A 56,830-nucleotide genomic window follows, 5' to 3' on the forward strand; every position below is an offset into this window, starting at 1 on the left:
CGCGGCCCGGGGGCCCCCAACCGCAACCTCTCCTGCAATAACTAACAGCCTAACTGGATTTCCAGACAAGCGCGGCGGGCCAGGCCCGCCGCTCTTGTTTTTTGCATACCAAAGACGCCCGCCTCAGGCCGCCTTTGCTTCTGCTTCATGGAGCGCGAAAGAGCGCCCGTCCGCGTCGAAAATATGCAGGTCGCCGGCGTCCGCCGTCAGCCGCAGCGTCGCCCCGCGCTTGACCTCGACATTGCCCGGCAGCTTGGTCACCAGCGGCAGGTCGGCGCGGCCGATGTCGACATAGACGAGTTGGACCTCGCCGAGTTGCTCGACATAATCGACCGTGCCTTCGAACAAATAGTCGGCGCCGGTGGCAATCATCAGATCCTCCGGCCGCACCCCGAAGCTCACCGCAGCGCCTTTCGCCGAGGCAGGCGTTGCGATCGGCACCGTCGCCTTGCGGCCGCCGACATGGCTGACGACGGTCGGGTTGCCGGTCCTGTCGATCGTCGCCGGCAGGATGTTCATCGCCGGCGAGCCGATGAACTGGGCGACGAACAGATTGCCGGGCCGCTTGTAGAGCTCCATCGGCGTGCCGACCTGTTCGATATGGCCTTCCTTCAGCACCACGATGCGGTCAGCCAGCGTCATCGCCTCGACCTGGTCGTGGGTGACGTAGATCATCGTTGTGGCCGGCATCGATTCCTTGAGCTTGGCGATCTCGATGCGGGTGGCGACACGCAGCGCCGCGTCGAGGTTGGATAGCGGCTCGTCGAACAGGAAGACCTTGGGATTGCGCACGATGGCGCGGCCGATGGCGACGCGCTGGCGCTGGCCGCCCGACATCGCCTTGGGCAGACGGTCGAGATATTTGGTCAGCTGCAGGATCTCGGCCGCCTGGCGCACCCGCTTGTCGATCTCGGCCTTGCTTTCCTTACCGATCTTCATCGAGAAGGCCATGTTGTCGTAGACGGTCATGTGCGGATAGAGCGCATAGGACTGGAACACCATGGCGATGCCGCGCTTCGACGGCGGCACGTCGTTGACGATCTCGCCGTCGATCTTGAGCTCGCCCGAGGTGATCTCCTCCAGCCCGGCGATGCAGCGCAGCAAGGTCGACTTGCCGCAACCAGAGGGGCCGACGAAGACGATGAATTCGCCCGACTTTATGTCGAGGTCGACGCCGTGCAGAATGTTGAGATTGCCATATGATTTCCTCACTTGCCTTAGCGTGACATCGGCCATGGTACCCTCCAGTTCTTCCTTGAATTCAGTCGATACGCCCGAACCAGGCGCCGTAGCCGCCGAGGCGGATAGTGCCGGCGCCAGTCTGTCCCGAAAACCCGTGTCCCGGCAAGGGCTGCAGTGAGCGGCCGCCAAGATCGACCTCGGCCGGCTTTGCTCCGAGATTGAAGGCGCAGACGATCTGCTCGTTGCCTTCGCGGCGCGTGAAGGCGACGGTGTCGCCCTCGCTTTCGATGAACTCGATATCACCCTTGGCCAGTGCCGGATGAGCGCGGCGGAAAGCCAGGAAGCGCCGGTAGTGCTCGAGCAGCGAGCCGTCGTCGCCTTGCTGCACATTGACGGCTTGCGCAAGGTGCTTGCTGGGCACCGGCAGCCAGGGCTTTGCCGTCGAGAAGCCGCCATTGCGGGCAGCACCGTCCCAAACCATCGGCGTGCGGCAGCCGTCGCGGCCCTTGAATTCCGGCCAGAAGCGGATGCCGTATGGGTCCTGCAGATCCTCGAAGCTGAGTTCGGCCTCGCTGAGCCCGAGCTCCTCGCCCTGATAGATGCAGACCGAGCCGCGCAACGACATCAGCAGCGCCGAGATGACCTTGAGATAGGCGGTCGGGTCGGGCTCGCCGGCTGCCCAGCGCGAGGCAGGGCGCATCACGTCATGGTTGGAGAAGGCCCAGCACGACCAGCCGTCGCTGGCGACCTTGCCGAAGGTTTCCAGCACCGAACGCACCTTTGCCGCGCTGATCTTCTCCGGCGCCAGGAAGTCGAAGGAGTAGCACATATGCACGCGCTTGCCGCCGGCCGTATAGGCCGCCACCACTTCCAGCCCACGCTGCGAATCGCCGACCTCGCCAACCGCGGCCGTCGCCGGATATTCGTCGAGCAAGGCGCGGAAGCGTTCGAGGAAGCCGAGGTTTTCAGGCCGGCTCTTGTCGTAGAGATGGTCCTGGTAGTTGTAGGGGTTCACCGCCGGCGCCGTCTGGTCGTTGCGCTGCTCGGGCGGCAGCGGCGGATTGTCTTCCAGGCCTTGGCTGTGGAAATAGAAATTGATGGTATCGAGGCGGAAGCCATCGACGCCGCGCTCCAGCCAGAAGCGGGTGACGTCGAGCAGCGCGTCCTGGACGGCGCGGCTGTGGAAGTTGAGGTCGGGCTGTTCGGCCAGGAAATTATGCAGATAGTATTGCTGGCGGCTGGTGTCCCACTGCCAGGCCGAGCCGCCGAAGATCGACAGCCAGTTGTTGGGCGGCGTGCCGTCCGGCTTGGCATCCGCCCAGACATACCAGTCGGCTTTTGGATTGCTGCGGCTCGACCGGCTCTCCTTGAACCACGGATGGATGTCGGCGGTGTGCGACAGCACCTCGTCGATCATCACCTTGAGCCCAAGCCGATGCGCCTCTGCGGCCAGCGCGTCGAAGTCGGCCAGCGTGCCGAACATCGGATCGACATCGCAATAATCCGACACGTCGTAGCCAAAATCCTTCATCGGCGATTTGAAGAATGGCGAGATCCAGATGGCGTCGACACCGAGCGCGGCGATGTAGGCCAGCCGGCCGATAATGCCCCTGAGGTCGCCGATGCCGTCGCCGTTCGAATCCTGATAGCTGCGCGGGTAGATCTGGTAGATCACCGCACCTCGCCACCAGTCGCGATCGATGGCGAGATCGGGCTTCGGGGTGGCCTTCAAAGCGGATTGCATGATCTCAACCTCCTTTCACCGAGCCGGCAAGCAGCCCGCGGACGAAATAGCGCTGCAGCGAGAAGAACACGATCAGCGGCACGATGATGGTGACGAAGGCCGATGTCGTCAGGATCTCCCAGTCGCCGCCGCGCGAGCCGAGCAACGCATTGAGCTTGGCGGTCAGCACGATCTGGTCGCCCTCGGTACCGAGGAAAACCATCGCCACCAGCAGATCGTTCCACACCCAGAGAAACTGGAAGATGGCGAACGAGGCCAGCACCGGGAACGACAATGGCAGCACGATCTTGACGAAGATCTCGAAATCGCTGGCGCCGTCGATGCGCGCCGATTCCATGATCTCGCGTGGCAGGCCGGCAATGTAGCTCCTCAGGAGATAGATGGCGAAAGGCAGGCCGAAGCCGGTATGCGCCAGCCAGATGCCGAGGTAGGTCTTCGATGGCACGCCGAAGAAGCTGCCGACGCCGTTATAGAGCTTCAACAGCGGGATCAGCGACATCTGCAGCGGCACGACCAGGAGGCCGATGATGACGGCGATGAGCAGCGCTCGGCCTGGAAAGCGCATCCAGGCCAGCGCGTAGGCGGCGAACGCGGCGATCAGGATTGGAATGACGGTCGACGGAATGGTGACGGTCAGCGAGTTCATGAAGGAGCGGCCGATGCCTTCCGAAAACAGCACCGTGTCGTAATTGTCGGTGGTGAATTTCGGCGGCGCCGACGAGGCGTAATAGACGCGCTGGCCGCGTTCGCTTTCGAAAGCCTTCGGCGAGGTCATGACGAAACTGCCGTCGGCATTGAGCTGCAAGGTCACGCCGTCGCCGAGATCGGCTGTCGTGCCGGCGGGATATTGCGTCGGCGCTGCCGACTTGACGCCGAAGGCGCTGATGTTGCGGGTCGGGCCGTCGCCGAAGATATTGCCTTGCAGGACGAACTTGCCGTCCTTCTCGACCTGCGCCGAGGCGGGTGGCAGCCGTCCGGCTTCCGTCTGGCTGGAACTGGTGAACGAGTTCCACCAGCCCGAAGCGATGATCTGGTCCTTGTCGCGCAGCGACGAGACCAGAATGCCGAGCGTCGGGATCGTCCAGATCGCAACGAAGATGAAGACGGCGATATGAACGCCGAAACGGCTGACAAAGGACTTTCCGGTCGAGACAGTCATCTCAATGCCCTTCCGTCTCTTTGTTCGCCTGGCGGATGTTCCAGACCATGATCGGAATGACCGCGATCATGATGATGATGGCGATGGTGGCGCCGCGGCCGAAATCGCCGCCGCCGCGGAACATCCAATCGAACATCAGATTGGCGAGCACCTGGCTGTTCCACTGGCCGTTGGTCATGGTCAGCACGATGTCGAAAACCTTCAGCACCAGGATGGTGATGGTGGTCCAGACGACGGCGATGGTGCCCCAGATCTGCGGCACCATGATCTTCCAGAAGATCTGGAAAGGGTTGGCGCCGTCGATGACGGCGGCTTCCAGCGTCTCTTCTGGAATGCCGCGCAAGGCCGACGACAGGATGACCATGGCAAAGCCGGTCTGGATCCAGATCAGGATGACCATCAGGAAGAAATTGTTCCAGAACGGCAGCGATATCCAGACCTGCGGCTGGCCGCCGAAATACTGGATGATGGCGTTGAGCAGGCCGATCTGCGTCTGCCCGTCGCCGCGATACTCGTAGATGAATTTCCAGATGACGCTGGCGCCGACGAAGGAGATCGCCAGCGGCAGGAAGATCAGGCTCTTGGCGATGGTGCCCCACCAGATCTTGTCGGTGAGCACGGCGATGATCAGCCCGAGGAAGGTGCAGGCGGCCGGCACCACCGCCAGCCAGATGATGTTGTTGAGGATCGAGTTGCGGAACTCGCGGTCGCCGAACGCCCATTGATAGTTGGCCAAGCCGACGAAATGGGCGCCGCCGCGATCGAGGAACGACAGCCTCAGTGTCTCCACCACCGGGTAGATCAGGTAGATAGTGAGGATGATCATCGCCGGGCCGACGAACAGCCAGGGCCTGATCACCCCCTGCCGGCGCAGATTGTTAATCGCCGCCTTGCCGGAAACGCCGCGTGCCGGAAAGATCGTGTCGAGTGCCTTGTTGGCGCCCCAGAAATAGGCGACGCAGCCGCCCACGCCGATGATGATGACGAATATCGCCGAAAAAATCTGAGCCGCCATGGGTCCCTCCCCCTGCGCACGGATCCGCCAGTCGAGAATGGCTTTGGCGACGGGATCATGCGCCGATTCAGTTGTCTGGAGCGCGACCAGCCGAAAAGCAGGTCACTGGGCGCGCGTCATGCCGGAATGCGTTGTGCTCACGACAATCGACGCGACGCCAAGCACCGGATAAGGTCCGGGCCGTTTTGAGGCCCGGACCGCAACATGGGAACTCAAGCCTGCCGCTTACTTGATCGCGTCCCAGCTTTTCTGGATGTCGGTGGCGACGTCCTGGGCGGACTTGCCGCCGACCAGGTCGATCATGCCGGTCCAGAACGCACCGGCGCCGATCTTGCCCGGCATCAGGTCGGACCCGTCGAAGCGGAAGGTCGAGGCGTTGGCCAGGATCTCGCCCTGCTTCTTCAGCGCGTCGCTGGCATAGGCGTCCTTGTTGACCGACTTGAACGGCGTCACGAAGCCGCCCTGTGCCATCCAGATCTCATGAGCGAGCGGCAGCTTCAGGAATTCGATGAACGCGCGGGCACTCTTGCTATCCTTGGTGATCATGGCCAGCGTGCCGGCGCCGAGCACCGGAGTGCCCAGCTCGGGCTTGGAGGCGTAGGGCGGGTAATAGAAGAAGTCGGCATCCTCGCCGATCTTGGTGCCTTGCGGGAAGAAAGTCGGGATGAAGGATGCCTGGTGGTGCAGATAGCATTTCGGCGGCACCGAGAAGAGGCCCTTCGGGCTGTCGCGGAAATCCGTCGCCGCAACCGCCTTGGCGCCGCCCTCGACCATTTTGTCGTCGGTCGCGATCTTGCCGAAAATGTCGATGGCGTTGACCACGGCCGGATCGTTGAACGGAATTTCGTTCTTCACCCATTTGTCGTAGGTCTCTGGCGTCTGGGTGCGCAGCATGATGTCTTCGACCCAGTCGGTCGCCGGCCAGCCGGTGGCGCCGCCCGAACCGAGCCCGATGCACCATGGCGTGCCGCCGTCGGCGATGATCTTCTTTTCGAGCTCGGCAAGCTCTTCCTGCGTCTTCGGCACCTTGTAGCCGGCTTCCTCGAAATTATCCGGCGAGTACCAGACCAGCGATTTCACGTCGGCCTTGTAGGGGAAGGCGAAGAAGCCGGGCTTGCCGTCCTTGTCCTTGAAGGTGCCGAGGTCGACCCAGGATTGGCCGGCGCCGTAATTGTCCTTGACCCAGTTGGCGGTGTCGTCGCCGAGCGGCGTCAAAAGGCCCTTCGATGCCAGATCCTGGATCAGGCCCGGCTGCGGCAGCACGGCGATGTTGGGCGGGCTGCCGGCCTGCGTGTCGATGACGATCTGCTGCTCGTAATTCTCCGACGAGGAGTACTTGATCTCGGCGCCGGTGGCTTCGGAGAAGTAATCGAGGACGGTGCGGATCAGCCCTTCGTCCTCGCCGCGCCACGGTCCGAAGATCGTCAGCGTCTCGCCCTTGAGGTCGACCTTCTTGAGCTCTTCGTAGTTGGCCCAGTTGAAACGGGGATCTTCGCCCGGCTTGAACTTCAGTTCGGCTTGCGCGGGCATGGCCAGGGCGAGCGTGGCAAACGCAGCGCCCAGCAGAAGCATTTTCTTCATCGGTATTCCCTCCCAGTGGTGACAAACACCGAACGAAACCTCCATTCCGTCCGCCGGCGCTGCAGGACTGTGACTCAGTCGGAAAGGAACTGCAACCTTTCGTGGAGTCTTCCAAAGCGCTTTGGTGATTTTGATCACGCCACTGAATTAATCCGGAGTCAAGAGGGAGCCGGTTTAATCGATTTAATTTCTGCGGCCTGATGCCGGCGAAAGTGCGCTGCAGCACAGTTTTCTGGCGGTGCAGCAGCAAATTCGGCTTCAAACCGGCCCGAACCGTGCGTAAGGTCATTGCGCCCGGCAACGCGGTTCGTAGCGGTCAGGTCGATTCAGATTAAAAGCGCTTTGAGGTTTGGAGGCCTCCGGTGAACCTCAAGCAGCTCTCCCACATGCTGGCGCTTTCGCAGACCACGGTGAGCCGTGCATTGAACGGCTACCCGGAAGTCAACGAGGAAACGCGCCGGCGGGTGATCGATGCCGCCAAGCGTCACGGCTACCGCCCCAATCCGAGCGCGCGCCGGCTGGCGACCGGCAAGACCGGTATGATCGGCTATGTGCTGCCGACGGGGACGACCGTCGATATCGACCCGCATTTCGTCGAGTTCCTGTCCGGCCTCGGCGACTATGCGCGTTCGCACGAGCTCGACCTAGTGCTGTCACCGGCCGATGCCGACGACCAGGAGACGACCTACCGCCGCATTGTCGCCAACCGGCAGGTCGACGCGGTCTATATCTCCTCGCCGAGGCCGGCCGACCGGCGGGTGGCACTCGTCAATACGCTCGGCATTCCCTTCATCGTCCACGGCCGCAGCGAAGGCTTCGATTTCGACTACCCCTTCACCGACATCGACAATGAGGGCGCCTTCCACGAAGCGGCGCGGCTTCTCGTTCAACTCGGGCACAGGCGTCTGGCACTGATCAATGGCGACGATCGCGAGACCTTCGCCATCCATCGCGAGCGCGGCGTGCGCCGCGCGCTTGCGGCAAGCGGCCTGCTGCTTCGCGATCAGCATGTCTGTTCCCTCACCATGACCGAGGAGAACGGCTACCGCGCCGCCAGGCGTCTGCTGGAACAAAGCGACGCGCCAACGGCGATCGCCTGCTCCAGCCTGATCATGGCGCTCGGCGTGGTGCGCGCGGTGCGCGATCTCGGCCTGACCATTCCGGGCGACCTGTCGCTGATCGCCCATGACGACGTCTTTCCGTGGCTGAAGCCGGAGAATTTTTCGGTGCCGCTGTCGACGACACGTTCGTCGATCCGCCTGGCAGGCGCGCGCATCGCCGAGCGCTTGGCCGCACGGATTTCCGGCCTGGAGGAGGGCGCTCGCGGCGAGGTCTGGCCGGTCGACCTGGTGGTCAGGGGATCGGTCGCCGGCGCGCCGGCCTAAGGGCATAACTCAATCACTCTGAACGACCAAAGTCGCCGTTGGGTGGCTGTTGGCCAGCACAGGCAATCGCCATGCGTCATGTCTCAGGCCGCGGACTTGAGGTGATCGATAAAGACGCGCAGCTTCGGCAGGACTTGGCGCTTGCCAAGATGGTAGAGAAAGACGCCCGGCGTCGTCGCAGCGATGTCGTCCAGCACCGATCTGAGTTTTCCTTCGGCTATCGGACCTTCGGCGACGGGTCGAGGCGTCTGCGCCAGCCCAACGCCCTTTGTCGCAGCCCCGAGCAACGTTGGATAGTCGTGCGCGATCAGTGGGCCTGAGACGATCGCCTCGATAGCACCGTTGCCGTCGGCGAAGGTCCAGGGCGCGATGGCGCCGTTCGAGCGGCGCAAGCGCAGGCAGGCGTGGTGGCGCAAGTCGTCGACACGTTCGGGGTAGCCGTGGCGCTCGAGATAGTCAGGGCTGCCGACGACCACGAACGTGAACGGCGGGGTCAGCCGCACCGCGACCATGTCGGCGGCGATGAGCTGGCCGAGGCGGATGCCGGCGTCGAACCCACCGGTCGCGAGATCGACCATCTCGTCGCTCGCGGCGATCTCCAGTTCGATCTCGGGATAAGCTCGGCAGAACGACGCGATCATCGGCTCCAGGATCAATGGCACGACGGCGCGGGGCACGGACAGGCGCAGCAGCCCGGTCGGCCGTTGGCCGACGTCGCGCGCAGCCTCGCCGGCCGCGGCGATCTCCTCGAAGGCAGGGCCGGCGCGGTCGAGGAAGCGCTGGCCGGCCTCGGTCAGACCGACGCTCCGCGTCGTGCGGGCGAACAGCGCCGCACCCATGCGGGCTTCCAGCGTGCGCACCGCCTGGCTCACGGCGGACGGCGTCACGCCGAGATCGGCGGCGGCACGGCGGAAATTGCGGTGCCTGGCGACAGCCAGGAACACCTCGACCCCCTCCAGTGCACCACGCCGGATTGTGTAGTCCTGCTTCATAGGTTGTTCTGATTACAGCGGATAGTCGGATTATGGAAGCGGGCTTAGGTAAGAGCTGCAAGCCAGGAGACATCTTGCCCAGGAGATATATTGCAATGACCGATGAACTTGATGGCGTGCGCGACCATTATCGCGCGACCGGCCTGACCGAGCGACTGAAGACGGTACTGGCGGCCCTCGGCCCGGAGGATCAGCTTCTTACGCCCCAGCAATTGGGCACCCTCGACCAGTTTCACACCCGTGGGCTTGCCTCGACCGCCGAGATTGCCCAATTGGCGGGGATCGCGGCCGGCACGTCGGTTCTGGACGTCGGCTCGGGCGTCGGCGGGCCGGCGCGCTTTCTGGCTGCGACCTATGGCTGCCGGGTTACCGGCGTGGACCTCAGCGAGCCTTTCGTGGATGCTGCGCGCTATCTGACCGAGCGCACGGGACAAAGCGGGCAGCTGTCGTTTCAGACCGCCAGCGCATTGGAGCTTCCATTCGATGATAGCCGTTTCGACGTCGTGCTGCTGCAGCATGTGGCGATGAACATCTCCGACCGGGCGCGGCTCTACGGCGAGATCCGACGCGTGCTGAAACCAGGCGGCAGGTTTGCCACCTTCGACGTCGTCTCGGCCATTGGCGAGCCGCACTATCCGCTGCCTTGGGCGCGAACGCCGGCGACGAGCTTCCTCCTCACAGCCGAAGCGACGGGCGAGGCGATCGAACCGGCCGGCTTCCGCGTGCTGGCCTGGCAAGACGACACCGAGACCGCCAAGGCCTGGTTCGCGCAACTGCGCGCATCCGGGCCGCCGCCTTCACCAAATCTCGGCGTGGTGATGGGACCGGACTTCGCTCAGCTTTCGACCAACCTGGGACGAAATCTCATGCAAGGCCGGCTCGGCGTCCTGACCGCGGTGTTCGAGGCCGTGTGAACCAACTGTTGGGAGGACGTCAGATGTCCACGGAAGTGCTGTTTCAAACCCATCTCGTTCTGGGTTATGTCGCGTGGCTGCTTTGCTTCGGCGCGTACGGTTTGCCGTGGCTCCGGTCGATGGACCGGGTCGCGGCGCAGCGCGCTATCGCTACGCTGCACAGCTTCCGCTTCTTCGGGCTCGTCTTCATGGTTCCGGGCGTCGTAAGCCCCAATCTGCCCGCTGATTTCGCCGTGTTCGCCGCCTACGGCGATTTCGCGACTGGGGTGCTGGCCATGCTGGCGCTGCTCACGGTGAGGATACGCTGGTTGTTCTGGCCGTTGGTCGTCGCCTTCAACGTCGTAGGGATGGTGGACCTCATCGTCGACTATTATCACGCCATTCAGATCGGCCTTCCTGCACGCGCGGGGGAACTGGGCGCAACCTACGCGATCCCGATCATCTACGTACCGCTGCTGATGATCACACATATCGCCGCGTTCTATTTTCTGGCGCGTCCTCGGCAAAACACGACTTGAGCGGGCAATTTCTTGGCCGCCTCGGCCGCCTTGGCGTCCAGCAGGCCAAAGCCGAAATCATAGTCCTGAAGCCGGAAAATTTTTCGGTGCCATTGTCGACGACGCGCTCGTCGATCCACCTGGCCGGCGCACGCATCGCCGATCACTCCGGGCGACCGAGTTCGACCCAGAGCGGCCGTCCGCCCCTGCGAGCCCGATGACGCGCGCCAACCCTTAGCAGAACGGACTGAAGAATAGCCGCGCTGCAGCAGCAAACGAGATCGATCGCTTCCCCATACCAAAACCGCTATCGGTGGAGTACCGAATCGGCCGGCTGAGCCGTCGTTATCGGATCGGCATGACGATGCACAATCTTCCACAGACCATCTTCTGGGCGAAAGACGCTCGTCGCGCGTAACGCAAGAGGCGTGACATCGCTCCGACCGCCAACCTTGGACCTGAGCTGCTCCACTTCGACGATGTATGCCAGCTCGGACGTCACACATTTCGCTATGTTCTCGAAGCCGGTAGCGTCGCCGTCCCTGTAGTTCGATGCCGCTTGCTCCATCGTCTCAACCACCTGTTTCCATCCATGCGCGAAAGGGCCAAACGGATTGCCCAGTGTTACATCGTCTCGTTGGGAGAAGAGCTTCTCCGCTGGCGCGGGGTTTCCTTTCATGAACTCATCCAGGGCCAGGTGGTATTTTTCAACTGCTTGATCGAAGTCACTGGCGTCGAGGGACACGTCATCCTCCCTGTCGTTTTTATTTCTGATCCAGACTGGCGACCACAGGTCTACATTCTGTGTGCCCGCAGCGGTGAAGGTCATTATAGCACGGCGTGAGACAAGTTTCGCGACAGCGTTGTGAGACGGCTCGGCAAATCGCCGCTCTCCACCGAGGCCGGTGGAAACCCGTCGCGATATCCTGAGCGTAGAATTCTGTTCCCGAATAATGCTGCTGCTGCCCTTGGGAGGCATAGACGTTCTCAGTTTATACAAAGGTCAGGAACAATATTCTTAGAGCATCGGCCAGAGTCGAGTTTTACACGGCCTCCACCCTTCTCGGCCATTTGCGACAACCAACTGATTGAGCTTTGATAAGTCAGAAGCTTCAAACACGAGACTTAGTCCTTGGCCGCCTCGGCCGCCTTGGTGTCCAGCAGGCCAAAGCCGAAATCATTGTCGCGCCCCTTGGGGCCGAGATCCTTTGCCGTGGCGGCGAGTGCTTTCTCGACCCAGTCGGCGGAGCGGTCGGGCGCGGCATGCAACAGATTGGCGATCGCGCCGGTCACGATCGCCGCTGCAAAGGAAGTCCCGGTCACCACATCCGAGCCGGCGCCGCTCGGCGCCACCATCTCGACGCCGGGAGCGGAGATGAAGACGTAGGCGCCGCGATTGGCCTGTGGCATCAGCCCGTCCTTGGCATCGGTGGCCGTCACCGCGATCACCCCGTCGAAGGCGGCCGGATAGCCATAGGGCGCTTTCGGCCCGTTATTGCCGGCGGCGGCGACCAGCACGATGCCAAGCGCGCGCGCATTGCGGCAGGCGATGCCGAGCAGGTCGTTCTTCGGACCGACGAAGCTCATATTGATGATGCGGACATCCTGCTCCGCCGCCCAGTCGAGCGCCGAAAGGATCACGTCCATGGTCGACTTGTCGCCCTCGAAGGCGCGGGCGTGATAGATCCTGGCGCCCGGCGCCATGCCTTTGAACGCGCCGGTGCCGGCAATCAGTCCATCGACCGAAGTGCCGTGGTCGCGCGCCTTGATCGGCACATCGGGCATGGCATCGAACTGCCCGGCGATGACACCGGAAAGCGCCGGGTTGCTGTCGTCGATGCCGGTGTCGATGACGCCGACGCGGACATTCTCGCCGCTGGCCGCGTTGGCGTCGAGTGAGATGCGCTCGAACGCATAATTGACGATGCTGGCCGCCTGCTGCAGCGCATAGACGTGATTGGCCTCACGCCGCAAAATGCGGCCCTCGGCGGCAAGCTGCGCCAAAACGACACCGACCGGGCGGCCATCGGGTATGCCGAAGCGCACCAGCGTGTTGCCGAGCAGCCGCGACTGCCGCTGCGAGCGCATTTCGAGGCCGAACGAGGCGGCAATCTGCTGGACCGCGCCGGCATCGCCATTGACGATGACCAGCACCTCGTCGGGCACGAAATCGCCGATCACGGCGCGCGGCGGCACGGTTGCGACAAGATCGGTCGGCGCCACGACCGGACCGCCCGGCACGGCAGCCTGTATTGCCGGCGCACCGGCGGGTGGAGCGGACGGCGGCGCCGCAGTATCGCCAGGAGGTATCGGCGTCTCGGTGACTACGGCAGGATTGGGGAACAGGTCGACAATCAAGCCCGGAAGAAACACCGCGCCCGTCGTTCCAGGAGCCGGCGCTGTGCTGCCATCCTTCACGCCGCCGCCATCCTTGGGGCAGTCGGTGTTGGCAGCACTTCCCCTGTTCAGGCAGTCGATCTCAGCCTGGGTGAGGTTCGGGTCGTTGGTCTGGGCCATTGCGGACGCGGCGAAGATTGTCATCGCCGCAGTCAGTCGAATGACCGCCTTAGCCGCCATCAGCCGGTTTCCTTCCCTCCAGCGCAGCTTCGGTGAAAGGCTGGGCGGCAATAAGGCCAAGCAGCTTCTGGTAGTCCGCGGCGGTCTTGGCCGGAACGCCGAGGCGGAAGACGCCGTCGGCGGTCGGCCCGCCGGCGATCTTCAGCTGGTTCTGGTCGAGAAAAGCGACGATGTCGGACAGCTTTGCATCCGCTTTGAACTTCACCAGTGCAAACGGCATTTTGGCCAGATCGTCCTCCGATCCGGCAATCTCGAAATCGCCACCTCTGTTGCCGGTCTGCACAAAGGATTGCGCGACGACCAGGGCCAGCAGCACCGCGGCCGCCGCCCAGGCGACGCCAGCGGGCAGCGCCATGAAGCGGCTCCAGGCCTGCGCCAGCCAGGACGATGCCGCAGGCGCGCGGGACGGGCTGGCCTCGGCGTCGAGCGCCTTGGCAAAGCGGCTGAGCGCATCGGCCGGCGGGCGGATTGCCTCGTTTGCGGCAGCGGTGCCGGAGAATTCGGCCTCGGCCTCGCCTAGTGCGGCCATCGCCGCCGGATCGCTCGCCAGCCATTCCTCGATGGCTTCGAGCTCGGTGCCCTCCAGCGAGCCGTTCAGATAAAACGGCAGCAGCATTTCCATTTCGTCGCGGCGTGACATTTTTTCAGCGGCGCTCATGGCCACCCCCTATCGTAACCGGCAGCCTTGAGGGCTTCGCCGAGTTTCTTGCGGGCGTAGAACATCCTGGTCTTGACCGTGGCGACCGGGACGCCGAGTACCTCGCCGATCTCGCTCACCGATTGCCCGTGATAATAGGCAAGGTCGATCACCGTACGGTGCTCTTCCGGCATGGCATCGATAAAGCGTCGCAAGGCAGCGGCCTTATCTTCCTTCATCGTCACGACTTCCGGCGTGTCGGCACCGTCGGCGACCTGGGCCGCGTCATCGTCGTCGATCCAGTCTTCCTTCTTCTTGCGCAGCAGGGACAGCGCCTTGAAGCGGGCAATGCCGAGCAGCCATGTCGAGACCTCCGAGCGCCCCTCGAAGGCCGGCGCCTGCCGCCACAGCTCGAGGAACACCTCGTTCGCGATATCGTCGGCCATCAGTTCCGATCCCGTCTGGCGTGCCACGAAGCGGTAGACCCGCGCGTGGTGGCGCATGAACAGGAGCCGCACGGCGGCACGGTCGCCCTTCGCGACCCGCTCGACGAGCGCGCGATCGGTCTCCGCGGTCGTCATCGCCGGTCGAGCCGCCTGGCTCCTGCCTGCTCTGTCGCTGATCGGCCCAAAAAGGTTCACCGCATCCGCCCGAGGATTTTTGCGGAGGCTAGCCGAAGAGCGGAGAGGTTGCCAGAGTGTACCGTTCTCCCCCTTTTTAGGGATAATGTCTCAGTCAGTGGCGCCAAGCAGAAGGCGGCCGTCAGGCTCGCAATGACGGCGGCCACGAGGTGGCTCATACCTATCGGGCAAGGTGCAGTCGTTCAGCCTCGGGCGGAGCGCAATTGGACGACATCGCGGTGCAGGGATTCCCGACAGTTTTGTAACTCAAGGGTCCGCTGCCCGGCGACTAAGGTCCCGATCGCAAATGGCAATCCAGCCTGAAGAAACGAAATGTCATGACCAACAACAGCTGTACGGCCGCGATTCTCGTGGATCAGTCGCCGATGGCGGTGTTCGACGCCGTCATGCGTCCACGCGAGTGGTGGGGCGCATGAAGCCTTGTGCGGTCGGAAGGAGGATGGGCGGCCACATCGCACTGATCGGTGTCTTGACCGGCTTTGCCGCGCAAGTTTCGATCCCGGCCCTGTTTTCCAATCAGATTAGGGTCAGCGGAATCTCGATTGGCAGCAGGGCAGACCAGGACGACATGATTCGTGCCATAGAGGCCAACCGTTTGAAACCTGCTATCGACCGCAGTTTTCCGCTGCAGGAGATCGCCAGTGCCTCAAGCACTACGAGTCCCAAAAGCATTTTGGCAAGGTCTGTCTCGACCTTTGACTGCTGTATCCGGCCTCCATTCGGCGTCGCGCATTTCGGGCCGGCTTCATGTTCTCCGCAAGCAAGCAGGCTAGGCAGCAATCAGTCGAGAAATGGCTCGGCCTTCATCGTCGCCGGCACCGGCACGCCGAGGCGCGCAAGCACCGTCGGCGCGAGCTGCAGCTGATCGAGCAGCGTATTGGCTTCCGGACCCTCGCCGGATCCGAAGTAGTAAAGTGCGAAATCCTGCATCTCCTCGTCGTGGCCGCCATGATGGCCGCGATCGGTCTGGCCATGATCGGCGGTGACGATCACCTCGTAGCCAGCCTGCCGCCAGCGCGGCAGGAAGCCGGCGAGCATGGCGTCCATTGCATAGACGGCATGATCCATCTCGTGGCAGTCATGGCCGAAGCGGTGGCCCATCGAGTCCAGAGTGCAGCTGTGCAGGATGCCGTAGTCGATGCCGTAGCGCCTGGTCAGCATGGTCAACGTCGCGAACAGGTCGACGTCGCTCGGCGTCATCTGGTTCCTGGCATTGTAGCCGGTCATGGTGTTGAACCGGCCGTGGCTGATCGGCCTGCCCGGCTGGTCGAACTCCATGTCCTCGACCAGGTCGAACGGATAGGCCCGGAAGAATTCGGACCAGTAGGAATGGGTGACCGCACCCGTCTTGCCGCCGGCTCGGCTGACTTCGGAAAAGATGTCCGGCTGTTCGACGCGAAACCGGTTCTCGTTCGACAGGACACCGTGCACTTGGGGCGGCACGCCGGTGTGGATCGAGGCATAGCAGGATGCCGAGGTCGACGGCAGGACGGAGCGCATTTTCCATACGCGCGCTTCGCCGGATTGCACCCAGCCTTCGAGATTGCCCATCAGCCGTCGCCAGTTCCGGTAAGGCACGCCGTCGAGGATGATGAGCAATAGTTTTGTGTTGAGCGCCAAGGGCGCCTCCATGCGGCTTAATCGGAAAAGTCAGGGCGGGCCTGCCGTTCAATCCACGCCCGGACAAGATCGTCGGGCGCAAAGGGCCGCTAGTTCCCCGCGCTGGCCATGCGCCGTCCTTTGATCGCCTTTTCCAGCCAGCCGATCTCCATTTCTGGCACCGACGACAGCAAAAGATCGGTGTAGGCATCGAAGGGTGGCGTCAGCACGGTGCTCTTGGCGCCGTAGCGCACCACTTCGCCGCGATACATCACCGCGATCGAATCGGCGATCGACTTCACTGTTGCGAGATCATGGGTGATGAACAGATAAGCGACGTTTTCCTCTTTCTGCAGCTCGAGCAGCAGCTCCAGTATGCCGTGGGCGACCAGCGGGTCGAGCGCTGAGGTCACCTCGTCGCAGATGATCAGCTTCGGTTTGGCGGCGAGCGAGCGGGCAATGCAGACGCGTTGCTTCTGGCCGCCCGAAAGCTCGGCCGGATAGCGGTCCACATAGCCTTTGCCCATTTCGATCTTGTCGAGCAGTTCGGCGACGCGTTTGTCGCGCTCGCGCCCGCGCATCCCAAAATAGAATTCCAGCGGCCGGCCGATGATAGTGCCGACCGTCTGCCGCGGGTTCATCGCCACATCGGCCATCTGGTAGATCATCTGCAGCTGGCGAAGATCCTCTTTCGGCCGGTCGGCAAGCCGGTTGGCGAGCGGACGCCCGTCGAAGGTGACGGTCCCCTGTTCGGGCGGCAAGAGGCCGGTGATGGCGCGCGCCAGCGTCGACTTGCCGGAACCGGACTCGCCGACCACAGCCAGCGTCTGGCCCGGGAAAATATCGACCGAGACGTTCTTCAGCACCTTGATGTGACTGCGGCCATAGGCGGCAGTGATGTTCTTGACCGACAGGAACGGGCGCGTGCCGGGCTTCTGCTCCTGGTGTTCGATCTCATGCACCGAAACCAGTGCGTTGGTGTATTCCTGGCGCGGCTCCTTGATGATCTGGCGCGTGCCGCCCCATTCGACCAGCCGGCCGTGGCGCAGCACCATGATCTCGTCCGAGACCTGGGCGACGACCGCAAGGTCATGGGTGATGTAGAGCGCCGCGACATGCGTGTCGCGGATGGCGTCCTTGATCGCCGCCAAGACGTCGATCTGCGTCGTCACGTCGAGCGCGGTGGTCGGCTCGTCGAAGACGATCAGGTCGGGCTCCGAGCACAGCGCCATTGCCGTCATCACGCGCTGCAGCTGACCGCCCGAGACCTGGTGGGGGAAGCGCTCGCCGATGCTTTCGGGGTTCGGCAGGCTGAGCTTCTTGAACAGCGCCACGGCGCGCTTTTCGGCTTCGGCCCGCGTCGCCGTGCCGTGCAGGAGTGCTGCCTCGACCACCTGGTCCATCAGCCTGTGCGCCGGATTGAAGGCCGCTGCCGCCGATTGCGCGACATAGCAGACCTCGCGGCCGCGCAATTTGCGGAACCCTTCGTTGCCGCCCTTCAGGATGTCGCGGCCATTGAGGATGACCTCGCCGCCGGTGATGCGCACGCCGCCGCGGCCGTAGCCCATCGACGACAGGCCGATGGTCGACTTGCCGGCGCCGGACTCGCCGATCAATCCGAGCACCTTGCCCTTTTCGAGCGTCAGCGAGACGTCGTGCACCAGCACGATGTTCTTCGGCGCCTCGCCCGGCGGATATACGGTGGCCTCGATGCGCAGATTGCGGATGTCGAGCAGCACGCCGGACTTCGGTTGCCCAGGCATCGGTTGCTTGTCAGCCATTACCCGCGTCCTCCCTTCAGGCTTGTCGTGCGGTTCAGCACCCAGTCGGCGACGAGATTGACTGAAATCGCCAGCGCTGCGATCGCCGCCGCCGGAATGAGGGCGGCGCCTATGCCGAAGACGATACCATCCTTGTTTTCCTTGACCATTCCGCCCCAATCGGCGTCCGGTGGCTGCACGCCAAGCCCGAGGAAGGACAGCGTCGACAGGAACAGCACGGCATAGATGAAGCGCAGGCCGAGTTCCGAAACCAGCGGCGACAGCGCATTGGGCAGGATTTCGCGGAAGATGATCCAGCCGCTGCCTTCGCCGCGCAATTTGGCCGCCTCGACGTAATCCATGACGTTGATGTCGACGGCGACCGCCCTCGACAGGCGGTAGACGCGGGTCGAATCCAGAACGCCCATGACCAGGATCAGCGTCACCAGATTGGATGGCAGCACCGAAAGCACGACAAGGGCCATGATCAGCGTCGGGATCGACATCAGGAGATCGACGAGACGCGACAGCAGCGTGTCGAACCAGCCGCCGAAAACCGCTGCCGAAAAGCCGAGAATGGCGCCGAGCGAGAACGACAGCGCGGTCGCCAGCACCGCGATGAAAAGGGTGATGCGGGCGCCGTAGATCATGCGCGACAACAGATCGCGGCCGAGATTGTCGGTGCCCAGCCAATGCGCCGCCGACATCGGTTCCCAAGGGACGTCGCTGACGATCTCGGCATTGCCGTGCGGCGCGATCCACGGCGCGAAAATCGCCGCCAGAACGAACAGCGCCGTCAGCACGATGCCGACCAACGCCGGGATGGGAATGCGTTTGATGACGAGCATACCCGACCCCTTCATTTCGGATGTCTGAGGCGCGGATTGGCGACGATCGCCGCTATGTCCGCGATGATGTTGAGGCTGATATAGACGGCGGCGAAGATCAGCCCGACCGCCTGCACCACCGGCACGTCACGCTTGGTGACGTGGTCGACGAGATATTGGCCCATACCCGGATAGACGAAGATGACTTCGACCACGACGACGCCGACGATGAGATAGGCGAGATTGAGCATGACGACGTTGATGATCGGCGCAATCGCATTGGGGAAGGCATGCCTGCGGATAACCGCGAAGGCCGAAAGCCCCTTGAGTTCGGCGGTTTCGACATAGGCCGACTGCATGACGTTGAGGATCGCGGCGCGCGTCATGCGCATCATATGGGCGAGCACCACCAGGGTCAGCGCCGCCGCCGGCAGTGCTATGGCCTGGATGCGTTCGCCGAACGGCATCCCGTCATAGACGGTGGAAATGGCGGGAAACCATTGATGTTGCACCGCGAAGAAAAAGACGAGCACATAGCCGACGAAGAATTCCGGGAAGGACGTCGAGGCCAGCGCCAGTCCCGAGATCAGCTTGTCGACCCAGCCATTGCGGTAGCGCACCGCGATCAGCCCGAGGATGATCGCCAGCGGCACCGCGACGACCGCCGCCCAGAAGGCGAGGAACAGCGTGTTCCACAGCCTTCCCTTGATAGAGGTTGCGATATCCTGACCGCTCGACATAGCCGTGCCGAGATCACCGGTCAGGATGCCGCCGAGCCAGCGAAAATAACGGATGTAAGCGGGATCATTGAGGCCGAGCTGCTCGCGCAGATTGGCGAGCGACTCCGGTGTCGCCGACTGCCCGAGAATGGCTTGCGCGACGTCGCCGGGCAGGATCTGGGTGCCGGCGAAGATCAGGACCGAAACGGCCAATAGAAGGATGATGCCCAGCGCAATGCGCTGGGCCACCAGTTTCACGATGGGTGAGGACATATCCGCAAGGCCGGGCTCAGGCTTCGAGCCAGCACTTCGCCAGTGCATATCCGTTCATCAACTCCTGATGCGGATCATCCACCCAGCCGGCAACCTTGGCGCCCGTCGCGTCGATGAACTGGTTGAACATCGGCAGGATCAGGCCGCCCTCGTCGCGCACCATTACGGCCATGTCGTGGTACATTGCCTTGCGCTTGGCCTCGTCGAGCTCGGCGCGGGCCGCCAGCACCATCTTGTCGAAATCCGGACGCTTGAACCGTGTGTCGTTCCAGTCGGCGGTCGACAGATAGGCGGTAGAGTACATCTGGTCCTGAGTCGAGCGGCCGCCCCAGTAGGAGGCGCAGAAGGGCTGCTTGTTCCAGACTTCCGACCAGTAGCCGTCGCCCGGTTCGCGCTTGATCTCCAGCTTGATGCCGGCCTTGGCCGCGCTTTGCTGGAACAGCTGTGCGGCGTCGACGGCACCGGGGAAGGCGACGTCCGACGTCCGGAGCAGGACGGCACCGTCATGGCCCGATTTCTTGTAGTGGAACTTGGCCTTGTCGGGATCGTATTTGCGCTGCTCGATCTCGGTGAATAGCGGGTACGATGCATTGATCGGGAAGTCGTTGCCGAGCGAGCCATAGCCACGCAGCACCTTGTTCAGCATTTCCTCGCGGTCGATCGCCAGCTTCAACGCCATCCGCAAGTCGTTGTTGTCGAACGGCGCGGTGTCGCAGTGCATGATGAAGACGTAGTGGCCGGGTCCAGAATGGTTGCGGATGGTGACGCCGGGCACGCGCTTGATCAGGTCGACGATCTTCGGCTCGACGCGGTTGATCATGTGGACCTGGCCGCCCTGCAGCGCCGCCGTACGCGCCGTGGCGTCGTTGATGACGATGATCTCTATCTGGTCGGCATGGCCCATCTTGTCGCCCTGCCAGTAATTGGCGAAGCGCTCGCCGCCGTGGCGCACGCCGGGCTCGTTGGTGGTGACCTTGTAAGGACCCGCCGAGATACCGGCATCGGCCTTGTCCTTGCCGCCGTTCGGCTGGATGATCAGGTGATAGTCGCTAAGCAGATAGGGCAAGTCGGCGTTTGGCTCCTTCAGCGTCAGCACCACTTCCTTGCCGCTGGCCTTGATGCTCTCGATGCCTTTCATGTAACCGAGCGCGCCGGACTTCGACTTCTCGTCCGAATGGCGTTCGAGGGTGGCGGCCACGTCCTCTGCGGTCACCTTCTTGCCGTTGTGGAACTCGACGCCATCGCGGATCTTCAGCGTCCAGGTCTTGGCGTCGTCCGACGAGCCGATCTCCTCGGCAATGCGGTTCTCGAGCTTGCCTTCGGGAGACAGTTCGACGATCAGTTCGCCCCACATCTTGCCGAAGGCGAACGGCACCTGCGTCATGAACAGCGCCGGATCGAGGCTGTTGGTGGATTCGCCACCGACCAGGCCGGCCTTGAGCGTGCCGCCCTTGACCGGACCCGCCGCGCGGGAAGCGCTGGAAAGCAGCGAATTGGCGAAGGTTGCGGTGACGCCGAGCGCTGCCGCCCGGCCGAGAAAATCGCGACGGCTCAGCTTGCCGGACGCAACGCGCCGGCTCAGATATTCCAGTTCGTTCGACATGTTAAGTTCCTCACTCTGTTGGTCCGACCTTATGGTCGTTTTTTCTCATTTCGATCGGGAGAATAATGACCGTAAGGGAAAGCGGTAAGCAAGACCGAATGCGACATGCCGTGGCGTAAATCGTGCGTCGCAATTGGACCAATCGCGATAAGCGCTCAAAGCAGTGCGCGCGGGATTTTCTCCTCGAAGTTGCGCTCGAAGACCAGTTTCTCGCCTTCATAGGCTTCAATTCTGGCGCTAACCATGAAGCTTTGCGAGTCGGAGCGCATTTCGGCGAAGGTTTCGGTGCGCACCGACCATCCATTTCGCGACAGCGTCTGGGTCCAATGCGTCTTGCCCGACGCTGACAGCGGATTGTCGGGATGGATCGACCATGTCTCTCTGGCGACGCTCCCATTGGCGAGGCCATGCTCCAGGTCGCGCACCTCACCAAAATCATCGACGATGGAAAGCGTGATCATTCCGGTCTTTTCGTCGCGGTCGACATGACGCTCGGAATTGGCGGCGCGGACCGTTTCGGTTGCCCAGGGCGTGGCGCCTTCGGGGGCGGGGAAGGTGACCTCGTCGCCTGTCAACGGCGGGCGCAGCGGCAGCATCAACGCCGCGGCCGACAATTCCAGCCGGACCGGCTCCGGCGACGGCCAGATCATCGGCCAATAACTGTTGGAGATGGCAACACGCAAGCGGTGGCCGGCCGGCACGCGATAGGCGCATTGGTCGAGCACCACCCGGGCGCTGACGGTTTCGCCGGGCACCAGCGCTTCGGGAAATTCATGCGAGTTGCGATGCGTCAGGTTGAGCACGCCGTAGGAGATCAGCTCCGACGCTCCGTCCGGATGGACGTCGCACAGCCGAACCGCGATGTTCGCCTGGCGCCGGTCCGACGAGACCCTGACCACAACTTCGGGAGCACCGACGATGTCAACCGCTTCGGTCAGCACCGGATGGTCGAAGCACACCGACAGTGCATCGTCGGGGCGCTGGTCACCCGGCAGTTCCGGGCCGAAGGTGAAGGGGAAATATTCGCCACCGGCAAGGCCGCAGCTTTGCGGCGAAGCGACGATAGCGTGGTTGCCTTCAGCGATAAGCTCAACTTCTTGCGTCTTGATGTTGGGTGACGGCCATTCTGATTCAGCGACCCAGCGGCCCGGCCGCTCGGGATGCCAGCGCGCCGGACGCACGCTGTCCATGACATAGGCGCGGTAGGCGGGGTCGGCCTCGACGCCGGTGTCGATGTCCTTGAGCCAGCGATCCCACCAGCGCAAGGCCTCCTGCAGGAAGCCGATGCGCGGTTCGGGCGCGGCATAATGCGGGTATTTGTGGATCCAGGGGCCGACGATGCCCTTGACCGGCGCCTCGATATTGGCGGCGAGATGGGAAATCGTATTGCGATAGCCGTCATGCCAGCCGCCGATCGACAGCACGGCGGCGTGGATGGCGGGATAGTCCTCGCAGATCGAGCCGCGCTTCCAATAGGCGTCGCGGTGCTGGTGCTTCAGCCACAGCGGCGCCAGGAAGGGCTGGTTCTCCAGCCGGGTCAGCCACAGGTCGCGCCATCTGTTGTCGCCGGCCAGCAACGGATCCGGCGGTCGCGACGAATAGGACAGCATGGTCGAGGCCCAGCCGAAATTCTCGATCAGCAGGCAGCCGCCCTTGTAATGGATGTCGTCGGCATAGCGGTCGACCGTCGAACAGAGACTGATGACCGCCTTCAGCGCCGCCGGCTGCTTGGCTGCTACCTGCAGGCAATTGAAGCCGCCCCACGAAATGCCCATCATACCGACATTGCCGTTGCACCAGGGCTGGGCCGCAGCCCAAGCGATGACATCGCAGGCGTCCTGCAGCTCTTGCTCGGAATATTCGTCGTCCATCAGCCCTTCGGAATCGCCATTGCCGCGCATGTCGACGCGGATCGAGGCGTAGCCATGGCCAGCGAAATAAGGATGCGTCAGCTGATCGCGATAGATCGTGCCGTCGCGCTTGCGGTAGGGCAGGTGCTCGAGGATCGCCGGCACTGGATCGTCGGCAGCATCGGCCGGCATCCACACCCGCGCCGATAGCCGGCAGCCGTCCGGCATGACGATCCCCATGTCCGGAAATTCAACGACCTTGCGGGGAAATTCAGTGACGGTTTTCATGCGGCCACATGATGGAGCCGCTGCCGATGCGTCGTGGGCCAGCCAACGAATTCGGCTGGTCAATCCGCGTCAACTCAGCGGAATGTCGTTGTCGGCCTTGCCAGCCTGGTAGGCGCCGGACAGTTCGTCGTAGCGCGCGGAGATTTTGCCGATCCGCGTTTCCAGTCGCAGGCGCTCGATCTCGGGCAGCGACCGCACCAATTTGCGGATCGAGAGGCTCTTCCAATAGGCGTTCTCGGCATTGTAGCCGCCGGGGTCGAGGGTGAAGACCTCCTTCAGGATCTTCAGATCGTGCGGGATGTCGAAGCTGTCGCGCGAATCCTCGTGGCTGAACAGATAGTAGAAATTGTCGAAGCCGGTCCAGGTGATCGCCGACAGGCAGAGCGAGCAAGGTTCGTGAGTGGCAAGAAAGATCGCATCCCTGGTATCGACGCGCTCGGCCTTCGGCATTTCGTAGAAGCGCTTCAGGCAATGCACCTCGCCGTGCCAGAGCGGGTTTTCTGTCTCATTGTTGGTTTCGGCCAGCACCAGCGAACGGTCGTCCTTGCGCAGGATCGCCGCGCCGAACAACTTGTTGCCATGCGCGACGCCTTCGACGGTCTTCGGCACGATGTCGTGCTCGATGACGTCGAGCAGGCGGTCGATCAGCGAAATGTCGGTCATCATCGGCTCCCATCGGGAAGATCGATCTCGTAGGCGTGCGAGAAATGGCACTCTTCGAGATTGGAGCCGTCGCCGCCACGATCGACGATCAGGAAGTCCTGCGGCTCGCCGATCGGCGTCAGCACGCCGTGCCACAAATTGCGCGGATAGTTGACACCTTGCCCGGGCGCAGTGATGAAGGCATGCGGCTCGCCCGGGCCTTCCTCGCCATCATGGCAGACGACGACTAGGAACGGCCGTGGTGACAGCGGGATGAAGGCCTGGCTGCCGAACGGATGGCGCTCCACCATGGTAAGCTTCAACGGCAGCTCATAGGGCGTGCCACGCACCATCGAGATCAGCACGCGCGCATTCGGCCCTCGTGCTTCCGCGGTGGCGAGGTCGTGGTAGCGCTCGGCCTTGCCGTCATTGATCGGATAATGGTTGTCGCCGCCCATATCGATAACGTCGCCGAATTCGGCGAAATTCTCGCGGGTCAGCGGCCGCGCGACGATGCGGGTCATGGTGTAGGTCTCGCGACGCCGGCGCTGCCAAGCTTGGCGTGGCGGTTGACGTCCTTGTAGAGGAGATAGCGGAATTTGCCTGGGCCGCCGGCATAACAAGCCTGCGGGCAGAAGGCGCGCAGCCACATATAGTCGCCAGCCTCGACTTCTACCCAGTCCTGGTTGAGACGATAGACCGCCTTGCCCTCCAGCACATAGAGCCCGTGCTCCATGACATGCGTTTCGGCGAAGGGAATGACCGCGCCCGGCTCGAGCGTGACGATGGTGACATGCATGTCGTGCCGCATGTCTTCAGGATCGACGAAGCGCGTCGTCGCCCATCGGCCTTCGGTACCCGGCATCGGGCTCGGCGCGATGTCGTGTTCGTTGGCGAAGAACGTTTGCGGCGTATCGATGCCGTCGACCGCATCATAAGCCTTGCGGATCCAGTGGAAGCGGACGGCGGCGCCGCTCTCATTGCGCACCGTCCACCCGCTCGCCGGCGGCAGGAAGGCAAAGCCGCCCGGCCTCAAGCTATGTTTCTTGCCGACAAGCGAAACGCTTAGCTCGCCTTCGACCACGAACAGCGCACCTTCAGCGGCGACGTCAAGCTCAGGGCGGTCGCTGCCGCCGCCAGGCGCGAGCTCGACGATATATTGCGAAAACGTCTCGGCAAAACCCGACAGCGGCCGCGACAGCACCCAGACGCGTGTCCCATCCCAGAACGGCAAGGCGCTGGTGACGATGTCCTGCATCACGCCTTTGGGGATGACGGCATAGGCCTGCGTGAATACGGCGCGGCCGGTCAGCAATTCGCTCTGGCCGGGATGTCCGCCCTGCGGCGCATAATAGGTTCGCTCGGCCATTTTCATCATATCCATAAATTCAAGCCTGTTGCGGAAGCCAGGGCCCATCGCGGCAGCCAAAGCCTATTGCGGAAGCATGTCCTTGAGACGAAGCAGCGCGATGCGCTCGACCTGTCTGCAGGCGGTTTCGAATTCGACATCGTGGCTGTTGCCAATACGCGCCTCGAACTCGGCCAGGATCTCCCCCTTGGTCTTGCCTTTCACCGCAATAATGAAGGGGAAACCGAAACTGGTGACGTAGGCGGCATTGAGTTTTGCGAACAGCTCGCGCTCCTTGTCGGTCAGCGCGTCGAGCCCGGCCGAAGCCTGTTCCCTCGACGATTCCGCCGTCAGCCGCCTGGCCTGCGCCAGTTTTCCGGCAAGATCGGGGTGGGCATTGAGCACGGAAAGCCGCTCGGCCTCGCTCGCCGCGCGAAAGACGCGGCAGAGCGCATTGTGCAGCCCGCCGGCACTGTCATGCGCCGGGCCGAGCTCCAGCTCATAGGCGCGCTCGGCAATCCACGGCGAATGCTCGAACACGCCGCCGAATGCCTGGACGAAGGCCTCGAATTCCATTTTCGACGGGCGCAGCGCCGGCAGCCGGAACGGATGCGTCTCCTGCCAGTGTTTTGCAATGTCGATGCGCCGTGCCAGCCAGACCTTGTCGTGCGATTTGACGTAGTCGATGAAGCGCTTCAGTGCCGCGACCCGGCCCGGCCGCCCAACCAGGCGGCAGTGCAGGCCGATATTCATCATGCGCGGCCGCCCTGCCTTGCCCTCGGCATAGAGCGTGTCGAAACTATCCCTGAGATAGGCAAAGAACTGGTCGCCCGAGTTGAAGCCCTGCGGCGTGGCAAAGCGCATGTCGTTGGCGTCGAGCGTATAGGGGATGACCAGCTGCGGCTTCGCCGACCCGTCCGGTGCCGCATGCTCGAACCAGTAAGGGAGTTCGTCGTCATAGGTGTCCGACACATAGTCGAAGCCGCCCTCCTCCGCCGCCAGCCGCACCGTGTTGATCGAGGTGCGGCCGGTGTACCACCCGGTCGGCCGCGCACCTGTGACCTCATAATGCAGCCGGATCGCCGCTTCCATGTCGCGGCGCTCGTCTTCTGGCGCGTGGTCGCGGTAGTCGATCCATTTCAGTCCGTGCGAGGCGATCTCCCAGCCGGCCTCCTGCATCGCCGCAACCTGATCGGGCGAACGCGCCAGGGCGGTGGCGACGCCGTAACAGGTGATCGGCACTTGCGCCTCGCTGAACAGGCGCAGCAATCGCCAGAAGCCGGCGCGGGCGCCGTATTCGTAGATCGATTCCATGTTCCAGTGACGCTGGCCGGGCCAGGGCGCGGCGCCGACGATCTCCGACAGGAAAGCCTCCGAAGCCTTGTCGCCGTGCAGGACGCAATTCTCGCCGCCCTCCTCGTAATTGACGACGAACTGCACCGCGACATGCGCCCCGCCGGGCCATTTCGGATCGGGCGGATTGGCTCCGTAGCCGCGCATATCTCGTTCGTAACGCATTCTCGCTCCTGCCGGAAAGTGTGATCAGGATAGTCGAAAGGAGTGTCTGCGCATTCCCCCGAAATTTTTGAAAGTGTTTTTGTCGCGCTCCGCTCGACCGGGACTTATGCATCGCCTTTAATTGGCGCACAATTCATGAATAGTGTTCGACTGTGCAGGGAATGGAGCAGCCAGTGGCGGAAACGTCGAAAGCCGAAGGCGGGCGCCTGACGACCCACGTCCTCGACACCGCAGCCGGCAAGCCGGCGGCCGGTCTGTCGATCGAACTCTATCATCTTGACGGTCAGGCCCGGACGCATCTGAAGACGGTCGTCACCAATGATGACGGCCGTTGCGATGCTCCGCTGCTTGCTGGCGCGGAATTCCGTACCGGCGAATACGAGCTGATCTTTGCGGCCGGCGATTATCTGCGCCGGCAAGGGACAAAACTGCCAGAACCGGCCTTCCTCGACCATGTGCCGATCCGCTTCGGCATGGCCGAGCCGACGCACTATCATGTGCCGCTGCTTCTGTCGCCGTACGGTTATTCGACTTACCGGGGAAGCTGAGATGGCCGGGATCAAGACACGCAACGAAATCCGCTTCATCCTCAATGGCGAGGACGTCGCGCTCGGCACGGTTGCACCCGACCAGACACTGCTCGATTGGCTGCGGCTCGACCGCTCGCTGCGCGGCACCAAGGAAGGTTGCGCCGAGGGCGACTGCGGCGCCTGCACGGTGCTGGTCGGCAGGCTCTCCGGTGGAACACTGGTCTATGAAAGCGTCAATGCCTGCATCCGTTTCCTTGGCTCGCTGGACGGCACGCATGTCGTGACCGTCGAGCATTTGCGCGGCGACGCAGGAAAACTGCACCCCGTGCAGCAGGCGATGGTCGATTTCCACGGCTCGCAATGCGGCTTCTGCACGCCGGGTTTCGTCATGTCGCTTTATGCGCTGTGGATGCGGTCGCCGGAGCCGTCGGACGCCGCCATTGAAAAGGCGCTGCAAGGCAATCTCTGCCGCTGCACCGGCTACGAGGCGATCATGCGCGCCGCACGTGCCATCTCCAGCTACGGCAAGGCTGCCAAGGACCCGCTGGCGGCGGAGCGCAAGGCAGTCACGGCCAAGCTGGAAGCGATGAAGGACGGTTCGCGCATCGAGATCGGCTCCGGCAATAAGCGGCTGATCGTGCCGGCCAATGCTGACGATCTGGCCAGCGTGCTGGTCAAGGAGCCGGGCGCCACTATCGTCGCGGGTTCGACCGATGTCGGCCTTTGGGTTACCAAGCACATGCGCGATATTGCGCCGGCGGTTTTCATCGGCAATCTCGACGGTCTGTGCGGGATTTCCGAGGACAAGGGCGTCATCTCGATCGGCGCCGGTGTCACCTATAGCGAAGCCTTCGCGACGCTGGCGAAGCGCATCCCGGCGCTCGGCCCGCTGTTCGACCGCATCGGCGGCGACCAGGTGCGCAACATGGGCACCATCGGCGGCAATATCGCCAATGGCTCGCCGATCGGCGACACGCCGCCGCCGTTGATCGCACTCGGTGCCCGCCTGACGCTGCGCCGCGGCGACAAGCGGCGGACGATCCCGCTCGAGGAGTTTTTCATCGCCTATGGCAAGCAGGACCGGCAGCCCGGCGAATTCGTCGAGGCCGTGCATGTTCCGGTGCCGGGCAGCGAGACGAAATTTGCCGTCTACAAGATCACCAAGCGCCGCGACGAAGACATAACAGCAGCGCTAGGCGCGTTTTTCCTGAAGCTCGCCGGTGATGGCAAGGTGGCGGGCGTGCGCATCGCCTATGGCGGCATGGCGGCAACGCCGAAGCGAGCCTTTGGCGTCGAAAAGGCATTGCTTGGCAAGCCCTGGACGGAAGCGACGGTGGAGGCGGCGATGGCCGCGTACTCCGGCGATTTCACCCCGCTGACCGACATGCGGGCAAGCGCCGAATACCGGGCGCTGGCGGCGCGCAACCTGCTGCTGCGCTTCTTTGCCGAAACCACCGGTACCCGGGCGCCGATCCAGGTATCACGGCACGAGGCGGCATGATGAACAAGCACGCCACCCCAAACCTGAAGGCGCAAAAAATCGCCGGCGGCGTCGCAACCGACCAGCGCCATGATTCCGCGCACAAGCATGTCAGTGGCACGGCCGTCTATATCGACGACATGCCGGAACCGGCCGGCACGCTGCACGGCTGCCTTGGGCTTTCGACGGCGACGCATGCCACCATCACCAGCATGGACCTTTCGGCGGTGCGCGCCGCACCCGGCGTCATCGATGTGCTGACGGCGAGCGACGTGCCAGGCGAGAACGACATTTCGCCGACCGGCCGTCACGACGAGCCGGTGCTGGCCGACGGCAAGGTGCAATTTTTCGGTCAGCCGATCTTCTGCGTCATCGCTGAAACCCGCGAGCAGGCGCGCCGTGCAACGAGGCTGGCCAAGGTCGAATACAAGGAATTGCCGTTCGTCGCCGATGTCGCCGAGCTCGATCCCCGGAAAGACAAGCTGGTCACGCCGCCGCTGACGTTGAAGCGGGGTGATGCAGCGGCTGCGATCAATGCGGCGCCGCGCCGGCTGAAGGGAAAAATGCGCATCGGTGGCCAGGAGCATTTCTATCTCGAAGGCCATATCGCCTTGGCCATTCCTGGCGAGGACCACGACGTCACCATCTATTCCTCGACCCAGCACCCGAGCGAAATCCAGCACATGGTCAGCCACGCGCTCGGTGTGCCGAGCCACGCGGTGACGGTGGAAATCCGCCGGATGGGCGGCGCTTTCGGTGGCAAGGAAACGCAAGGCAATCAGTTTGCGGCATTGGCTGCTGTCGCCGCGAAGAAACATCATCGGGCCGTGAAAATCCGGCCCGACCGCGACGACGACATGATCGCCACCGGCAAACGCCACGATTTCCTCGTCGACTACGAGGTCGGCTTCGACGACGAGGGCAATATTCTGGGCGTAGATTTCATGTTCGCGGCGCGCTGCGGCTTCTCGGCCGACCTCTCCGGCCCGGTCACCGACCGCGCCCTGTTCCATTGCGACAACACCTATTTCTGGCCGGCGGTGCACGCGCAATCGGCGCCGCTCTACACCAATACCGTATCGAACACCGCCTTTCGCGGCTTCGGCGGTCCGCAAGGCATGGTCGGCGCCGAGCGCGTCATCGACGAAGTCGCGTTTGCCGTCGGCAAGGACCCGCTCGAAATCCGCAAGAAGAATTTCTACGGCACCAGCGACCGCAACATCACGCCCTACCACCAGACGGTCGAGGACAACATCATCCAGCGCATCGTCGCCGAGCTGGAGGCGAGTTCCGACTATGCGAGGCGCCGCCGCACCATCGATGCTTTCAATGCCAACAGCCGCTTCATCAAGCGCGGACTGGCGCTGACGCCGGTCAAGTTCGGCATCTCGTTCACCGCCACTCATTACAACCAGGCCGGCGCGCTGGTGCATGTCTATACCGACGGTTCGGTGCATCTGAACCACGGCGGCACCGAGATGGGGCAGGGCCTCTATGTCAAGGTGGCGCAGGTCGTGGCGGAAGAGTTCCAGATCGACCTCGATCAGGTCAAGATCACCGCGACGACGACCGGCAAGGTGCCGAATACCTCGGCCACCGCCGCGTCTTCCGGCTCCGACCTCAACGGCATGGCGGCGCAGAATGCCGCCCGCCAGATCAAGGACCGGTTGATCAATTTCGCCGTCGAGAGATACCAGGTGCCGCGCGATCAGGTGCTGTTCTTGCCCAACCGCGTGCGCATCGGCAACCAGGAGATCGCCTTCGCCGATCTCGTCAGGCAGGCCTATATGGCGCGCATCCAGCTTTCGGCGGCGGGTTTCTACAAGACGCCGAAAATCCATTGGGACCGCGACAAGGGCGAGGGCCATCCCTTCTATTATTTCGCCTATGGCGCCGCGTGCTCGGAAGTCTCTGTCGATACGCTGACCGGCGAATATATAGTCGAGCGCACCGACATCCTGCACGAAACCGGCCGCTCGCTGAATCGCGCCATCGACCTCGGCCAGATCGAGGGCGGTTTCATCCAGGGTATGGGTTGGCTGACGACGGAGGAACTGTGGTGGGACGACAAGGGGCGGCTGCGCACCCACGCGCCGTCGACCTACAAGATCCCGCTCGCGTCGGACCGGCCGAAGATTTTTAACGTGACTTTGGCCGCCTGGGCGCAAGCGGGCGAGCCGACGGTGCACCGCTCCAAGGCGGTCGGCGAGCCGCCCTTTCCGCTCGCAATGTCGGTGCTGCATGCCCTATCGGACGCTGTGGCGAGCGTTGCCGGCCACAAGATCTGCCCGCGCCTCGACCCGCCGGCCACGCCGGAGCGTGTGCTGATGGCGATCGAACGGCTGAAGCGGGAAGCCAGGACCGGCACTTGAATCCCGGAAAACGTGCAATTCAGGCCGAAAAACGCTATATTTCCCAATAGGGAACGCGAATGATGGACGCGAAAGTGCAGAGCCTGAAAGCCTTTCTTGCCGGTGCCGGCCAGGTCGCCTTGGTTGAGGTGGCCGGGACAAAAGGTTCGACGCCGCGCGAAACGGGTGCCTTCATGCTCGTCTCAGGATCGGCCACTTTCGGCACGATCGGCGGCGGCCAGCTCGAATATATGGCGATCGACAAAGCGCGGCAGATGCTTTTCTCCCCCCTTGAGGGGGACATGGCCGCGGAGCGGCCAGAGGGGGTCGTCTCAGAAGGTACCGCCAGCGCGTCGAGCACTGCCGCGGCGACCCCACCCGGCGGCTTCGCCGCCACCCTCCCCTCAAGAGGGAGGGATATCCGCGCCACGCTCGACATCGCGCTCGGGCCGGAGATCGGCCAATGCTGCGGCGGCAGGGTCGAGCTGCTGATCCGGCTGGTCAACGCCGCGCATGAGGCCAAGCTTGTTGCGGAGGCGGAGGCCGAGGAGGCGCAACTGCCGCATGTCTACATCTTCGGCGGCGGCCATGTCGGCCATGCGCTGGCCTCGGCGGTGGCTTTGCTGCCGGTACGTGTCGTCGTTGTCGAGACGCGAGCCGAGGCGCTGGGGGGCATGCCGGATACGGTCGAAACCAAGCTGACGCCGATGCCTGAGGCAATGGTGCGCGAAGCCCCGGCTGGATCCGCCTTCGTCGTCCTTACCCACGACCATGCGCTGGACTTCCTGATCGTCGCCGAGGCGCTGAAACGCCGCGATGCCGCCTATGTCGGCATGATCGGCTCCAGAACCAAGAAGGCGACGTTCCGGAACTGGTTCCTGAAATCGGCGGACGGAGGCGAGGCGGAATTTGCCCGCCTCGTCTCGCCGATCGGCGGCGGTGCCGTCAAGGACAAGCGCCCGCAAGTGATCGCCGCACTCGCCGCAGCCGAAATCATGACGGCGTTGGCGGCCCACGGGATAACACCGGCAGCTCCGTCCAAAGCCCGTCGCGGCAAGGCGATGGCCGGCTGACGTTCCTTCTATTCCTTCTCCTGCGTGTGCGCCTCCAGGAACCACAGCAATTTGTCGAGCGAGCGCGAATAGGCGGTGAAGATGTCGGCGGTGTCGGCGTCACCCGCGCCAGCCGCTTCGTCGATTGCCGCGCGTGCCCGCTTGGCGGTTGCGGCATACCGGTCGATCAGCGCCGCCAGGTGATCCCGGGTCTTGTGGATGTCGGTCGGATAGGCCTCGAGCATAGTCGCCTTCGAGACCTCCTGCGAGGTGCCGAGCGCCGTGCCGCCGAGCTGTACGGCGCGCTCGGCAATGGTGTCGACATGGCCGTCGATCTCCTCGCGGAACGTGTCGAGCATCTCGTGAATGGCGATGAATTGCGGTCCCTTGACGTTCCAGTGCGCCTGCTTGGTGATCAAGGCCAGATCGATGGCGTCGGCGAGGCGGGCATTGAGAAGGTCGATACACTCTTTCTTGGCATTGGATTGCAGGTCGTTGCGGGTGGCGATGGCATCCATGATCGGCTCCTGTGGCGGTGCGTCCGCGTGGTTTGAAGAGGGCGAAGTTTGGGATGGTCAAATCGAATATGCGCGCAGACGCCCTCATCGCCGCGGCACAGCATCCCAAAACGGCGATCTCCGACTTTCGTTCCGCTCGTCGTTTACGCCGGCCTTTTCAAGCCCAGATGGTCGCGCAGCGTGCTGCCTTCATAATCCTTCCGGAACAGCCCGCGCCGCTGCAGCTCCGGCACGACGAGTGTGGCAAAGGCATCGAGTTCGCCGGGAAAATAGGATGGCATGACGTTGAAACCGTCTGCCGCGCCGCCCTCGAAGCGTGCCTCGAGCTCGTCGGCGATCTGGGCCGGCGTTCCGACGACGCGCCAATGGCCGCGCGCGCCGGCGAAATGACGGGCAAGCTGGCGAATGGACAGCTTGTTGCGGCGTGATTGCTCGATGACCAGCGCCTGCCGGCTCTGCATGCCTTCGCTGGCCGGCAGCTCGGGCAGCGGTCCGTCGATGGGATAGCGCGCGAGATCGGATATGCTGAGATAGCTGGAAAGCAGCGCGACTCCGACATCGTCCGGTATCAGCTCCTGCAGTTCATCATGTTTTGCCCGGGCTTCCGCTTCGCTTGCCGCGACGACCGGCGCGACACCGGGCATGATCTTGACGTCCTCCGGCTCGCGCCCATGGGCCGCCAGCCGTCCCTTGAGGTCGTCGTAGAAGGCCTTCGCCTCCTCGAATGTCTGCGCCGCCGTGAACACCACGTCGGCGGTCCGGGCGGCGAGATCGCGGCCCTCGTCCGACGCTCCTGCCTGAACCATGACCGGCGCACCTTGTGGCGAGCGCGGCAGATCGAGCGGGTCGCGCACCGAAAAACTTCTGCCTTCGTGTCCACCCTGGCCTCGCCAAAGGCCGGTAACCACGGCAGCGAATTCGCGCGCGCGTTCGTAACGGTCCGCATGTGGGCGCAGTCCGGTCGAGCCGAAATTGGCGGCCTCGATCTGGCTCGCCGAAGTGACGAGGTTCCAGCCGGCTCGGCCACCGCTCAGATGGTCGAGCGACAGGAAGGTCCGCGCCAGTCCGTAAGGCTCGTTATAGCTCGTCGACGCCGTGGAGACGAGGCCGATGCGCTCCGTCTGGACGGCGAGCGCGGCAAGCAGGCTGATCGGCTCGAAGCCGATCGAGCGCGACGTTTGGCTGGCGATGTCGACATTGGCCTCGCGCACGCCGGCGGCGTCCTCGCAGAAGATCATGTCGAACTTGGCTGCTTCCGCCGTCCGCGCCAGCTGGACGTAGTGGTCGATGTCTATGCCGGCCGTGACATGCGCCTGCGGGTGGCGCCAGGCGGCGATATGGTGGCCCGTCGCCCACAGGAAGGCGCCGAGCTTCATCTGGCCTCGACCGGCGCTCATTGCCGATCCTGACCTGCAAGCCCGAGATGGGCACGCAGTGTCGCCGCGCTGTAGCCCGACCGGACAAGGCCGCGGCGGCGAAGCTCCGGCAGCACGAGACCGACGAAATCGTCGAGCGCCGACGTGAGCGGCGTGGCGATGTTGAAACCGTCGCAGGCTTTCGAGCGAAAGCACTCTTCGAGCCTGTCCGCAAACAGGTCCGGTGCGGCGGTTATTTCGGCGCTGACGGTAACGTTCATCAGCACTTTCAGCGCCTCCGGCCCGCGCCCGAAGGCAAGCGCACGGCGCTTCAGATCGCCAGCCTTCGCCGGCCCGATCGATGGCTCATCCAGCAGGACGACATCGGCGCTGCGGGCGGCGATAGCCATGTCGGGCTCGGACAGGCCGGACACGACCAGCACCGGCGTGTCCTGCGGCGACCGCGCCACGTTGAGCGGCCCGCGCACGGAAAAATATTCGCCCTTGTGGTCGAGAACGTGCATCTTCTCGGGATCGAAGAAGCGGCCGCCAACTTTGTCGAACAGCAGCACGTCTGCGTCCCAGCCGTTCCACAGGCCTTGCACGATGCCGATGAATTCATCGGCGCGCAGGCGGAAATCGTCGCCGGAAAACCCTTCCGGTCGGCTGAAATTGGCCGCCTCGCGCGGGTCGGGCATCATACTCGCGTTCCAGCCGGCGCGGCCATGGCTGATAATATCGAGCGAAGCGAAACGGCGCGCGAGATTGTAGGGCTGGTGGGCGACCGTCGAGGCCGCGGCGACGAGGCCGATCCTGCTTGTCACCGTCGCCAGGGCCGCCGCCAAGGTCGTTGCTTCGAAGCGCATTTGCCGGTTCAGCCCGCCTGCAACCGGCGCGGAATCGCCGAGCAACACCATGTCCAGACCGGCCGCTTCGGCTTCTTGCACGAACCGCATCAGCAGACTGAAGTCCGGGCCGGCGTCGGGCGGATGGGAAGGGGCGGCTTCCGGAGACAGTGAAACGGCGAGACACATTGTGGCGCCGTTGGCCATCGCTTTTCCCTGTTGAGCGAAATTCCTTGGGAATTATCTCGTCGGCTGGACGGAAAGCAACCGGCCAGCCGACGATCATTTGCCGGCCAGAATATCCCTGATCAGCCGCTGGCAGCGCTCCGCCATGAAATCGAGCAGCAGCCGCACCTTCGGATCCTGCAGCTTCTTATGCGGGTAGACGGCGGCGAACTGCACCGGCGTCGGCGGCGTGTTGCTCAGGATCACCTTCAGCCGGTGGTCGCGGATAAAGGGCTCGACCTCGAAGCGCGGCTTGTTGATGATGCCGCGGCCGGACAGCGCCCAGCCGGTCAGCACGTCGCCATCATCGGTATCGTAGGGGCCGTGCACCTCGAACTTTTGCGGGCCGTTCGGCGTCTGCAGCGTCCACACATATTCGCGCGCGCCGGAATAGCGCAGCATCAGGCAATCGTGTTTCTTGCCGATCAACTCCTGCGGCTCGGTCGGCTCGCCGCGCACTTCCAGATATTGCGGAGCCGCTACCAGCACGCGCTCGCATTCCATGATGCCGCGCATCCTGAGGCTGGAATCCTCGATGATGCCCAGCCGGAACGCAACGTCGATTCCTTCCTTCATGATATCGACATTGTGATCGGAAAGCCGGAGCCGCACCTCGATATCTGGGTACCTGTCGTGGAAATCCGGGATGCCGGATGCCACCAGCCGCCGCCCGAGGCCGAGCGGCGCTGTCACCTTTATGGTGCCGCGCGGCTGGCCGGATAACGCGCTCACCGCCGCTTCCGCCTCGGTGACCGCCTCCAGCACCTGCTTGGCGCCGGAGTAGAACACCGTGCCGTGCTCGGTCGGCATCAATTGCCGCGTCGTACGGTTGAACAGCCTGACGCCCAGGTGCTTCTCGAGCTCCTTGATCCGGTTGGAAGCGACCGCCGGCGAAATGCGCATGTCGCGCCCAGCCGCCGACAAATTGCCAAGTTCGACGACGCGGACAAAAACGGCGATGTTATCGAGATAGGCCATGCGGCTTCCGTGGCTCTCATGTGGCTGCGTATGATCAACCTAGTATTTTCCAATTTTTTTTGAAAGTCATCGTGCGTCTCGGCCCTTTCCGTTTGCGCTCCAGTCCGTAAAGTCAGTGGGTCGGCAGGGATGATTTTTCATGATGGATTTCGCGATATTCTGGGATTGGCTGAGTTTCGCCGTGCGCTGGCTGCACGTCGTCACCGGTATCGCCTGGATTGGGTCGTCCTTTTATTTCGTCGCGCTCGACCTCGGCCTGCGCCAGCGTCCGGGCATGCCCGCCGGAGCCTTCGGCGAGGAATGGCAGGTGCATGGCGGCGGCTTCTACCATGTGCAGAAATATCTGGTGGCACCGGCTGAAATGCCCGAGCACCTGACCTGGTTCAAATGGGAATCCTACGCCACCTGGCTGTCAGGCTTCGCCATGCTGTGCGTCGTCTACTATGCCGGGGCGGACCTGTTCCTGATCGATCCCAATGTGCTCGCCATGTCGGTGCCTACAGGCATCTTGCTGTCGCTGGCGACGATCGGCGTCGGCTGGGTGGTCTACGATCTCTTGTGCCGTTCGCCGCTCGGCAACAGCGACACCGGTCTGATGCTGGTGCTCTACGGCGTGCTGGTGTTCATGGCCTGGGGACTGACCCACTTGTTCACCGGCCGCGCCGCTTTCCTGCATCTTGGCGCCATCACCGCGACGATCATGTCGGCCAACGTTTTCATGGTCATCATCCCCAACCAGAAGATCGTCGTCGCCGACCTGATCGCCGGCCGTAAGCCAGATCCGAAATACGGCAAGATCGCCAAGCAGCGCTCGCTGCACAACAATTACCTGACGCTGCCGGTTTTGTTCCTGATGCTGTCGAACCATTATCCGCTGGCGTTCGGGACAGAGTTCAACTGGGTCATCGCCTCGCTGGTGTTCATCATCGGCGTGCTGATCCGGCACTATTTCAACACCAGGCATGCGCGCAAAGGCAATCCGACCTGGACCTGGCTGGCGGCCGCCGTCCTGTTCGTCGTCATCATCTGGCTGTCGACGGCACCGAAGCAGCTGACCGGCGAGGCGAAGGCGTCAGCGGCGGCCCAGGTCTACGTCGCCTCGGCGCATTTCCCTGCCGTGCGTGATACGGTGCTTGGCCGCTGTTCGATGTGCCACGCGGCGGAGCCGTCCTACGAGGGCATTTACCACGCGCCGAAGGGCGTGATGCTCGATACCAATGCCGGCATCGCCGAGCACGCCGGCGAGATCTACCTGCAGGCCGGACGCAGCCACGCCATGCCGCCCGCCAACGTCACCCAGATCACCGACAAGGAACGGGCGCTGCTGGTGGCATGGTTCGAAGGCGCGGGGAAATAGCATGACCAGCACGCTGCTGCGCGGCCGCACGCTGTCGTTTTTGCGCTGGCCCGAAACCATCGACGACTACTCCGCCTGGCGCTACGAGCAAGATGGCGGCTTGCTGCTCCGCGACGGCAGGATCGTTGCCGCGGGCGCCTATGCCGAGGTTGAGAAAAAGGCGGGCGAGGGAACAAAAAAGATCGACCACAGGCCGCATCTGCTGCTGCCCGGGTTCATCGATGCGCACGCGCATTTTCCGCAGATGCAGGTCATCGCTTCCTATGGCGCCGAGCTGCTCGACTGGCTGAACACCTACACCTTTCCGGAAGAGGCAAAATTCCAGAACGTCCAGCATGGCCGCCGTATCGCCAGGCTGTTCCTGGACGAAGTGTTGCGCCACGGCACGACGACGGTCGCGGCCTATTGCTCGGTGCACAAGGAATCGGCCGAAGCGTTCTTTGCCGAGTCGCACGACCGCAACATGCTCAACATCGCCGGCAAAGTGATGATGGACCGCAACGCACCGGAAGGCGTGCTCGACACGCCGCAATCGGGCTATGACGACAGCAAGGCGTTGATCGATGAGTGGCACGGCAACGGGCGCCAGCACTATGCCATCACGCCGCGCTTCGCCATCACTTCGTCGCCCGAGCAATTGGAGATGGCGGGCGCGCTCTGCCGCGAATATCCTGATCTGCACATGCAGACGCATCTGTCGGAAAACCACGCCGAGATCGCCTTCACGCAGCAGCTTCATCCGCAGGCGCGCGACTATACCGATGTCTATGAGCATTACGGGCTGCTCGGCCGCAGAAGCCTGTTCGGCCATTGCATTCATCTCTCGGAACGCGAGGCGGATGCGCTTTCCGATAGCGGTTCGGTGGCGGTGTTCTGCCCGACCTCCAACCTGTTTCTCGGCTCGGGCCTGTTCGATTATCAGCGCTATCGCCGCCGCGAGAAGCCGCTCCGCATCGCCGCCGCCACCGATGTCGGCGGTGGCACCAACTATTCGATGCTGCGCACCATGGACGAGGGCTACAAGGTGATCGCGTTGAACGGCGAGAAGCTCAATCCGTTCCAGTCGTTCTGGCAACTGACCCGCGGCAATGCCGAGGCGCTGTCGCTTGCGGAAAAGATCGGCACCCTGGAGGAAGGCAGCGACGCCGATATCATCGTGCTCGACGCCCGCGCCACGCCGGCGATGCGGCTGCGGGTGGAGACGGCAGACACGCTCGCCGAGGAATTGTTTCTGCTGCAGACGCTCGGCGACGACCGCGCCGTGCGCGAGGTCTATGTCGCCGGCTGCGCGGCCAAGACGGATATGGCGGTTTAGCCGTCATATGCGGCCGGCTTGACCGGGCGGCAGCCATCCGCCAAAGCAACAGGCGAGATTGACAGGGGAACGACATGGCCGTTGCGGACGACATCGCTCTGATCGAGAAACAGGAAGCCACGCTTGTCTTTTCGGCCTTCGATGAAGCCGTCGCTTTCAAGATCGGCTCGGCGATCCGCGATCGGGCTCTCAAGGAAAACCAGCCGATCATCGTCGATATCAGAACTTTCGACCGGCCGCTGTTCTATGCGGCAATGCCCGGCTCGAACGCTTCAAATCCCGATTGGGCGCGGCGCAAGATCAACGTGGTACGGCGGTTCCTGAAAAGCACCTACCGCATGGTGCTGGAGCAGCAGCGCCCCGACCGCAGCTTCAAGCCCGGCGAGGGACTGAACATTGCCGACTACGTGCTGGCCGGCGGCGGCTTTCCCATCACTGTCAAGGGCGCCGGCGTCATCGGCGTGATCGCCGTCTCGGGCCTGCCGGAGCGTGGGGACCATGGCGTGGTCGTCGATGCGCTTTGTGAGTATCTCGGCATAAATGCGCGCGAGCTGGCATTGCCGGCGGAAGCACAATGACAGAGATAGACCCCAAGCTCTTTCTCATTTCGATCTTCAACGCCGCCGTTGCCGCCGCCGATCCCCAGAGGACGATCAAGGATCATTTGCCGGCAAGGCCGAAGGGCCGGACCATCGTCATCGGTGCCGGAAAAGGCTCGGCGCAGATGGCGGCGGCTTTCGAGAAAATGTGGGACGGGCCGATCGAAGGGCTGGTCGTCACCCGCTACGGCTATGGCGCGGCCTGCCGGCGCATCGAGATCATCGAGGCGGCGCATCCTGTGCCGGATGCCGCGGGGCTCGAAGCTTCCCGACGGCTGCTCGAAAAAGTCCAGGGACTGACTGCGGACGACCTTGTCGTGGCGCTCATTTCCGGCGGCGGCTCGGCGCTGCTGCCGTCACCTGCCGAAGGTCTGACGCTGGCCGATGAGATCGCCGTCAACGAGGCGCTGCTCGCCTCCGGCGCGCCGATCGCCGCGATGAACACCATCCGCAAGCATGTTTCCACGATCAAGGGCGGCAGGCTGGCGGCCGCTGCCTATCCAGCCAGGGTGGTGTCGCTGGTGGTCTCCGACATTCCGGGCGATAACCCGGCGCTGGTCGCTTCTGGTCCGACCGTGCCGGATATAGGCAGCCGTGAGGACGCATTGGCGTCGATCGCTGCCTATGGCATGAGCCTGCCGGCTTCGGTCATGGCGCATATCAATTCGCCGGCGGCCGATGCACCGCGTCCGGACGACTCGCGTTTTTCGCGCAACGAGGTACATCTGATCGCCTCGGCCGGCGTATCGCTGGAAGCGGCTGCGGCCGAGGCCAGGCACCAAGGTATCGAAGCGGTCATCCTCTCCGATTCCATCGAGGGCGAGGCGCGTGAGGTCGGCGGCGTCCACGCCGCGATCGCGCGCGAAGTGGCGACGCGCAACCGGCCATTCGCAAAGCCGGTGTTGATCCTGTCGGGCGGCGAGACGACCGTGACCTTGCGCGCGAAAGGCAAGGGCGGCCGCAACTCTGAATTCCTGCTCGCCTTCGCCATCGGCATCAGCGGCATGGCGGGCGTCTACGCACTGGCCGCCGACACCGACGGCATAGACGGTTCGGAAGACAATGCCGGCGCCTTCGCCGACGGCTCGACAGTGTCGCGGATGCATAAGGCGGGCGTCGATGCCAAGGCCATGCTTGCCGGCAACAACGCCTGGACGGCATTCAATGCCGCAGATGACCTTTTCGTACCCGGTCCGACCGGCACGAACGTCAACGATCTCCGGGCGATATTGATCAAATAGTTCAGGCGGCCATCAGCTTTTTCACCGCTCTCATATCCTGCAGGAACCGCTCGCGTTCTGCCTGCTTGTCCGCCGGCTCGCGAATGCGCAGGATGAAGGACGGGTGGATGGTGACGAAGACACGCAAGCCATCGTCGCGCTCCACCACCGCTCCGCGCATCTTCATGATCGGCATCACCTTGCCGAGCAGCGCCTGCGCCGCCGTTGCGCCGAGCGCTACCGCCAGATTGGGCTTGATCAGATCGATCTCCTTGTCGAGCCACCAGCGGCAAGCCTGCACCTCGCCGGCGTTCGGCTTGGAGTGGATGCGCCGCTTGCCGCGCGGCTCGAACTTGAAATGCTTGACCGCGTTGGTGACGTAGACTTTCAGCCGGTCGACGCCGGCATCGTCCAGGATCGCGTCGAACACCTTGCCGGCCGGACCGACGAAAGGTTTGCCCGCCAGGTCCTCCTGGTCGCCCGGCTGTTCGCCGACGAAGATCACCTTAGCTTTGTCAGGGCCCTCACCGAACACGGTCTGCGTGGCGTCGTGCCATAGCGGACAGCGGCGGCAGATCTTGGCCGTTTCGCGCAGTTCAGGAATCGTCCTGGCGTCGATTTCTGTCGTTTCCGGGGATTTGCCGGTCGGCAAGCCTCTCGACTGCACCTTGGCGTGGTGCGGCGTGGGGGTCGTCTGCATCCTGGCGATCATGGCTGATGCGGCCTTGTCCGCTCCTGCAATCAGAACCGGAATGAGCGAAGCCCACCGAAGGTTCCGTTGAATTTATTCGGCGTGGCCAACGTGATGCCTACACCTCGTGCAGATAGAGGTGATAATCCAGTTCGCTGACCGTGCGCGCCACGCGCAGATATTCCGACTGCTTGATCGCCACGAACGTCCGGTGCAGGTCTTCGCCCAATGCACCCTTGAGGAAACTCGACGCCCTTGCCGCCTCGATCGCGGCACGCCAGTCGACCGGCATCGTCGTGCGCGTGACGGCCGATTCGTAGCCATTGCCGGTGGTTTCAGGACCGGGATCGAGGCCTTCGTCAAGGCCTTTGACGATGCCCGCCAGCACCGTTGCTGCCACCAAATAAGGATTCGCGTCGACGCCCGATGGCCGGTGCTCGATGCGGCGGTTCTTGGCATCGCCAGCCGGCACACGCAGCGCCACCGAACGGTTGTTGACGCCCCAGGTCGGCGCCACCGGCGCATAGGATTGCGAGACGAAACGCCGCCATGAGTTGGCGTGCGGCGCGAAGACCAGCATCGATTCCGCCATCGTCTGGATCAGTCCGCCGAGGCCGCGCAGCAGCGGCAGCGACCAGCTTTCGCCGCCGGCTTCGGCAAAGACGTTCTTGCCGGCATCGTCCAGCAGCGAGACATGAAAATGCATGCCAGAGCCGGCATACTTCTCGATCGGCTTGGCCATGAAGCAAGCGGTGACACCATGACGGCGCGCCTGCGCCCGCACCAGCCGCTTGAGCATGACGAGATCGTCGGCTGCCCGCATCACGTCCTTGCGGTAGTTGAGTGTCAGCTCGTACTGGCCGGGCGCATATTCCGAGATGACCGTCTCGGCCGGGATGCCCTGCACCTTGGCTGCGGCGTAGATGTCGGAAAACAGCGGCTCCATGCCGTGCAGATGGTCGACGGAATAGACCTCCGTCTTGGCCGAGCGGCGTCCGTCGAGTACCGCGTGCGCCGGCTGCACCTTGCCTTCGGCATCGCGCTCGTTGGCGAGCAGGAAGAATTCGAGCTCGAAGGCGCCGGCCGGATGCAGGCCCTTGGCCGCGAGGATGTCCACCTGGCGGGCGAGCGCCAGCCGCGGGTCGGACGACATCGGCTGGCCATCGAGATGGTACATCGCCATCAGGGCCTGGCCGCGCGGCGGCTGGGTGCCGAACAGCGGCACCAGTGTGCCGGGGATCGGCCACGCCCGCAGGTCGCCGTCGCCGGTCGCCCAGATCAGCCCGGTCTCGTGAACATCCTCGCCGGTGATGTCGAGGCCGAGGATCGAGATCGGCATGTGCCGGCCACTCTCGAAGATGCTCATCAACTCGTGCCGGCGCACGATCTTGCCGCGCCCGACGCCATTGGCGTCAGTCAGCACGATGTCGAACGCTTCGATCTCGGGATGAGCGTCGAGAAAGGCCTGCGCCTCGGCGGGCGTCGAGCCCGAAGGGGATGCCGTGACCAGGTTCAAACTTTGCTTGGGCGCTTGTTTCATGCCGCAAGCTTGTCTCACGCCGTAAGCTTTGCCGCAACCGCGCCGAAGGCAGTGATCAGCCGGTTCACCTGGGCGGTGCTGGTCGCAGGAGAGATCAGCATCATGTTGTGGAAGGGTGCGATCAGCACGCCGCGATTGACCAGCGCGACATGGATTGCCGCTTCGAGCTCCGGCACGTGCGCAACTTCCGCTTCGCCGCCGTTCCTCAGCGGGCCCGGCGCGCAGATGAACTCGACACGGGCACCGACGCGAGCAACATGCCAGGGCAGACGATGGCGATCGATGACGGCGGTCAGCCCGGCGTCGAGCCGCCGCGCCAGATGGTCCATATGGCTGTAGTTCGCGTCGGTCATGACGTATTCGAGCGTGGCGCGCATCGCTGCGAATTGCAGCGGATTGGCCGACAGCGTTGTCCCCATGCCGGAATATCCGGGCTCCTTCCGGCTGTCATAAGCGGCATAGCGGGCCGCAACGTCTTCGCTCATGCCCCAGACGCTCGCCGGTATGCCGCCGGCAATCGGCTTGCCGAGCACGAACAGGTCCGGCTCCAGCCCGTGTTTGCTGGTATAGCCGCCGGGACCGGTCGAGATCGTATGCGTCTCGTCGATTAGCAGCAGCGTGCCGGTCGCACGGGTGAGACGCCGCAAGCCATCGTGAAAGCCGGCTTCGGGCAGCACCATGCAGGAATTGGTCAGCACCGGCTCGGTGATGACGCAGGCGACATCGTTGCCGCGGAGCGCCGCGTCGAGCGCCGGCAGATCGTTGAACTCGACGACATCAGTCGCCCGCGTCAGGTCGCGGAACTCGCCGGCCAGGCCCGGTCGATTCACCGCTTTCCCGGCGACCAGCCGCACCATCGTCTCGTCGACCGAGCCATGATAGCAGCCGTTGAAGACCAGTATCTTCTCCCGGCCGGTAACGGCGCGGGCAACGCGCAGCGCGAAGCGGTTGGCATCGGTCGCCGTCGTCGCGATCTGCCACAACGGCAAACCGAAACGCTGCTGCAGCAGCGGCCCGATGACGAGCGCGTCCTCGGCAGGCAGCATGTAGGTCAGGCCGCGTCCGGCCTGCCTGCGGATGGCGCGTGCGACCGGCGGCGGCGAATGACCGAACATCGAACCGGTGTCGCCAAGGCAGAAATCGTCGAGCCGGTTGCCGTCGATATCGCTGATGACGGCGCCCCTGGCGCTATCGACGAGGATCGGGAACGGCGTCGGCCAGTCGTTCATCCAATGCATCGGCACGCCGCCGAAGAAGCCGGGCAGGCCATTGCCGATTTTCGCCATCGATTTCGGCCGCGCCCGGCGGAAGACTTCTGCCTCGACCGCGCGCAACTTGGCGATCCGCGCCGGGCCGATGCCGCCGATGGAAGTCTTTGCATGGTTGATGACGTTCATGGCGGCCCTCTCAGTCGCACTTTAGACAATCGGCGTCCGCCACCGCAATTGGCCGGGCGGCTGCCCTGTGTTGGGTCAGCGGTCATTTGAATGAAAACAGGCGCTTGACCACGAGCCGCCTTCGGGCGCCAATGGCACTTCGGCTGGAGGGGACAAGATGGTGCGGGCGATCGTCTGCGCAGTAATGCTGCTGTCGTCGGTTGGAGCGGCTCTGGCGTCCGGCGGCATCTGGTGTTCCGCCGAGGACGCAGCCGTCAAATTTCAGGTCGGTGCCGGGGTCACCAGAGGCATGGGCGGGCCGACCTTCAATTTTAGCGGCGAGCTCGAAATTCTGGGCAGGCCGGCTGCCGACAGTCTGCGCAAGACGGTGTTCGAGGATCAGAACCTCACGCAATATTGGCTCGACAACAAGGAATTGCGGCTGCTCGTCTACCACGAACGGCAGGTCGAAAATGCCTACGGCTATGTCGAACTGGCGATCCTGACCAAGGCCAGTGACGAAGGCGTCTATGACGGCCGCTATTTGCTCTCAATCTATGATGTTACGGCTGATGCCGAAAAGGACGGCAAACCGGATGAATTGACCGGCAAAGTATCTTGCGGAGCCGAGTAAGTAACAGGTTACGCCGAAATATCGATGACGCCGCAATCGCCCGCAGCGCTGCCGAAGGCGACGCGGCGCTCTTCCTTGTCCCACATCATCGAGGTGATGGCGCCCTTGCCCGGCCGGCGCAACAGCACTTCCCTGGCGTCGGCGAAGCGCACCGCCATCACCATGCCGTCATCATAGCCGATGGCAACGACGTCCTGGCTCGGGTGACAGGCGACGGAGGTGACCATCGCATTGCCGCGCGTGCCGAGTTCCAGCGGCGCCTTGCCCATCGGCCCGTCCTTGCCGGAAAACGGCCAGACGATCGCCGCTGGCGCGCCGGAACTCGCCAGCCATTTGCCCTTGGCGCTCCACGACAGGCTTTTGACCTTGCCGGGGTAGCCGGACATCCGCATGTGCTTGCCGTCGGCGAGCTTCCAGCCATGCAGCGCGTTTTCCTGCATTGTGGTGACGACGAAGCCGCCGTCCGGCGAGAAGGTGATGCCGGTGTGGGCGCCGGCCCATTCGAGCTCGACCGGCTTGCCGTCGGCGGCCGGGAAATGCAGCGTCGCGCCGTTGTAGCGGGCAACGCCGAAGCGCATGCCCTTGGGCGAGAAGGCAAGCCCCTCGACCGAGCGCGGATGCGAGAATTCCCTGGGTTTGCTGTCGGCAAAGCGCACATAGGCAATCTTGCCCGAAGCATAGGCAACAGCGCCTTGCGGCCCGGCGGCGACGCTGGTGATCCATTTTTTGCCCGCGGCCGCCAATTCCGCAGTATTGCCGCCTGCGGTCACGGCAAAGATCTTGCCGTCCTCACCACCGGTGATCAGCCGGTCGTTTGCCGCATCATGGAAGGCGGCGAGCATTCCGTCATTGGCCTGCACCGTCTTGTGGCCGTGGTCGAGCCGATGGATTGTGCCGTCAGCCAGCGCAAAATGCGGCACGTCACCGAGGAATACGGCGGCGAGGCAGTGGCCTTCGAGATCGAGCGGGGCGACTGTCGGCATGAGAGATCATTCCGTTTGAGATTTCTGCTGCCTCACCCTTAAGGGGTTGAGCTGCGGGTCTCAACCCGTGCTTCGGATCGTCGTGAGGAGAGACCGCCAGCGTTGCGGGCTGCTCCTTCTCTCACAAGGGGAGAAGGAAGAAAGGGCAGCTAAATCAAGCGGCCTGGCAGGCCTCGAAACTGTTCCTAAGCCGCTCGGCGTCGAGTTCGCGGCCGATGAACACCAGCCGGCTCTCGTGCTTCTCGCCGTCCTTCCAGGCGCGCTGGTGATCGCCCTCGATGATCATGTGCACGCCCTGGATGACATAGCGCTCTTCATCGCCCTTCAGCGCGATGATCCCTTTCAGCCGCAGGATGTTCGGGCCTTCCATCTGGGTGACCTTCTCGATCCACGGGAAGAACTTTTTCGGGTCCATCTCGCCGCCGCGCAGCGACACCGACTGCACGGTCACGTCATGGATGTCGGAAGCGTGCGCATGATGATGCCCGTCATGATCGTGGTGATCATGGCCGTCGTGATCATGGTGATGGTGGTCATGATCATGATCATGATGGTCGTGATCGTCATGCGCCTCGAGGAAGTGCGGATCGTTCTCCAGCGCCCGGGACAGGTCGAACGCACCGCGATCGAGCACCTCGGACAGCGCCACGCTGGCGCGTGTGGTGCGATGGATTCGTGCCGCCGGGTTGATGGCGCGGATCGTCGCCTCCACCTTGCTCAGCTCTTCGGGGGTGACCAGATCGGTCTTGTTGAGCACGACGACATCGGCAAAGGCGATCTGGTCCTCGGCCTCGCGGGAATCCTTCAGACGCAGCGGCAGGTGCTTGGCGTCGACCAGCGCCACCACCGCATCGAGCCTGGTCTTGGAACGCACGTCGTCGTCCATGAAGAAGGTTTGCGCTACCGGCACGGGATCGGCGAGGCCTGTGGTCTCGACGACGATGGCGTCGAAGCGGCCGGGTCTGCGCATCAGGCCTTCGACGACGCGGATCAGGTCGCCGCGCACCGTGCAGCAGACGCAGCCATTGTTCATCTCGTAGATTTCCTCGTCGGATTCCACGATCAGCTCGTTGTCGATGCCGATCTCGCCGAATTCATTGACGATGACGGCGTAGCGCTTGCCATGGTTTTCCGAAAGGATGCGGTTGAGCAGTGTCGTCTTGCCGGCGCCGAGATAGCCGGTGAGGACGGTTACGGGGATCTGCGTCTGTGCGTCGCTCATATTGTGCCTCGAATAGGGATTGTCGGCTCCATATAGGATGTGTGCTCGGCTTTTGCACGAGGCAAACCTGTGGGCCAAAGAGAGGCCGGTATTGCCGAACTTTCCTCACATTGCCGAACTTTCATTGGCGCGGGCTGGCGGTAGGGCCTAGATAGGCCGAGGATCATTACAGGGGCTGTTCGCACTGAAGAGGCGCCAGATGTCCGACAAGTCCTTGCCACTAAGCCGTCGGCAGGCGCTCCGCCTCGTTGCGGTTACCGCTGGCGGCATATTCCTGCCAGCCGGTGCAAGGGCCGGGCAGGTTTCGCCCTATGCCGGGCTTGCCTTGTTCGAAGCCGGTGCCGGCGTCTGCGCCATCACGCCCGAGGTCACCGAAGGGCCGTTCTATTTCGACCCGAAGCTTGAACGCACCGACGTCACCGAGGGCAAGAAAGGCATCGCCCTCAATGTGCGGCTGCAAATCGTCGACGCCGCCTGCCGGCCGCTTCCCGGCGCACGCGTCGATATCTGGCATTGCGACGCCCAGGGCGCCTATTCCGGCTATCCCGGACAGGGCGACGGGCAGGATATCGACACGTCCGGCCAGAGCTTTCTCCGCGGCTGGCAGAGAACCGATGAAAGCGGCATTGCTTCTTTCGCCACCATCTATCCCGGCTGGTATCGTGGCCGCACCACCCACATCCATTTCAAGATCTTCCCCGACGACCGCTCGGTGATGACCGGCCAGATGTTCTTCCCCGACAGCCTCAGCGAGCAGATATTCGCCACCGTCGCGCCCTATAAAGATCGCCCCGGCAAACGCGACACATCGAACGCGCGGGACGGCATTGCGCGGCAGGCCGGGCCGCTGTCGCAGGCGGCGCTGCGGGAAATGGCGGACGCCTTTCAGGCCTTGATGGTGGTCGCGGTGAAGGCCGTTGAGAACGCCTCGCCACGTCCCCATCCAGCCATTGCGGAAAGTCGTTTGTCATCTAACTGAAATAAACATCTGGCATTAGCCACGGCGAACACCGCGAAGCTTGCCGGCAAAGCTATTTTCCGAGCCGGAATGTTTTCGATCGTCATTGCCAATCGGCGGCCTGCTTCTATGCTGCCCGCACCGGTTCGGCCGAGGAGGGATGAGCATGGCCAAGGCGGACAAGACTGCAACAATGAGCCGGCTGCATTCGGCGGCGCGGCTGGCGCGCACGGCGCTCGCCGCCCGGCTTCTGGCGCATGGCTTCTATGCCGGCCAGGACCAGATCATGCTGGCGCTCGACCGCGAGGATGGGCAGACGCCCGGCAATCTTGCCGGCCGCCTCGGCGTGCGTCCGCCGACCATCACCAAGACCATCAACCGGCTGCAGGCGCAGGGCTTTCTGGAAAAGCGCGCCTCGTCCGCCGATGCCCGCCAGGCGCATATCTTCCTCACCGACACCGGCCGCGAAATCATCCACGCCATCGAGAAATCGGTGAAGAAGACCGAAAAGCAGGCATTGAAGGGTCTCGACAAGAAGGACCAGAAAGCGCTGTTCAAGCTGCTTGCCCGTGTAGAGGCGAACCTGTCGAACGGCGAAATGGTGCTCCCCGATGACGAACTGGATATCGAAGACAACATCCTTGAATAACTCACGCGTTCGCCACTGACGGCCGTCGCGTGAGTGCCGACCAGCGTCCCGGTGTGACGCCGAACGCCTTTTTGAAATGCCGATTGAAATGGCTTTGGTCACTGAAGCCGGCTGCGATGGCGATTTGCGCCAGTGGCTCGTCGGCTTCGATCATCCGACGGGCTCGTTGAAGCCGGCGCATCAGCAGGAACCGGTGCGGGCTGGTGGAGAAGGTGGCGCGGAAATGCCGCGACAGGGCATACCGGTCCAATCCGGTTATCGCCTCCAATTCATCCGAACGTACAATCCGCGCGACATTTTCCTCCAGATAGTCGCGCGCCAGGCTGGCGGCGCGCCACGCAGTTTTCGCTACCGGTTTCGCCGGCTGACCGGCGTGCCGGGCCAGGCTTTGCATAAGCTGCGTCATGAAATCGACGACAAACAGCTCGTCCAGTTCCTGATTCAGCGGCCCGAGCGCCGAAAGCAGCGTCGCCCGGAGATCGCGGTCTGTCACCACGGCATTCCCGACGAATGGCAGTGATCCGCCGCCGAGGCAATCGAGCATCAGGGACGGCTCCAAATACAGCATTCTGTACCGCAAACCATCTTCGGTGCCAGCACCGCCATCGTGCAGTTCGTCGGGATGAAGGATAATGATCTGGCCAGGCAGGCTCTGATGCGTTTGGCCGCGATAGCGGAAGCGCTGCACGCCATAAAGCGTCACCCCGATCGCATAGGTGTCGTGGCGATGGAGATCGAAGGCGTTGCCGTGGAACCGGGCCTCGATGCGTTCCATGCCGGCAGCACGGGGTGCCGGTACGATGCAGTTTTCGGCTGCATCCATGCACAAACGTCCAAGACCCTGAAAGGCTTCCCCGTCTAGATCGTGCGGCATCGCTTCTCTCGCAGCCTCGGATTGGCCCCCTTTTCGGATTGGAAACTGTCGCATGTTCGATACGAAATTTGCAATCGTGCTCAAGGATGACCTTCCCGTCTGGCAGAAGCTCAATGTCACCGCCTTTCTGACCAGCGGCATCGTCGCGCAATTTCCCGACATTATCGGCGACCCCTACCGTGATCGCGCCGGCAATATCTACAACCCGCTGTCGATCCAGCCGGTCATCGTGCTTTCGGCGGACGGCCAGACGCTCGGCGCGATTCAGCGGCGGGCGCTGGAGCGTGGTGTGACGGTCTCGCTCTATGTCGAGGAAATGTTTTCGACTGGGTATGATCTGGCCAACCGTGCCGTCTTTGCCGAATTTGCGCCGGAGGATGCCAAGGTGGTCGGCATCGCGCTTCGCGCCGAAAAGAAGCTCGTCGACAAGATCACCAAGGGCGCCCGCATGCACACCTGAGTCGTCGGCCACTGGGTCGGCCACCAAGAAACAAAAACTGAGCCTGTCGGCGGCTGTCGTTGTGCCAGCCCATTTTGGCTTGCCCGCAGGCGACAATTGCCGCATTGGTGAGGGACTGCCTTGCTTCCCGTCCGGCCTGAAATTGAATGCTCCCCCAAGACATGACGAAAGCGCGACATCGCCGGCGGCGATCCTGTGCATGCTTTCCGTCTACGTGTTTTTCACCTTCCTCGACACCAGCAGCAAATATCTTGTCCTGGCCGGCGTCTCGGCGCTGATCGTCGCCTGGACCCGCTTCGCGGTCCATGTGCTGATCGTCGGCGTCTTTCTGCGCGGATGGCGCGAGCCGCTGCGCTTTCGCCCCGCCAACCTGCCGGCGCATCTCACGCGCGGTCTGCTCCTGTTCGGATCGACGATATGCAACATTCTGGCGCTGCGGACGCTGCAGCTGGCGGAAACCACCTCGATCTACTTCTTCGGCCCGATGGTGATCACCGCGCTTGCCGGTCCGTTGCTCGGCGAATGGGCCGGCTGGCGGCGCTGGCTGGCGATCATGGGCGGCTTTGTCGGCGTCCTCATCATAACCCGGCCGGGCGTCGGCGTCTTTGGCGTCGGCCATCTCTTTGCGCTCGGCTCGATGCTGTCGAACAGTTTCTACGTCATCATGACGCGCCGCATGTCGGCCACGGAAACCTCGGAAAGCCTCATCCTGTTTTCGGCGCTGGCGCCGGCCGTGCTGCTGCTGCCGACACTGCCATTTTCGCTTTCGCTGCCACAGGATGGCTGGCACTGGTTCATATTGCTGATGCTGGGCGTCTTCGGCGCCCTTGGCCATTGGCTACTTGTGCAGGCCTATCGCCTTGCCACCACCACGGCCCTGGCCCCCTATCCCTATTCGCAGATGATCTGGATGATCGTCTCCGGCTTGATCGTTTTCAACCAGTTTCCCGATCGCTGGACACTGGCCGGTGCCACAGTGATCGTCGCCAGCGGCCTCTATATCGTCCACCGCGAGCGCCGGCTTCGCTTGCGCAACCGCGCGACGCTGGACGCGGAGGCGGAGGCGCTGGCAAAAAAACTTTGATTTGCTCGGGATCGATGGCATAAGAGCCGGCCTTTAAACAGTTTAAATTGCTTCGGGAGCGCAGGGCGCTGGCACAGAAGATCAAGCTTTCGACCATCGCGGATGCACTCGGCGTGTCCACGGCCACGGTCTCGCTGGCCTTGCGTGACAGCCCGCTGGTCGCCGGCGGCACCCGCGACCGCATCAAGGAACATGCCCGCGCCATCGGCTATATCTACAACCGCCGCGCCGCCAGCCTGCGCACCTCGCGCTCGGGCATTGTCGGCGTCGTCGTCCACGACATCATGAACCCGTTCTTTGCCGAGATATTGCGTTCGATCGAGAGCGAGCTCGACCGCAGCCGGCAAACCTTCATCCTGTCGAACCATTACGACCAGCTCGAGAAACAACGCACCTTCATCGACACGCTTCTGCAGCTCGGCGCTGACGGGGTCATCATGTCGCCGGCCATCGGCACGCCGCCCGAAGACATAATCATGGCCGAGGAGAACGGTCTCCCGGCAGTGCTGATTGCACGCACCGTCGAAGGTGCCGACGTGCCGGTGTTTCGCGGCGATGATGCCTATGGCACCGGGCTTGCTACCAATCATCTGATCTCGCTTGGCCACAAGCGCATCGCAATGATCGGCGGCACCGATCAGACGTCGACCGGCCGCGACCGCTATCAGGGATATGTCAACGCCATGGAGGCGGCGGGGCTTGAGGTCAGGCCATCCTGGCGCATCGCCGGCCCACGCACCAAGCAGGCGGGCTTCGAGGCTGCCGGGCAGTTCCTGGCGCTAAAGGACAGGCCGACCGCGGCCTGCTGCTGGAATGACCTCGTCGCCATCGGGCTGATGAACGGCATTGCGCGCGCCGGTCTGGTGCCGGGCATCGACATCTCCGTTACTGGCTATGACGACCTCGAGGAGGCGGCGATCGCGACACCGGCGCTGACCACGGTCTGGAACGGCCAGCGTGAGGTTGGCCGCCGGGCCGCCAGCGCGCTGCTCGACAAACTCAACGGACAGACGGTGCGGCCGTCGCAGGAACTGATCAAGCCGGAACTGCATGTGCGCCAGTCGACCGGCAAACCGGTGGAACGTGCATGACAAAAACCGAACAGCAAGCTGTCGCCATTCTGGTGCCGGGCCAGTTCAACGACCATGCGGTCGGCCGCATCGACGGGGCGTTCAGCCGCGTCCGGATCGAACGCGCCGATCCATCGCTGGTCACCGACGACATGCGCCGTACGGTGCGCGGCATAGCCGCCTTTGGCGGCATAAGCGCCGCGTTGATGGACGCGCTGCCAAAGCTCGAGATCATCGCCAATTTCGGCGTCGGCTATGATTCTGTCGATGTCCGCCACGCCGCACAGCGCGGCATCATGGTCACCAACACACCGGACGTCCTGACCGAGGAGGTTGCCGATACGGCGCTCGGCTTGTTGATCAACACCATCCGCGAACTGCCGCGCGCCGAGGCCTGGCTGCGCGACGGCAGTTGGCTGCGCAAAGGCAATTATCCGCTGAGCCGGCTGACCTTGCGCGGGCGCCATGTCGGTATCTTTGGCATGGGCCGCATCGGCCTCGCCATTGCCCGCCGGCTCGACGCTTTCGGGCTGCCCATCGCCTACCACAACCGGCGCCGCGTCGAAGGCCTGTCCTATGATTATCACCCGACGCTGAAAGGTCTCGCCGAGGCGGTCGACACACTGATCTCGGTGGCGCCCGGCGGGGCCTCGACGGAAAAGGCCGTCAATGCCGAAATCCTCTCGGCCCTTGGGCCGAACGGCGTCTTCGTCAATATCGGCCGGGGCAGTACGGTCGACGAACCAGCCCTTGCCGCCGCACTTGCCAGCGGCAGCATCGCCGCTGCCGGGCTAGATGTCTTTGCCGACGAGCCGAATGTGCCAGCGGCGTTGCTTGCCGCGCCCAACACCTCGCTTTTGCCGCATGTCGGCTCGGCCTCGCAGCACACCCGCCGCGCCATGGCGGACCTGTGCGTCGACAATCTGGTTTCGTGGTTTTCGCAGCGCAAGGCGCTGACGCCGGTGCCGGAGACGGCAAACGTCAAGGCGAGGCTGTGACCGCCATATTATTGTTAACTTCAGCTTAACCCTTGGGAATCATTCTGAGCCCTTCGCAGTGTATGTCCGCCTGACAGCACATGACAGCAAGATGAAGCGCGCCTCCCTGATCTCTTCGACCGCGGCGCGCTTGAAATGCGCGGAGAAACAGGATGAAGACGCTTCCTGCATTGATGGCAGTCGCTGTGCTGTTCGGCAGCGTCCAGCTGTTTTACGCCGGTAGCGGTGAAAGCCGTGCAGCCAGCGAGTCACCACCTTCATCCGGCAACTACAGGCTGGTAGCCCATGGCGACGAGGCGTCTTGTGCGGTCAGCCGCGGCGCCGAGATTTCGCACGGCCTGTCGCTGTTGACCGTCGCCGCAAATTGCCGCCGGGTGTTGCCCGGCGTCGAGCAGGCGAAGTTCTGGCGAGAGCAGGATGACGGCACGGTCACCTTCAGCGCCAACGGCACCGATCCGATCGTCATGTTCTCAGTCGCCGACGGCGATGGCTACGAATCCTACGCGCCGGCGCTACCGCTGCTGACGCTGGCGTCGGCCGGCAACTAACGAGCGCGGCAGGACTATTCCGCGGCTGCGCGCGCACCCGATTTCGCCGCCTGATGCAGGCGCACCGCATCGCCGAATACGCGAAATATCTTTACCGAGATGCTGTCCGATTTGACCCAGTATTCGGGATGCCACTGGACGCCGACGGCGAAAGCCCGTGCATCGCGCACCGAAACCGCCTCGACAGTGCCGTCGGCCGCGACCGCTTCGACCTGCAGCTTTGGGCCAAGCCGGTCGATGGCCTGGCGATGCACCGAATTGACCATGATGTCGCCGGCGCCGAAGACCCCGGCCAGGCAGCTGCCGGGTTTTATCGACACGCTCTGGCGGATGGCGAAGCGTTCGTCCTGATTGTCGCTTGCCGGCGCACGATGATCGAGCGAACCGGCGCGTTCCTGGATTTCGGTGGCCAGCGTGCCACCCAGCGCCACATTCATCTCCTGGATGCCGCGGCAGATGGCGAGCAACGGCACGCCGCGCTCCACCGCCCGGCGGATCAGCGGCAGCGTGGTGGCGTCGCGGGCGGGGTCGTAAGGACCATTGGCTTCGCTGGCGTCACCGCCATACAGCGAGGGATGAACGTTCGATTTGGAACCGGTGACCATGACGCCGTCGACTGCGGAAAGCAGTTCATCGAAGTCGAGCCGGTCGCCGAAGGACGGTACCAGCAGCGGGAACACGCCTGCCCCCGAAAGCGCCGCCTCAAGATATTGCTGCGGCGCGGCATGCCAGGTGTAATTGTCGAACTGGCGGACGTCGGTCGATATTGCGACGAGCGGCTGGTGCATTTGGTCCGGATCCCATCGGGTGCAACGAATTATCTGCCTGCAAAATAGGCGATCCGAAGGCGCATTTCCATGGCAAGTTTCGGCGTGTCGCGTAGCTAGTTAATCGACCTTAGACTATAGTTGCAAGATCTGCCCCAACGCCGTGAATTTCCCCGAAATGCGCCCCTCAAACCGGACTGCCGCGCTGGACTCGACTCCTTGCCTGTGTATTGTCGGCTCGAAGCCGATCCGGGCGCCGAAGTGTCCCGAATGTCGGTCAGTGGATCCAAAAGGGAGGAACTTCATGGATCGTCGTTCGTTCATCCGCAAGGCCGGCACCGCCGGCGTTGGCGCCGCGGCCGCTGCCGCGACACTTGCCGCGCCGGCCATCGCCCAGTCCAATCCGAAAGTGACCTGGCGGCTGGCGTCGTCCTTCCCGAAGTCGCTCGACACGATCTATGGCGGTGCCGAAGTGTTTTCCAAGATGCTGTCGGAGGCGACCGACGGCAACTTCCAGGTCCAGGTCTTTGCCGCCGGCGAACTCGTTCCCGGCCTGCAGGCCGCCGATGCCACCACTGCCGGCACAGTGGAGGCCTGCCATACGGTGGCATACTATTACTGGGGCAAGGACCCGACCTGGGCGCTGGGAGCGGCGGTTCCGTTCTCACTCAACGCGCGCGGCATCAACGCCTGGCACTATCATGGCGGCGGCATCGATCTGTTCAACGAGTTCCTGGCGACGCAGGGTTTGTTCGGACTGCCGGGCGGCAATACCGGCGTGCAGATGGGTGGCTGGTTCCGCAAGGAGATCAAAACGGTCGCCGACCTTTCCGGCCTCAAGATGCGTATCGGTGGTTTTGCCGGCAAAGTGGTGCAACGGCTCGGCGTGGTTCCGCAGCAGATCGCCGGTGGCGACATTTATCCGGCGCTGGAAAAAGGCACGATCGATGCCGCCGAATGGGTCGGCCCCTACGACGACGAGAAGCTCGGCTTCTACAAGGTTGCGCCCTATTACTACTATCCCGGCTGGTGGGAAGGTGGACCGACTGTCCATTTGATGTTCAACAAGGCGAAATACGACGAACTTTCGCCGGCTTACAAGTCGCTGGTGCATACTGCCGCTCAAGCGGCCGACGCCAACATGCTGCAGAAATACGACTATCTCAATCCGGCGGCGATTAAGCGGCTGGTTGCCGGCGGTGCCAAGTTGAGCCCATTCAGCCAGGAGATCATGGCCGCCTGTTTCGAAAAGGCCAACGAAGTCTATGCCGAGATGGAAGCCTCGAACGCGCCGTTCAAGAAGATCTGGGACTCGATCAAGGCGTTCCGCAAGGAGCATTATCTCTGGGCGCAGGTGGCCGAGTACAACTACGACACCTTCATGATGGTCCAGCAGCGCAACAGCAAGCTCTGAATCTTGCTGCTCTGCGGCGCCGGCGTTCCTTCGGGACGCTGGCGCCGCAGAGCATTCCGTTTGCGATCAGCCGGGCACCACCAGAACCTTGACCTCGCCCGGCGCAGGCGGATTGGCGATCACTGCAGCTGACTCTTCAAGCGTGACCTGCCGCGATATAAGCCGGTCTACCTCGATCGCCCCGGAGGCGATAAGATCGGCGGCCCGGCGATGGGTAAAGGGGTTGAGGAAGGAGCCCAGGACCTTCAACTCGCGGAACAGCAGGTCGAACGGTTCGAACGCCGCTTTCATGCGTTGCGGCATCACGCCGACGATGACAACGGTGCCGCCTGCTTTGGCCAGCCGCATCGACTGCTCAACAGTGTCTTTCACGCCGGCGCATTCGAACACCACGTCGACGCCGCCCGGCATCAAACCCGACCGGCCGACGATCGTGTCGGTGACGTCGGAAGCACTGGGATCGACCGTCGCCGTTGCGCCAAGTTGCTCGGCAAGAGCCCGCCGCGAGGCCTGACGCGTCGACAGGATGATGGTCGTCGCACCGGCGAGCTTTGCCAGCTGAACGGTGAGCAGGCCGATCACGCCGCCGCCGAGCACCGCGACCGACGAGCCTGGTTTGATCGCGGCAAGGTCCACGCCATGCAGGCAGCAACCGAGCGGCTCACAGAAAGCACCATGCGTAGGCTTCAGATCGCCTGGCAAGACGAAAGCCTGTTTCTGCGGCAAGGCAAGATATTCGGCAAAGCCGCCATCGCGATGGATACCGATGGCGCGCAAATTACCGCAGAGATTGACCCGGCCCGCCTGGCAATGCGCACAGCGCCCGCAGGCAATATTGGGGTCGCCGGTAACGCGGTCGCCGACGGAAAAGCCGGATACGGCAGGTCCGACCGCCTCGACGATGCCGGAGAATTCATGCCCGAGCGTCACTGGCGGCGTGCACGGGAATTCACCATGGAAAAGGTGCCGGTCGGTGCCGCAGACGC

At 63.3% G+C, this 56,830-nt stretch carries 52 protein-coding genes (1 of these 52 cut by a window edge); 20 read left to right on the plus strand and 32 right to left on the minus strand.

The window, feature by feature from the left end; all coding sequences use genetic code 11:
- Positions 1–123: 123 nt before the first annotated feature.
- The 5 genes from NKH21_RS17585 to NKH21_RS17605 form a co-directional block, all read right to left on the minus strand.
- The gene (locus NKH21_RS17585) at positions 124–1,236 is read right to left on the minus strand and encodes an ABC transporter ATP-binding protein (protein WP_352667390.1); all 1,113 of its coding nucleotides are present in this window, start codon (positions 1,234–1,236) and stop codon (positions 124–126) included.
- A 25-nt stretch (positions 1,237–1,261) separates the two neighbouring features.
- On the minus strand, positions 1,262–2,926 hold the full coding sequence (bglA, locus tag NKH21_RS17590) for a beta-galactosidase BglA (RefSeq protein ID WP_352667392.1): 1,665 nt from the start codon (positions 2,924–2,926) through the stop codon (positions 1,262–1,264).
- 4 nt (positions 2,927–2,930) lie between these two features.
- Positions 2,931–4,085: a carbohydrate ABC transporter permease gene (locus tag NKH21_RS17595; protein ID WP_352866464.1), complete on the minus strand. Its 1,155-nt coding sequence runs from the start codon at positions 4,083–4,085 to the stop codon at positions 2,931–2,933.
- Position 4,086: 1 nt separating this feature from the next.
- A complete protein-coding gene (locus NKH21_RS17600) occupies positions 4,087–5,100 on the minus strand; it encodes a carbohydrate ABC transporter permease (protein WP_023680221.1) in 1,014 nt (337 codons plus the stop codon).
- A 225-nt stretch (positions 5,101–5,325) separates the two neighbouring features.
- A complete protein-coding gene (locus NKH21_RS17605; protein ID WP_352452249.1) occupies positions 5,326–6,681 on the minus strand; it encodes an ABC transporter substrate-binding protein in 1,356 nt (451 codons plus the stop codon).
- Between the two features lie 362 nt (positions 6,682–7,043).
- Here NKH21_RS17605 and NKH21_RS17610 point away from each other — a divergent pair, with 362 nt between their 5' ends.
- Positions 7,044–8,066, plus strand: a complete 1,023-nt coding sequence (locus NKH21_RS17610; RefSeq protein WP_352866469.1) for a substrate-binding domain-containing protein — start codon at positions 7,044–7,046, stop codon at positions 8,064–8,066.
- A gap of 83 nt (positions 8,067–8,149) precedes the next feature.
- Here the strand turns inward: NKH21_RS17610 and NKH21_RS17615 are convergent, their stop codons facing one another.
- On the minus strand, positions 8,150–9,058 hold the full coding sequence (locus NKH21_RS17615; protein WP_352667398.1) for a LysR family transcriptional regulator: 909 nt from the start codon (positions 9,056–9,058) through the stop codon (positions 8,150–8,152).
- A 95-nt stretch (positions 9,059–9,153) separates the two neighbouring features.
- On the opposite strand from NKH21_RS17615, the gene NKH21_RS17620 reads away from it, so the two are divergent.
- Both NKH21_RS17620 and NKH21_RS17625 read left to right on the plus strand, forming a co-directional pair.
- Positions 9,154–9,972 (plus strand): class I SAM-dependent methyltransferase, encoded by an 819-nt coding sequence (locus NKH21_RS17620; RefSeq protein WP_352566969.1) that lies wholly within the window; start codon positions 9,154–9,156, stop codon positions 9,970–9,972.
- Positions 9,973–9,995: 23 nt separating this feature from the next.
- Entirely contained in the window at positions 9,996–10,490 is a 495-nt protein-coding gene (locus NKH21_RS17625) for a DUF8737 domain-containing protein (RefSeq protein ID WP_352866471.1), read from the plus strand.
- A gap of 286 nt (positions 10,491–10,776) precedes the next feature.
- Here NKH21_RS17625 and NKH21_RS17630 read toward each other — a convergent pair whose 3' ends face one another.
- The 14 genes from NKH21_RS17630 to puuE all read right to left on the minus strand — a co-directional run bounded on the left by NKH21_RS17630 (position 10,777) and on the right by puuE (position 26,751).
- On the minus strand, positions 10,777–11,298 hold the full coding sequence (locus NKH21_RS17630) for a YybH family protein (RefSeq protein ID WP_352866473.1): 522 nt from the start codon (positions 11,296–11,298) through the stop codon (positions 10,777–10,779).
- A gap of 296 nt (positions 11,299–11,594) precedes the next feature.
- Complete coding sequence (locus NKH21_RS17635; protein ID WP_352866476.1) at positions 11,595–13,046, minus strand: S8 family serine peptidase; 1,452 nt, start codon at positions 13,044–13,046, stop codon at positions 11,595–11,597.
- On the minus strand, positions 13,036–13,704 hold the full coding sequence (locus tag NKH21_RS17640; protein WP_352866479.1) for an anti-sigma factor: 669 nt from the start codon (positions 13,702–13,704) through the stop codon (positions 13,036–13,038). Before NKH21_RS17640 ends, NKH21_RS17635 begins: the two co-directional genes overlap by 11 nt.
- Entirely contained in the window at positions 13,701–14,264 is a 564-nt protein-coding gene (locus NKH21_RS17645) for a sigma-70 family RNA polymerase sigma factor (RefSeq protein WP_352866481.1), read from the minus strand. The genes NKH21_RS17640 and NKH21_RS17645 overlap by 4 nt, the downstream gene beginning before the upstream one ends.
- Before the next feature lie 840 nt (positions 14,265–15,104).
- Positions 15,105–15,944, minus strand: a complete 840-nt coding sequence (locus NKH21_RS17650) for an alkaline phosphatase family protein (protein ID WP_352866483.1) — start codon at positions 15,942–15,944, stop codon at positions 15,105–15,107.
- Positions 15,945–16,033: 89 nt separating this feature from the next.
- Positions 16,034–17,704 (minus strand): ABC transporter ATP-binding protein, encoded by a 1,671-nt coding sequence (locus tag NKH21_RS17655; RefSeq protein WP_352866485.1) that lies wholly within the window; start codon positions 17,702–17,704, stop codon positions 16,034–16,036.
- Positions 17,704–18,531 carry an ABC transporter permease gene (locus tag NKH21_RS17660; protein WP_352469848.1) on the minus strand — a complete coding sequence of 276 codons (828 nt, stop codon included), beginning with the start codon at positions 18,529–18,531 and terminating at the stop codon, positions 17,704–17,706. Before NKH21_RS17660 ends, NKH21_RS17655 begins: the two co-directional genes overlap by 1 nt.
- Before the next feature lie 11 nt (positions 18,532–18,542).
- Positions 18,543–19,502: an ABC transporter permease gene (locus tag NKH21_RS17665; protein ID WP_023718086.1), complete on the minus strand. Its 960-nt coding sequence runs from the start codon at positions 19,500–19,502 to the stop codon at positions 18,543–18,545.
- A gap of 16 nt (positions 19,503–19,518) precedes the next feature.
- Entirely contained in the window at positions 19,519–21,105 is a 1,587-nt protein-coding gene (locus NKH21_RS17670) for an ABC transporter substrate-binding protein (RefSeq protein WP_254816007.1), read from the minus strand.
- A gap of 155 nt (positions 21,106–21,260) precedes the next feature.
- The gene (locus tag NKH21_RS17675) at positions 21,261–23,243 is read right to left on the minus strand and encodes a CocE/NonD family hydrolase (RefSeq protein ID WP_352866489.1); all 1,983 of its coding nucleotides are present in this window, start codon (positions 23,241–23,243) and stop codon (positions 21,261–21,263) included.
- A 69-nt stretch (positions 23,244–23,312) separates the two neighbouring features.
- On the minus strand, positions 23,313–23,906 hold the full coding sequence (locus NKH21_RS17680; RefSeq protein WP_352667433.1) for a nucleoside deaminase: 594 nt from the start codon (positions 23,904–23,906) through the stop codon (positions 23,313–23,315).
- Positions 23,906–24,409 carry an ureidoglycolate lyase gene (locus NKH21_RS17685; protein WP_352866491.1) on the minus strand — a complete coding sequence of 168 codons (504 nt, stop codon included), beginning with the start codon at positions 24,407–24,409 and terminating at the stop codon, positions 23,906–23,908. Before NKH21_RS17685 ends, NKH21_RS17680 begins: the two co-directional genes overlap by 1 nt.
- A complete protein-coding gene (locus NKH21_RS17690) occupies positions 24,406–25,254 on the minus strand; it encodes a bifunctional allantoicase/(S)-ureidoglycine aminohydrolase (protein WP_502911898.1) in 849 nt (282 codons plus the stop codon). The genes NKH21_RS17685 and NKH21_RS17690 overlap by 4 nt, the downstream gene beginning before the upstream one ends.
- 63 nt (positions 25,255–25,317) lie before the next feature.
- The gene (gene puuE, locus NKH21_RS17695) at positions 25,318–26,751 is read right to left on the minus strand and encodes an allantoinase PuuE (protein ID WP_352866497.1); all 1,434 of its coding nucleotides are present in this window, start codon (positions 26,749–26,751) and stop codon (positions 25,318–25,320) included.
- Positions 26,752–26,924: 173 nt separating this feature from the next.
- Between puuE and uraH the strand changes: the two genes are divergently transcribed.
- The 4 genes from uraH to xdhC all read left to right on the plus strand — a co-directional run bounded on the left by uraH (position 26,925) and on the right by xdhC (position 32,185).
- Positions 26,925–27,299 (plus strand): hydroxyisourate hydrolase, encoded by a 375-nt coding sequence (gene uraH, locus NKH21_RS17700; RefSeq protein WP_352866499.1) that lies wholly within the window; start codon positions 26,925–26,927, stop codon positions 27,297–27,299.
- A gap of 1 nt (position 27,300) precedes the next feature.
- A complete protein-coding gene (gene xdhA, locus NKH21_RS17705; RefSeq protein ID WP_352866501.1) occupies positions 27,301–28,782 on the plus strand; it encodes a xanthine dehydrogenase small subunit in 1,482 nt (493 codons plus the stop codon).
- Positions 28,782–31,133 carry a xanthine dehydrogenase molybdopterin binding subunit gene (gene xdhB / locus NKH21_RS17710; protein ID WP_352866666.1) on the plus strand — a complete coding sequence of 784 codons (2,352 nt, stop codon included), beginning with the start codon at positions 28,782–28,784 and terminating at the stop codon, positions 31,131–31,133. Before xdhA ends, xdhB begins: the two co-directional genes overlap by 1 nt.
- Positions 31,134–31,195: 62 nt before the next feature.
- Positions 31,196–32,185, plus strand: a complete 990-nt coding sequence (gene xdhC / locus NKH21_RS17715) for a xanthine dehydrogenase accessory protein XdhC (RefSeq protein ID WP_352866668.1) — start codon at positions 31,196–31,198, stop codon at positions 32,183–32,185.
- Positions 32,186–32,193: 8 nt separating this feature from the next.
- On the opposite strand, the gene dps is transcribed toward xdhC, so the two are convergent.
- The 4 genes from dps to NKH21_RS17735 all read right to left on the minus strand — a co-directional run bounded on the left by dps (position 32,194) and on the right by NKH21_RS17735 (position 36,085).
- Positions 32,194–32,682 (minus strand): DNA starvation/stationary phase protection protein Dps, encoded by a 489-nt coding sequence (gene dps, locus NKH21_RS17720; protein WP_023676226.1) that lies wholly within the window; start codon positions 32,680–32,682, stop codon positions 32,194–32,196.
- A 143-nt stretch (positions 32,683–32,825) separates the two neighbouring features.
- Complete coding sequence (locus NKH21_RS17725) at positions 32,826–34,079, minus strand: LLM class flavin-dependent oxidoreductase (RefSeq protein WP_352866503.1); 1,254 nt, start codon at positions 34,077–34,079, stop codon at positions 32,826–32,828.
- A complete protein-coding gene (locus NKH21_RS17730) occupies positions 34,076–35,089 on the minus strand; it encodes an LLM class flavin-dependent oxidoreductase (RefSeq protein ID WP_352866505.1) in 1,014 nt (337 codons plus the stop codon). The genes NKH21_RS17725 and NKH21_RS17730 overlap by 4 nt, the downstream gene beginning before the upstream one ends.
- A gap of 75 nt (positions 35,090–35,164) precedes the next feature.
- Entirely contained in the window at positions 35,165–36,085 is a 921-nt protein-coding gene (locus NKH21_RS17735; RefSeq protein ID WP_352667454.1) for a LysR family transcriptional regulator, read from the minus strand.
- A 139-nt stretch (positions 36,086–36,224) separates the two neighbouring features.
- Here NKH21_RS17735 and NKH21_RS17740 point away from each other — a divergent pair, with 139 nt between their 5' ends.
- The 4 genes from NKH21_RS17740 (at position 36,225) to NKH21_RS17755 (ending at position 40,597) form a co-directional block, all read left to right on the plus strand.
- Positions 36,225–37,442: a urate hydroxylase PuuD gene (locus NKH21_RS17740; RefSeq protein WP_352866508.1), complete on the plus strand. Its 1,218-nt coding sequence runs from the start codon at positions 36,225–36,227 to the stop codon at positions 37,440–37,442.
- Position 37,443: 1 nt separating this feature from the next.
- Complete coding sequence (gene guaD / locus NKH21_RS17745) at positions 37,444–38,757, plus strand: guanine deaminase (RefSeq protein WP_352866510.1); 1,314 nt, start codon at positions 37,444–37,446, stop codon at positions 38,755–38,757.
- A gap of 74 nt (positions 38,758–38,831) precedes the next feature.
- Positions 38,832–39,335 (plus strand): heme-degrading domain-containing protein, encoded by a 504-nt coding sequence (locus tag NKH21_RS17750; protein WP_352866512.1) that lies wholly within the window; start codon positions 38,832–38,834, stop codon positions 39,333–39,335.
- Entirely contained in the window at positions 39,332–40,597 is a 1,266-nt protein-coding gene (locus NKH21_RS17755) for a glycerate kinase type-2 family protein (RefSeq protein WP_352866516.1), read from the plus strand. The genes NKH21_RS17750 and NKH21_RS17755 overlap by 4 nt, the downstream gene beginning before the upstream one ends.
- Before the next feature lies 1 nt (position 40,598).
- Here the strand turns inward: NKH21_RS17755 and NKH21_RS17760 are convergent, their stop codons facing one another.
- The 3 genes from NKH21_RS17760 to NKH21_RS17770 all read right to left on the minus strand — a co-directional run bounded on the left by NKH21_RS17760 (position 40,599) and on the right by NKH21_RS17770 (position 44,204).
- Positions 40,599–41,321: a UdgX family uracil-DNA binding protein gene (locus NKH21_RS17760; RefSeq protein ID WP_352866670.1), complete on the minus strand. Its 723-nt coding sequence runs from the start codon at positions 41,319–41,321 to the stop codon at positions 40,599–40,601.
- Positions 41,322–41,385: 64 nt separating this feature from the next.
- Positions 41,386–42,807: a glutamine synthetase family protein gene (locus tag NKH21_RS17765; protein ID WP_352866519.1), complete on the minus strand. Its 1,422-nt coding sequence runs from the start codon at positions 42,805–42,807 to the stop codon at positions 41,386–41,388.
- Positions 42,808–42,821: 14 nt separating this feature from the next.
- Positions 42,822–44,204, minus strand: coding sequence for an aspartate aminotransferase family protein (locus NKH21_RS17770; protein ID WP_352866522.1), 1,383 nt, complete (start codon positions 44,202–44,204; stop codon positions 42,822–42,824).
- A gap of 157 nt (positions 44,205–44,361) precedes the next feature.
- Between NKH21_RS17770 and NKH21_RS17775 the strand changes: the two genes are divergently transcribed.
- Entirely contained in the window at positions 44,362–44,817 is a 456-nt protein-coding gene (locus NKH21_RS17775; RefSeq protein WP_352667475.1) for a hypothetical protein, read from the plus strand.
- An 8-nt stretch (positions 44,818–44,825) separates the two neighbouring features.
- On the opposite strand, the gene NKH21_RS17780 is transcribed toward NKH21_RS17775, so the two are convergent.
- Together NKH21_RS17780 and NKH21_RS17785 are read right to left on the minus strand one after the other, a co-directional pair.
- Positions 44,826–45,800 (minus strand): WD40 repeat domain-containing protein, encoded by a 975-nt coding sequence (locus NKH21_RS17780; protein ID WP_352866525.1) that lies wholly within the window; start codon positions 45,798–45,800, stop codon positions 44,826–44,828.
- A 154-nt stretch (positions 45,801–45,954) separates the two neighbouring features.
- Positions 45,955–47,022 (minus strand): CobW family GTP-binding protein, encoded by a 1,068-nt coding sequence (locus NKH21_RS17785; protein WP_352667481.1) that lies wholly within the window; start codon positions 47,020–47,022, stop codon positions 45,955–45,957.
- A gap of 199 nt (positions 47,023–47,221) precedes the next feature.
- Between NKH21_RS17785 and NKH21_RS17790 the strand changes: the two genes are divergently transcribed.
- Both NKH21_RS17790 and NKH21_RS17795 read left to right on the plus strand, forming a co-directional pair.
- A complete protein-coding gene (locus NKH21_RS17790) occupies positions 47,222–48,001 on the plus strand; it encodes an intradiol ring-cleavage dioxygenase (protein WP_352866528.1) in 780 nt (259 codons plus the stop codon).
- Positions 48,002–48,146: 145 nt separating this feature from the next.
- A complete protein-coding gene (locus NKH21_RS17795; RefSeq protein ID WP_352866531.1) occupies positions 48,147–48,629 on the plus strand; it encodes a MarR family winged helix-turn-helix transcriptional regulator in 483 nt (160 codons plus the stop codon).
- A gap of 1 nt (position 48,630) precedes the next feature.
- Here NKH21_RS17795 and NKH21_RS17800 read toward each other — a convergent pair whose 3' ends face one another.
- The gene (locus NKH21_RS17800) at positions 48,631–49,503 is read right to left on the minus strand and encodes an AraC family transcriptional regulator (protein ID WP_352866672.1); all 873 of its coding nucleotides are present in this window, start codon (positions 49,501–49,503) and stop codon (positions 48,631–48,633) included.
- 52 nt (positions 49,504–49,555) lie between these two features.
- Between NKH21_RS17800 and NKH21_RS17805 the strand changes: the two genes are divergently transcribed.
- From NKH21_RS17805 to NKH21_RS17825, 5 genes are all read left to right on the plus strand, one after another.
- Positions 49,556–49,963: a DUF2000 family protein gene (locus NKH21_RS17805; RefSeq protein ID WP_352667492.1), complete on the plus strand. Its 408-nt coding sequence runs from the start codon at positions 49,556–49,558 to the stop codon at positions 49,961–49,963.
- Positions 49,964–50,162: 199 nt separating this feature from the next.
- Positions 50,163–51,047, plus strand: coding sequence for a DMT family transporter (locus NKH21_RS17810; protein WP_352866534.1), 885 nt, complete (start codon positions 50,163–50,165; stop codon positions 51,045–51,047).
- 68 nt (positions 51,048–51,115) lie between these two features.
- Entirely contained in the window at positions 51,116–52,138 is a 1,023-nt protein-coding gene (locus tag NKH21_RS17815) for a LacI family DNA-binding transcriptional regulator (RefSeq protein ID WP_023676245.1), read from the plus strand.
- On the plus strand, positions 52,135–53,115 hold the full coding sequence (locus NKH21_RS17820) for a 2-hydroxyacid dehydrogenase (RefSeq protein ID WP_352866536.1): 981 nt from the start codon (positions 52,135–52,137) through the stop codon (positions 53,113–53,115). Before NKH21_RS17815 ends, NKH21_RS17820 begins: the two co-directional genes overlap by 4 nt.
- Before the next feature lie 152 nt (positions 53,116–53,267).
- The gene (locus tag NKH21_RS17825) at positions 53,268–53,663 is read left to right on the plus strand and encodes a hypothetical protein (protein ID WP_352866538.1); all 396 of its coding nucleotides are present in this window, start codon (positions 53,268–53,270) and stop codon (positions 53,661–53,663) included.
- Positions 53,664–53,677: 14 nt separating this feature from the next.
- Here NKH21_RS17825 and NKH21_RS17830 read toward each other — a convergent pair whose 3' ends face one another.
- Positions 53,678–54,451, minus strand: a complete 774-nt coding sequence (locus NKH21_RS17830; protein WP_352866540.1) for a gamma-glutamyl-gamma-aminobutyrate hydrolase family protein — start codon at positions 54,449–54,451, stop codon at positions 53,678–53,680.
- Positions 54,452–54,734: 283 nt separating this feature from the next.
- Here NKH21_RS17830 and NKH21_RS17835 point away from each other — a divergent pair, with 283 nt between their 5' ends.
- A complete protein-coding gene (locus NKH21_RS17835) occupies positions 54,735–55,844 on the plus strand; it encodes a TRAP transporter substrate-binding protein (protein WP_352667505.1) in 1,110 nt (369 codons plus the stop codon).
- 66 nt (positions 55,845–55,910) lie between these two features.
- On the opposite strand, the gene NKH21_RS17840 is transcribed toward NKH21_RS17835, so the two are convergent.
- A protein-coding gene (locus tag NKH21_RS17840; protein ID WP_352866543.1) for a zinc-dependent alcohol dehydrogenase family protein crosses the window boundary here: on the minus strand, positions 55,911–56,830 show its 3' portion. Its footprint extends 103 nt past the window's final position; the window shows 920 of its 1,023 coding nt (coding positions 104–1,023); the start codon falls outside the window, past its right edge; its stop codon occupies positions 55,911–55,913.

The sequence above is a fragment of the Mesorhizobium sp. M1329 genome, from assembly GCF_040318035.1.
Classification (GTDB): domain Bacteria; phylum Pseudomonadota; class Alphaproteobacteria; order Rhizobiales; family Rhizobiaceae; genus Mesorhizobium.

Excerpts from the sequence above, each read along its gene's own strand:
- xdhC (WP_352866668.1), top strand. The coding sequence starts at position 31,196 with ATGGACGCGAAAGTGCAGAGCCTGAAAGCCTTTCTTGCCGGTGCCGGC.
- NKH21_RS17625 (WP_352866471.1), top strand. The coding sequence starts at position 9,996 with ATGTCCACGGAAGTGCTGTTTCAAACCCATCTCGTTCTGGGTTATGTC.
- NKH21_RS17640 (WP_352866479.1), bottom strand. The coding sequence starts at position 13,704 with ATGAGCGCCGCTGAAAAAATGTCACGCCGCGACGAAATGGAAATGCTG.
- NKH21_RS17595 (WP_352866464.1), bottom strand. The coding sequence starts at position 4,085 with ATGACTGTCTCGACCGGAAAGTCCTTTGTCAGCCGTTTCGGCGTTCAT.
- NKH21_RS17645 (WP_352866481.1), bottom strand. The coding sequence starts at position 14,264 with ATGACGACCGCGGAGACCGATCGCGCGCTCGTCGAGCGGGTCGCGAAG.
- NKH21_RS17795 (WP_352866531.1), top strand. The coding sequence starts at position 48,147 with ATGGCCAAGGCGGACAAGACTGCAACAATGAGCCGGCTGCATTCGGCG.
- guaD (WP_352866510.1), top strand. The coding sequence starts at position 37,444 with ATGACCAGCACGCTGCTGCGCGGCCGCACGCTGTCGTTTTTGCGCTGG.
- NKH21_RS17825 (WP_352866538.1), top strand. The coding sequence starts at position 53,268 with ATGAAGACGCTTCCTGCATTGATGGCAGTCGCTGTGCTGTTCGGCAGC.
- NKH21_RS17670 (WP_254816007.1), bottom strand. The coding sequence starts at position 21,105 with ATGTCGAACGAACTGGAATATCTGAGCCGGCGCGTTGCGTCCGGCAAG.
- NKH21_RS17665 (WP_023718086.1), bottom strand. The coding sequence starts at position 19,502 with ATGTCCTCACCCATCGTGAAACTGGTGGCCCAGCGCATTGCGCTGGGC.
- NKH21_RS17730 (WP_352866505.1), bottom strand. The coding sequence starts at position 35,089 with ATGGCCAACGGCGCCACAATGTGTCTCGCCGTTTCACTGTCTCCGGAA.
- NKH21_RS17790 (WP_352866528.1), top strand. The coding sequence starts at position 47,222 with ATGTCCGACAAGTCCTTGCCACTAAGCCGTCGGCAGGCGCTCCGCCTC.
- NKH21_RS17615 (WP_352667398.1), bottom strand. The coding sequence starts at position 9,058 with ATGAAGCAGGACTACACAATCCGGCGTGGTGCACTGGAGGGGGTCGAG.
- NKH21_RS17585 (WP_352667390.1), bottom strand. The coding sequence starts at position 1,236 with ATGGCCGATGTCACGCTAAGGCAAGTGAGGAAATCATATGGCAATCTC.
- NKH21_RS17820 (WP_352866536.1), top strand. The coding sequence starts at position 52,135 with ATGACAAAAACCGAACAGCAAGCTGTCGCCATTCTGGTGCCGGGCCAG.
- NKH21_RS17655 (WP_352866485.1), bottom strand. The coding sequence starts at position 17,704 with ATGGCTGACAAGCAACCGATGCCTGGGCAACCGAAGTCCGGCGTGCTG.
- NKH21_RS17750 (WP_352866512.1), top strand. The coding sequence starts at position 38,832 with ATGGCCGTTGCGGACGACATCGCTCTGATCGAGAAACAGGAAGCCACG.
- NKH21_RS17780 (WP_352866525.1), bottom strand. The coding sequence starts at position 45,800 with ATGCCGACAGTCGCCCCGCTCGATCTCGAAGGCCACTGCCTCGCCGCC.
- dps (WP_023676226.1), bottom strand. The coding sequence starts at position 32,682 with ATGGATGCCATCGCCACCCGCAACGACCTGCAATCCAATGCCAAGAAA.
- NKH21_RS17830 (WP_352866540.1), bottom strand. The coding sequence starts at position 54,451 with ATGCACCAGCCGCTCGTCGCAATATCGACCGACGTCCGCCAGTTCGAC.
- NKH21_RS17735 (WP_352667454.1), bottom strand. The coding sequence starts at position 36,085 with ATGGCCTATCTCGATAACATCGCCGTTTTTGTCCGCGTCGTCGAACTT.
- NKH21_RS17690 (WP_502911898.1), bottom strand. The coding sequence starts at position 25,254 with ATGGCCGAGCGAACCTATTATGCGCCGCAGGGCGGACATCCCGGCCAG.
- NKH21_RS17620 (WP_352566969.1), top strand. The coding sequence starts at position 9,154 with ATGACCGATGAACTTGATGGCGTGCGCGACCATTATCGCGCGACCGGC.
- NKH21_RS17605 (WP_352452249.1), bottom strand. The coding sequence starts at position 6,681 with ATGAAGAAAATGCTTCTGCTGGGCGCTGCGTTTGCCACGCTCGCCCTG.
- NKH21_RS17755 (WP_352866516.1), top strand. The coding sequence starts at position 39,332 with ATGACAGAGATAGACCCCAAGCTCTTTCTCATTTCGATCTTCAACGCC.
- xdhB (WP_352866666.1), top strand. The coding sequence starts at position 28,782 with ATGAACAAGCACGCCACCCCAAACCTGAAGGCGCAAAAAATCGCCGGC.
- puuE (WP_352866497.1), bottom strand. The coding sequence starts at position 26,751 with ATGCGTTACGAACGAGATATGCGCGGCTACGGAGCCAATCCGCCCGAT.
- bglA (WP_352667392.1), bottom strand. The coding sequence starts at position 2,926 with ATGCAATCCGCTTTGAAGGCCACCCCGAAGCCCGATCTCGCCATCGAT.
- NKH21_RS17810 (WP_352866534.1), top strand. The coding sequence starts at position 50,163 with ATGCTTTCCGTCTACGTGTTTTTCACCTTCCTCGACACCAGCAGCAAA.
- NKH21_RS17680 (WP_352667433.1), bottom strand. The coding sequence starts at position 23,906 with ATGACCGACATTTCGCTGATCGACCGCCTGCTCGACGTCATCGAGCAC.
- NKH21_RS17740 (WP_352866508.1), top strand. The coding sequence starts at position 36,225 with ATGATGGATTTCGCGATATTCTGGGATTGGCTGAGTTTCGCCGTGCGC.
- NKH21_RS17675 (WP_352866489.1), bottom strand. The coding sequence starts at position 23,243 with ATGAAAACCGTCACTGAATTTCCCCGCAAGGTCGTTGAATTTCCGGAC.
- NKH21_RS17775 (WP_352667475.1), top strand. The coding sequence starts at position 44,362 with ATGGTGCGGGCGATCGTCTGCGCAGTAATGCTGCTGTCGTCGGTTGGA.
- NKH21_RS17685 (WP_352866491.1), bottom strand. The coding sequence starts at position 24,409 with ATGACCCGCATCGTCGCGCGGCCGCTGACCCGCGAGAATTTCGCCGAA.
- NKH21_RS17805 (WP_352667492.1), top strand. The coding sequence starts at position 49,556 with ATGTTCGATACGAAATTTGCAATCGTGCTCAAGGATGACCTTCCCGTC.
- NKH21_RS17770 (WP_352866522.1), bottom strand. The coding sequence starts at position 44,204 with ATGAACGTCATCAACCATGCAAAGACTTCCATCGGCGGCATCGGCCCG.
- NKH21_RS17660 (WP_352469848.1), bottom strand. The coding sequence starts at position 18,531 with ATGCTCGTCATCAAACGCATTCCCATCCCGGCGTTGGTCGGCATCGTG.
- NKH21_RS17800 (WP_352866672.1), bottom strand. The coding sequence starts at position 49,503 with ATGCCGCACGATCTAGACGGGGAAGCCTTTCAGGGTCTTGGACGTTTG.
- NKH21_RS17785 (WP_352667481.1), bottom strand. The coding sequence starts at position 47,022 with ATGAGCGACGCACAGACGCAGATCCCCGTAACCGTCCTCACCGGCTAT.
- NKH21_RS17635 (WP_352866476.1), bottom strand. The coding sequence starts at position 13,046 with ATGGCGGCTAAGGCGGTCATTCGACTGACTGCGGCGATGACAATCTTC.
- NKH21_RS17630 (WP_352866473.1), bottom strand. The coding sequence starts at position 11,298 with ATGACCTTCACCGCTGCGGGCACACAGAATGTAGACCTGTGGTCGCCA.
- NKH21_RS17725 (WP_352866503.1), bottom strand. The coding sequence starts at position 34,079 with ATGAGCGCCGGTCGAGGCCAGATGAAGCTCGGCGCCTTCCTGTGGGCG.
- xdhA (WP_352866501.1), top strand. The coding sequence starts at position 27,301 with ATGGCCGGGATCAAGACACGCAACGAAATCCGCTTCATCCTCAATGGC.
- NKH21_RS17835 (WP_352667505.1), top strand. The coding sequence starts at position 54,735 with ATGGATCGTCGTTCGTTCATCCGCAAGGCCGGCACCGCCGGCGTTGGC.
- NKH21_RS17765 (WP_352866519.1), bottom strand. The coding sequence starts at position 42,807 with ATGAAACAAGCGCCCAAGCAAAGTTTGAACCTGGTCACGGCATCCCCT.
- NKH21_RS17600 (WP_023680221.1), bottom strand. The coding sequence starts at position 5,100 with ATGGCGGCTCAGATTTTTTCGGCGATATTCGTCATCATCATCGGCGTG.